The sequence below is a fragment of the Agrobacterium sp. 22-3639C2 genome (assembly GCF_053522105.1).
In genome coordinates this window covers 56790-113030 of the sequence record NZ_JBNWDB010000007.1, presented here as the reverse complement: position 1 = coordinate 113030, position 56241 = coordinate 56790, and the positions used below count along the sequence as shown (strand labels likewise).

56 protein-coding genes and 1 tRNA gene (2 of these 57 running past the window's edge) are annotated in these 56241 nt (G+C 59.5%); 37 read left to right on the top strand and 20 right to left on the bottom strand.

The features are described 5' to 3' along the window. Positions 1-1579: the 5' portion of a PAS domain-containing protein gene (locus ACQZ6D_RS25580; RefSeq protein WP_111802038.1), read on the bottom strand. The gene continues 1397 nt to the left of window position 1, outside the view; 1579 of the gene's 2976 nt are visible here — the first part of the coding sequence; its start codon is at positions 1577-1579; its stop codon lies off the left edge, out of view. A 317-nt stretch (positions 1580-1896) separates the two neighbouring features. Between ACQZ6D_RS25580 and ACQZ6D_RS25575 the strand changes: the two genes are divergently transcribed. The 3 genes from ACQZ6D_RS25575 (at position 1897) to ACQZ6D_RS25565 (ending at position 4953) form a co-directional block, all read left to right on the top strand. After that, entirely contained in the window at positions 1897-2895 is a 999-nt protein-coding gene (locus ACQZ6D_RS25575; RefSeq protein WP_004431723.1) for an ABC transporter substrate-binding protein, read from the top strand. Positions 2896-3017: 122 nt separating this feature from the next. Further along, a complete protein-coding gene (locus tag ACQZ6D_RS25570; protein ID WP_004431720.1) occupies positions 3018-3905 on the top strand; it encodes an ABC transporter permease in 888 nt (295 codons plus the stop codon). Then, positions 3898-4953, top strand: coding sequence for a quaternary amine ABC transporter ATP-binding protein (locus tag ACQZ6D_RS25565; protein WP_025595241.1), 1056 nt, complete (start codon positions 3898-3900; stop codon positions 4951-4953). The genes ACQZ6D_RS25570 and ACQZ6D_RS25565 overlap by 8 nt, the downstream gene beginning before the upstream one ends. On the opposite strand, the gene ACQZ6D_RS25560 is transcribed toward ACQZ6D_RS25565, so the two are convergent. Further along, positions 4950-6179, bottom strand: a complete 1230-nt coding sequence (locus tag ACQZ6D_RS25560) for a TIGR03862 family flavoprotein (RefSeq protein ID WP_111802039.1) — start codon at positions 6177-6179, stop codon at positions 4950-4952. The two genes, ACQZ6D_RS25565 and ACQZ6D_RS25560, sit on opposite strands and share 4 nt — an antisense overlap. A 66-nt stretch (positions 6180-6245) precedes the next feature. Between ACQZ6D_RS25560 and ACQZ6D_RS25555 the strand changes: the two genes are divergently transcribed. Genes ACQZ6D_RS25555 through ACQZ6D_RS25545 form a run of 3 tightly spaced genes read left to right on the top strand, consistent with a single transcriptional unit; the run spans position 6246 to position 8192 of the window. Further along, entirely contained in the window at positions 6246-6833 is a 588-nt protein-coding gene (locus ACQZ6D_RS25555) for an IMPACT family protein (RefSeq protein WP_019566553.1), read from the top strand. A 55-nt stretch (positions 6834-6888) separates the two neighbouring features. Then, positions 6889-7557, top strand: coding sequence for a pseudouridine synthase (locus tag ACQZ6D_RS25550; RefSeq protein ID WP_111802040.1), 669 nt, complete (start codon positions 6889-6891; stop codon positions 7555-7557). A gap of 8 nt (positions 7558-7565) precedes the next feature. Next, entirely contained in the window at positions 7566-8192 is a 627-nt protein-coding gene (locus tag ACQZ6D_RS25545) for a class I SAM-dependent methyltransferase (RefSeq protein WP_111802041.1), read from the top strand. Here ACQZ6D_RS25545 and ACQZ6D_RS25540 read toward each other — a convergent pair whose 3' ends face one another. Then, a complete protein-coding gene (locus tag ACQZ6D_RS25540; protein ID WP_004431706.1) occupies positions 8193-8378 on the bottom strand; it encodes a hypothetical protein in 186 nt (61 codons plus the stop codon). A gap of 188 nt (positions 8379-8566) precedes the next feature. On the opposite strand from ACQZ6D_RS25540, the gene ACQZ6D_RS25535 reads away from it, so the two are divergent. Together ACQZ6D_RS25535 and ACQZ6D_RS25530 are read left to right on the top strand one after the other, a co-directional pair. After that, positions 8567-9796, top strand: a complete 1230-nt coding sequence (locus ACQZ6D_RS25535; protein ID WP_111802042.1) for a PQQ-dependent sugar dehydrogenase — start codon at positions 8567-8569, stop codon at positions 9794-9796. A gap of 86 nt (positions 9797-9882) precedes the next feature. Beyond that, a complete protein-coding gene (locus ACQZ6D_RS25530) occupies positions 9883-10899 on the top strand; it encodes a DNA topoisomerase IB (protein ID WP_060641902.1) in 1017 nt (338 codons plus the stop codon). Between the two features lie 3 nt (positions 10900-10902). Here ACQZ6D_RS25530 and ACQZ6D_RS25525 read toward each other — a convergent pair whose 3' ends face one another. Then, positions 10903-11625 (bottom strand): response regulator transcription factor, encoded by a 723-nt coding sequence (locus ACQZ6D_RS25525; protein ID WP_004431697.1) that lies wholly within the window; start codon positions 11623-11625, stop codon positions 10903-10905. A 1-nt stretch (position 11626) separates the two neighbouring features. Next, entirely contained in the window at positions 11627-12862 is a 1236-nt protein-coding gene (locus ACQZ6D_RS25520) for a GAF domain-containing sensor histidine kinase (protein WP_080849858.1), read from the bottom strand. A gap of 295 nt (positions 12863-13157) precedes the next feature. Between ACQZ6D_RS25520 and ACQZ6D_RS25515 the strand changes: the two genes are divergently transcribed. From ACQZ6D_RS25515 to recX, 6 genes are all read left to right on the top strand, one after another. Beyond that, positions 13158-14174 carry an ABC transporter substrate-binding protein gene (locus tag ACQZ6D_RS25515; RefSeq protein ID WP_004431691.1) on the top strand — a complete coding sequence of 339 codons (1017 nt, stop codon included), beginning with the start codon at positions 13158-13160 and terminating at the stop codon, positions 14172-14174. A gap of 101 nt (positions 14175-14275) precedes the next feature. After that, positions 14276-15739, top strand: a complete 1464-nt coding sequence (locus ACQZ6D_RS25510) for an ATP-binding cassette domain-containing protein (protein WP_111802076.1) — start codon at positions 14276-14278, stop codon at positions 15737-15739. Further along, on the top strand, positions 15736-16677 hold the full coding sequence (locus ACQZ6D_RS25505; protein ID WP_004431684.1) for an ABC transporter permease: 942 nt from the start codon (positions 15736-15738) through the stop codon (positions 16675-16677). The genes ACQZ6D_RS25510 and ACQZ6D_RS25505 overlap by 4 nt, the downstream gene beginning before the upstream one ends. Beyond that, positions 16674-17621, top strand: coding sequence for an ABC transporter permease (locus ACQZ6D_RS25500; protein WP_004431681.1), 948 nt, complete (start codon positions 16674-16676; stop codon positions 17619-17621). Before ACQZ6D_RS25505 ends, ACQZ6D_RS25500 begins: the two co-directional genes overlap by 4 nt. A 35-nt stretch (positions 17622-17656) precedes the next feature. Beyond that, complete coding sequence (locus ACQZ6D_RS25495; protein ID WP_111802043.1) at positions 17657-18577, top strand: SMP-30/gluconolactonase/LRE family protein; 921 nt, start codon at positions 17657-17659, stop codon at positions 18575-18577. Between the two features lie 73 nt (positions 18578-18650). Continuing rightward, complete coding sequence (gene recX / locus ACQZ6D_RS25490; protein ID WP_013762039.1) at positions 18651-19241, top strand: recombination regulator RecX; 591 nt, start codon at positions 18651-18653, stop codon at positions 19239-19241. Positions 19242-19244: 3 nt separating this feature from the next. On the opposite strand, the gene ACQZ6D_RS25485 is transcribed toward recX, so the two are convergent. From ACQZ6D_RS25485 to ACQZ6D_RS25460, 6 genes are all read right to left on the bottom strand, one after another. Further along, positions 19245-19655, bottom strand: coding sequence for a c-type cytochrome (locus ACQZ6D_RS25485; RefSeq protein ID WP_004431671.1), 411 nt, complete (start codon positions 19653-19655; stop codon positions 19245-19247). A 93-nt stretch (positions 19656-19748) separates the two neighbouring features. Then, positions 19749-20276, bottom strand: coding sequence for a DUF992 domain-containing protein (locus ACQZ6D_RS25480; protein ID WP_004431668.1), 528 nt, complete (start codon positions 20274-20276; stop codon positions 19749-19751). A gap of 248 nt (positions 20277-20524) precedes the next feature. Further along, positions 20525-21334 carry an ATP-binding cassette domain-containing protein gene (locus ACQZ6D_RS25475; RefSeq protein WP_111802044.1) on the bottom strand — a complete coding sequence of 270 codons (810 nt, stop codon included), beginning with the start codon at positions 21332-21334 and terminating at the stop codon, positions 20525-20527. A gap of 30 nt (positions 21335-21364) precedes the next feature. After that, complete coding sequence (gene fhuB / locus ACQZ6D_RS25470) at positions 21365-23332, bottom strand: Fe(3+)-hydroxamate ABC transporter permease FhuB (protein ID WP_013762035.1); 1968 nt, start codon at positions 23330-23332, stop codon at positions 21365-21367. Further along, entirely contained in the window at positions 23329-24231 is a 903-nt protein-coding gene (locus ACQZ6D_RS25465; RefSeq protein WP_019566562.1) for an iron-siderophore ABC transporter substrate-binding protein, read from the bottom strand. Before ACQZ6D_RS25465 ends, fhuB begins: the two co-directional genes overlap by 4 nt. A gap of 28 nt (positions 24232-24259) precedes the next feature. Beyond that, positions 24260-26422 carry a TonB-dependent siderophore receptor gene (locus ACQZ6D_RS25460; protein WP_162633767.1) on the bottom strand — a complete coding sequence of 721 codons (2163 nt, stop codon included), beginning with the start codon at positions 26420-26422 and terminating at the stop codon, positions 24260-24262. Positions 26423-26578: 156 nt separating this feature from the next. Between ACQZ6D_RS25460 and ACQZ6D_RS25455 the strand changes: the two genes are divergently transcribed. From ACQZ6D_RS25455 to ACQZ6D_RS25435, 5 genes are all read left to right on the top strand, one after another. Further along, on the top strand, positions 26579-27493 hold the full coding sequence (locus ACQZ6D_RS25455; RefSeq protein WP_004431656.1) for a LysR family transcriptional regulator: 915 nt from the start codon (positions 26579-26581) through the stop codon (positions 27491-27493). Positions 27494-27757: 264 nt separating this feature from the next. Continuing rightward, positions 27758-28021 carry a spike base protein, RCAP_Rcc01079 family gene (locus ACQZ6D_RS25450; RefSeq protein ID WP_003508451.1) on the top strand — a complete coding sequence of 88 codons (264 nt, stop codon included), beginning with the start codon at positions 27758-27760 and terminating at the stop codon, positions 28019-28021. A 198-nt stretch (positions 28022-28219) separates the two neighbouring features. Further along, the gene (locus ACQZ6D_RS25445; RefSeq protein ID WP_111788772.1) at positions 28220-29887 is read left to right on the top strand and encodes a phosphoethanolamine transferase; all 1668 of its coding nucleotides are present in this window, start codon (positions 28220-28222) and stop codon (positions 29885-29887) included. Positions 29888-29952: 65 nt separating this feature from the next. Next, on the top strand, positions 29953-30606 hold the full coding sequence (locus tag ACQZ6D_RS25440) for a response regulator transcription factor (RefSeq protein WP_004431644.1): 654 nt from the start codon (positions 29953-29955) through the stop codon (positions 30604-30606). A gap of 6 nt (positions 30607-30612) precedes the next feature. Then, positions 30613-31959, top strand: a complete 1347-nt coding sequence (locus ACQZ6D_RS25435; protein WP_035199893.1) for a sensor histidine kinase — start codon at positions 30613-30615, stop codon at positions 31957-31959. Positions 31960-32012: 53 nt separating this feature from the next. Here the strand turns inward: ACQZ6D_RS25435 and ACQZ6D_RS25430 are convergent, their stop codons facing one another. Continuing rightward, complete coding sequence (locus ACQZ6D_RS25430) at positions 32013-33317, bottom strand: MFS transporter (protein ID WP_004431639.1); 1305 nt, start codon at positions 33315-33317, stop codon at positions 32013-32015. 222 nt (positions 33318-33539) lie between these two features. Here ACQZ6D_RS25430 and ACQZ6D_RS25425 point away from each other — a divergent pair, with 222 nt between their 5' ends. The 5 genes from ACQZ6D_RS25425 to ACQZ6D_RS25405 all read left to right on the top strand — a co-directional run bounded on the left by ACQZ6D_RS25425 (position 33540) and on the right by ACQZ6D_RS25405 (position 38992). Then, complete coding sequence (locus tag ACQZ6D_RS25425) at positions 33540-34655, top strand: RHE_PE00001 family protein (protein WP_035199890.1); 1116 nt, start codon at positions 33540-33542, stop codon at positions 34653-34655. Between the two features lie 257 nt (positions 34656-34912). Then, entirely contained in the window at positions 34913-35143 is a 231-nt protein-coding gene (locus ACQZ6D_RS25420; protein ID WP_004431634.1) for a helix-turn-helix domain-containing protein, read from the top strand. A gap of 224 nt (positions 35144-35367) precedes the next feature. After that, positions 35368-36618: an adenylate/guanylate cyclase domain-containing protein gene (locus ACQZ6D_RS25415; RefSeq protein ID WP_035199889.1), complete on the top strand. Its 1251-nt coding sequence runs from the start codon at positions 35368-35370 to the stop codon at positions 36616-36618. 232 nt (positions 36619-36850) lie between these two features. Next, positions 36851-37843: an inositol 2-dehydrogenase gene (iolG, locus tag ACQZ6D_RS25410; RefSeq protein ID WP_004431628.1), complete on the top strand. Its 993-nt coding sequence runs from the start codon at positions 36851-36853 to the stop codon at positions 37841-37843. A gap of 264 nt (positions 37844-38107) precedes the next feature. Then, the gene (locus ACQZ6D_RS25405) at positions 38108-38992 is read left to right on the top strand and encodes a DMT family transporter (RefSeq protein WP_035199888.1); all 885 of its coding nucleotides are present in this window, start codon (positions 38108-38110) and stop codon (positions 38990-38992) included. Between the two features lie 23 nt (positions 38993-39015). Here ACQZ6D_RS25405 and ACQZ6D_RS25400 read toward each other — a convergent pair whose 3' ends face one another. Both ACQZ6D_RS25400 and rocF read right to left on the bottom strand, forming a co-directional pair. Next, positions 39016-40071 (bottom strand): ornithine cyclodeaminase, encoded by a 1056-nt coding sequence (locus ACQZ6D_RS25400; protein WP_035199886.1) that lies wholly within the window; start codon positions 40069-40071, stop codon positions 39016-39018. Positions 40072-40084: 13 nt separating this feature from the next. After that, on the bottom strand, positions 40085-41005 hold the full coding sequence (gene rocF / locus ACQZ6D_RS25395) for an arginase (protein ID WP_448730421.1): 921 nt from the start codon (positions 41003-41005) through the stop codon (positions 40085-40087). A gap of 132 nt (positions 41006-41137) precedes the next feature. Between rocF and ACQZ6D_RS25390 the strand changes: the two genes are divergently transcribed. Further along, a complete protein-coding gene (locus tag ACQZ6D_RS25390) occupies positions 41138-41575 on the top strand; it encodes an Lrp/AsnC family transcriptional regulator (RefSeq protein WP_004431612.1) in 438 nt (145 codons plus the stop codon). Between the two features lie 123 nt (positions 41576-41698). Beyond that, positions 41699-41772, top strand: a tRNA-Gln gene (locus tag ACQZ6D_RS25385). A 122-nt stretch (positions 41773-41894) separates the two neighbouring features. On the opposite strand, the gene ACQZ6D_RS25380 is transcribed toward ACQZ6D_RS25385, so the two are convergent. Genes ACQZ6D_RS25380 through bioB form a run of 5 tightly spaced genes read right to left on the bottom strand, consistent with a single transcriptional unit; the run spans position 41895 to position 46987 of the window. Next, on the bottom strand, positions 41895-42881 hold the full coding sequence (locus ACQZ6D_RS25380; protein ID WP_026330989.1) for a beta-ketoacyl-ACP synthase III: 987 nt from the start codon (positions 42879-42881) through the stop codon (positions 41895-41897). 2 nt (positions 42882-42883) lie between these two features. Then, on the bottom strand, positions 42884-44197 hold the full coding sequence (locus tag ACQZ6D_RS25375; RefSeq protein ID WP_111802046.1) for an adenosylmethionine--8-amino-7-oxononanoate transaminase: 1314 nt from the start codon (positions 44195-44197) through the stop codon (positions 42884-42886). Next, positions 44194-44832: a dethiobiotin synthase gene (gene bioD / locus ACQZ6D_RS25370; RefSeq protein WP_111802047.1), complete on the bottom strand. Its 639-nt coding sequence runs from the start codon at positions 44830-44832 to the stop codon at positions 44194-44196. Before bioD ends, ACQZ6D_RS25375 begins: the two co-directional genes overlap by 4 nt. Further along, positions 44829-45971 carry an 8-amino-7-oxononanoate synthase gene (locus ACQZ6D_RS25365; RefSeq protein ID WP_035199877.1) on the bottom strand — a complete coding sequence of 381 codons (1143 nt, stop codon included), beginning with the start codon at positions 45969-45971 and terminating at the stop codon, positions 44829-44831. The genes bioD and ACQZ6D_RS25365 overlap by 4 nt, the downstream gene beginning before the upstream one ends. Continuing rightward, on the bottom strand, positions 45968-46987 hold the full coding sequence (gene bioB, locus ACQZ6D_RS25360) for a biotin synthase BioB (protein ID WP_111802048.1): 1020 nt from the start codon (positions 46985-46987) through the stop codon (positions 45968-45970). Before bioB ends, ACQZ6D_RS25365 begins: the two co-directional genes overlap by 4 nt. A gap of 222 nt (positions 46988-47209) precedes the next feature. On the opposite strand from bioB, the gene ACQZ6D_RS25355 reads away from it, so the two are divergent. The 9 genes from ACQZ6D_RS25355 to ACQZ6D_RS25315 all read left to right on the top strand — a co-directional run bounded on the left by ACQZ6D_RS25355 (position 47210) and on the right by ACQZ6D_RS25315 (position 54179). Then, on the top strand, positions 47210-47656 hold the full coding sequence (locus ACQZ6D_RS25355; RefSeq protein WP_025595248.1) for an acetyltransferase: 447 nt from the start codon (positions 47210-47212) through the stop codon (positions 47654-47656). A gap of 105 nt (positions 47657-47761) precedes the next feature. Next, the gene (locus ACQZ6D_RS25350) at positions 47762-48661 is read left to right on the top strand and encodes a helix-turn-helix transcriptional regulator (RefSeq protein WP_145166838.1); all 900 of its coding nucleotides are present in this window, start codon (positions 47762-47764) and stop codon (positions 48659-48661) included. 123 nt (positions 48662-48784) lie between these two features. Then, the gene (locus ACQZ6D_RS25345; RefSeq protein ID WP_448730422.1) at positions 48785-49708 is read left to right on the top strand and encodes a hypothetical protein; all 924 of its coding nucleotides are present in this window, start codon (positions 48785-48787) and stop codon (positions 49706-49708) included. 88 nt (positions 49709-49796) lie between these two features. After that, entirely contained in the window at positions 49797-50210 is a 414-nt protein-coding gene (locus ACQZ6D_RS25340; protein WP_111802051.1) for a hypothetical protein, read from the top strand. A gap of 87 nt (positions 50211-50297) precedes the next feature. After that, positions 50298-50528, top strand: a complete 231-nt coding sequence (locus ACQZ6D_RS25335; RefSeq protein ID WP_019566580.1) for a hypothetical protein — start codon at positions 50298-50300, stop codon at positions 50526-50528. Next, entirely contained in the window at positions 50525-51988 is a 1464-nt protein-coding gene (locus ACQZ6D_RS25330) for a TolC family protein (protein WP_112154374.1), read from the top strand. Before ACQZ6D_RS25335 ends, ACQZ6D_RS25330 begins: the two co-directional genes overlap by 4 nt. A gap of 14 nt (positions 51989-52002) precedes the next feature. Further along, positions 52003-53352 (top strand): multicopper oxidase family protein, encoded by a 1350-nt coding sequence (locus ACQZ6D_RS25325; RefSeq protein WP_004431584.1) that lies wholly within the window; start codon positions 52003-52005, stop codon positions 53350-53352. Positions 53353-53393: 41 nt separating this feature from the next. Beyond that, entirely contained in the window at positions 53394-53870 is a 477-nt protein-coding gene (locus ACQZ6D_RS25320; RefSeq protein WP_065658749.1) for a cupredoxin domain-containing protein, read from the top strand. A gap of 24 nt (positions 53871-53894) precedes the next feature. Beyond that, a complete protein-coding gene (locus tag ACQZ6D_RS25315) occupies positions 53895-54179 on the top strand; it encodes a copper-binding protein (protein ID WP_004431579.1) in 285 nt (94 codons plus the stop codon). Between the two features lie 141 nt (positions 54180-54320). On the opposite strand, the gene ACQZ6D_RS25310 is transcribed toward ACQZ6D_RS25315, so the two are convergent. Next, entirely contained in the window at positions 54321-55106 is a 786-nt protein-coding gene (locus tag ACQZ6D_RS25310; RefSeq protein WP_004431576.1) for a phosphatase PAP2 family protein, read from the bottom strand. A gap of 170 nt (positions 55107-55276) precedes the next feature. Here ACQZ6D_RS25310 and ACQZ6D_RS25305 point away from each other — a divergent pair, with 170 nt between their 5' ends. Then, the gene (locus ACQZ6D_RS25305) at positions 55277-55975 is read left to right on the top strand and encodes a response regulator (protein WP_004431575.1); all 699 of its coding nucleotides are present in this window, start codon (positions 55277-55279) and stop codon (positions 55973-55975) included. Beyond that, positions 55972-56241, top strand: partial view of an ATP-binding protein gene (locus ACQZ6D_RS25300; RefSeq protein WP_111804749.1) — the 5' portion only. It continues 888 nt past the right edge of the window; only the first 270 of its 1158 coding nucleotides appear in the window; its start codon is at positions 55972-55974; its stop codon lies beyond the right edge, outside the window. Before ACQZ6D_RS25305 ends, ACQZ6D_RS25300 begins: the two co-directional genes overlap by 4 nt.

The window sequence follows — 56241 nt, the reverse complement described above, 5'->3', positions numbered from 1 at the left end:
GCTGGCTTGCAAGCTTGGCACCGCGATGAACGCCGGCCAGCGCATTTTCCAGCCGCCGTTCGGCACGCTCGTTGCCAATCACGTCCTTTGACAGCAATTGCAGATTGCCCGCGATTACCTGAAGAAGATTGTTGAAATCATGCGCGACGCCACCGGTCAACTGGCCGATGGATTCCATTTTCTGCGCCTGCTGCAACGCTCTTTCGGTCTGGCGGCGCTCGGCGATTTCCGTCTCGACCCGCGCTTCCAGCCCTTCATTCAATTGGCGAAGCTGCTCTTCCGCTCTTATGCGGTGGCGAATCTCGCGTTCCAGATTGCTGGCATGTTCTTTAAGCGTGTTCTCGGCCAGCCGCTGTTCGGTGATATCCGTGTGGACACCCACCCATTCCGCAATATCACCGGAATTGTCGAAAATCGGAACGCCACGGATCGCAAATGTGCGGTAGACGCCGTCATGGCGGCGAACGCGATGCTCCCAAATATAGGTCGCCCGCGCGGAAACGGCTTTTGTCCAGCTTTCCAGCGAATGGTCCCTGTCTTCGGGATGAACCGCTTCGACCCAGCCGAACCCCTGATACTCGTCGAAGCTCTGCCCGGTAAGTGCACCCCACGCAGGCTGCTCACCCAGCATCATGCCGTCGGCGGTATTGGTCCAAAGCACGCCGTGGACCGCATCAACAGCGGCGCGGAAACGGTTATTGCTAAGCACGATTTCGTGCTCGGAACGTTTCCGGTCCTCGATATCGATGATCAGCACATAAATGCCGTCAACCGAGCCATCGGCGATATAGCGGGGAACATAACGGATTTCGGCGGCTCGCTTGCTGCCATCCGGTCTGCTGATCACCGTATCCGAAACGATCTTTTCGCCGCCGAGCGCACGATCGAGATAGGCCCTGCGCGAACTGAAGAACGCGTCTCCAACAATTTCCGGAACGCTGCGGCCGATCACCTCCTCGGCGCTGCGGCCGAACCACTCCAGATAACCGTCATTGGCGAATTTATAGACATAGTCGCGATCGACATATCCCACCAGGATCGGCAGGGCATTGGTAAGCCGGCTCAGCTCCTTGCGGCTCTGCTCCAGCGCCTCCACGGCCTTCACCTTTTCGGTGTTTTCAAGCACCGTGCACAGGACGCCGTCCACCGCGCCGCCATCATTGTAGATCGGCGTATAGAACAGATCGAAGATCACCTCTTCCGGCTGACCGTGCCGCATCAGCGTCATCGGCTGGTCGCGATAAGCCATGACCTCGCCACGAAAGCCAGCCTCCAGAATGCGGCTGTTCCAGTCCCAGATCTCGGGCCAGATACCTGGCACCGTTCCGCCCAGCGCCCGCGGGTGATAATTGCCGGCAATTTCCGCATAGCCGTCATTGTAGATCATCACATGATCCGCACCCCACATCAGCACCTGCGGAATGGGAGAGTTGACGACGGAATTGGCCTTCTGCCTCAAATTCTGCGGCCAGTCGCTAATCGGACCGAGCGATGTCTTCGACCAGTCGAAGCCACGCACAAGCTCACCCGTTTCACCGCCGCCGATCGGCCATACCGGGGCAGCACGAAGATTGGTCATTCAATATCACCACAAAAAAGAGACGAAATTTTCCGTAGTACAGAACGGAATAAATGTCCAAGAAAACAGAAACTTCTGCTTGTTGTTCACGGCTTTTCAGAAGCGCGACCGGCAAGACTGGGGAATTCGCACGCCGCAAATTTCGCAGAAGCACCCCACAAGCGTGATGATTGATTGACGATTGCCATCCTCAATACGCCAAAAACTGCCGCAAACGGAACGGCAACAAAGTAATTATTAACGCTCAATGCGGGTGCTGGCGGTCGCGGTGCCGTCAGCGCCCGGGTCTTCGCACACCGCGACCAGAGGGAACAAAAATGAAAATACTTTTGGGTGCCACAATTCTTTCCGCCGGCTTCGCCCTTACAGGCGGTGCAGCCTTTGCTGCGGACTGTGGAAACGTCACGATCGCCAGCATGAACTGGCAATCCGCTGAAGTCGCCGCCAATCTCGACAAGATCATTCTGGAAAAGGGTTACGGTTGCAGCGCTGAAATCGTCACAGGCGACACCGTACCGACATTGACCTCCATGGCCGAAAAGGGCCAGCCTGATATCGCGCCGGAGGCCTGGGTCAGCCTGCAGCCGGAAATCGTCAAACAGGGACTTGAGGGCGGCAAGGTCGTGGCGGCCGCCAAGATCCTGTCGGACGGCGCTGTGCAGGGATGGTGGATCCCGAAATATGTCGCCGATGCAAACCCCGATCTCAAGACCATTCCTGATCTCTTCAAGCATCCCGAGCTCTTCCCCTCGCCTGAAGACAAGGCAAAGGGCGCCGTCTTCAACGGCCCGCAGGGCTGGGGCGGCACCGTCGTCACCGCCCAGCTTTTCAAGGCTTTTGGTGGTGAAAAGGCCGGCTTCACCCTGGTGGACACCGGTTCCGCCGCAGGTCTCGACGGCTCGGTCGCCAAGGCTTACGAAGCGAAACAGCCGTGGGTAGGCTATTACTGGGCTCCGACCTCGCTGCTCGGCAAATATGAGATGGTGAAGCTCGGCTTCGGCACGGAATATGACTCTGCCGAATGGAAGCGCTGCACCTCGGTTGCCGATTGCGCGGACCCGAAGCCCAATGCATGGCAGGTTGACGACGTGCAGACGCTGGTCAGCAAGACCTTTGCCGACCGCGCCGGCCCGGCCATGGACTATCTGAACAAACGCGCCTGGACCAACGACACCGTCAACAAGCTGATCGCCTGGATGACCGACAATCAGGCAACCGGCGAAGATGGCGCGAAACACTTCCTGAAGGAAAACGAGGCTCTGTGGACGGGCTGGGTTTCCCCCGACGTCGCGCAAAAGGTCAAGGCTGCCCTCTAAAAGGGTGGCACGACATATGTGGTCGACAGCTTGGCCCGCCAATGGCGGCGCCCGGCCGTTTTTAAGTTCCGGAGCGCGGCGGATATTGCCCGCCGGCCCCGGTTCGTCGTGGAGAACAGGATATGGATTGGCTTTTCAAATTTCCGACCATGAATGACGATGCCCTGCGTGCGCTGAAGAAAGTGATCGACGAGGGGTTTCGGGGTTTCACCAGAGCCTATGGCGGCACGATAGAGGGGCTGTTCACACCGCTCCAAAGCTTCCTCATCTGGGCGGAAAGGCTTTTGATCGGCACCCCCTGGCCGGTCGTTATTCTTATTGTCGGCGTACTCGCCTGGTTTGCCAGCCGCAGCGCCACCATTGTTGGACTATGTTGCGGTATTCTCTTTGCCATCGGCTGGTTCGGCATGTGGGAAGACACGATGAAGACGATCTCGATGATCTTCGTCTGCGCCGTGCTCTCGATCGTGATCGGTTTGCCGATTGGCATCGCCATGGCGCGGTCCAACCGCCTGCAGAGTATCGTGAACCCCGTTCTCGACGTCATGCAGACGATGCCGAGTTTCGTCTATCTCATTCCCGTCGTCATGCTGCTCGGCATCGGCCGTGTCCCGGGCGTCATCGCCGTGGTGATCTACGCCATTCCGCCGATGATCCGGCTTACCAATCTCGGCATCCGCATGGTTGACCGGGACGTGCTGGAAGCGGCAGACGCTTACGGTTCCTCGAAGCGCCAGAAGCTTTTCAAGGTGCAGCTGCCGCTTGCACTCCCCACCATCATGGCGGGCATCAACCAGACAATCATGATGGCGCTCGCCATGGTCGTCATCGCCTCCATGATAGGTGTTCAGGGCCTTGGCCAGCCAGTTCTGAAGGCCATCGCCAACCAGTATTTCACGCTCGGTGTGTTCAACGGCCTGGCAATCGTCGGCATCGCCATCATCTTCGACCGCATCAGCCAGGCCTACGGCCTTCGCCTGCAAAAACACCGGGAAGTGGCGCATGGCTAGTCAATCGATCGAAATCCGCAGCCTTTACAAGATTTTCGGCTCCAAGGCGGAGAACTACATCGACGCCGTGAAGGGCGGCATGTCCAAGGCGGAACTGAACGCCAAGCACGGCCATGTGCTCGGCCTCAGCGACATCAACATCACCATGCCGGGCGGGCAGATCACCGTGATCATGGGCCTTTCCGGCTCGGGAAAATCGACGCTGATCCGCCACGTCAACCGCCTGATCGACCCCACAGCGGGAGAAATCCTTTATGGCGGAACGGATGTCTGTCGCCTCAACGAAGCGGAACTTCTGGAATTCCGCCGCCACAAGACGGCGATGGTATTCCAGAAATTCGGCCTGCTGCCGCACCGCAACGTGCTGCAAAACGTCGTCTATGGCCTTGAGGTGCAGGGCGTCGACAAGGGCGAGCGGGAAGAAAAAGCCGACGTCTGGATCAAGCGGGTGGGGCTGGAAGGCTTTTCGAGCCATTATCCGAACCAGCTTTCAGGCGGCATGCAGCAGCGCGTGGGTCTCGCCCGCGCGCTGACCAACAACGCCGAAATCCTGCTGATGGACGAGGCCTATTCGGCACTTGATCCACTCATCCGCGTCGACATGCAGACAGTGCTGCTGGAATTGCAGAAAGAGCTGAAGAAGACCGTCGTCTTCATCACCCACGATCTGGATGAGGCCCTTCGGCTGGGAGACAAGATCGCCATTCTGCGCGACGGCGAGATCATCCAGCAGGGTACGGCCGCCGAAATTGTCATGAGTCCGGCAGACAGCTATATCGAAGCCTTCGTGGAAGAGGTCAATCGTGGCCGGGTCATTCGTCTCGGCGCCATCGTCCAGCCGGAGTTTACCGGCCAGTCGCGTCTTCAGCTCGATGCGGACATGACCGTCGAGGAAGGCTTGCGCGCGCTCGTCAGGGAGGATGTCGGCAGTGCCGTCATCATCGGCGAAAACGGCAAGTCACTCGGCTCCGTCACCACGGATGCCATCATGCGCTGCCTCGTCAGGACCACGCCAAGCGCGGAAAAAAAACTGGCCGAGGCCGGTTAGGCCAAGCCGTCGAGCCATTTGGTCATGCCCTTGGCGGCGGCCTTGCCAGTGGCAAAACAGGCGGTCAGCAGATAACCGCCGGTCGGCGCCTCCCAGTCCAGCATTTCCCCGGCAGCAAAAATGCCGGGGAGTTTTTTCAGCATGTAGTTCTCATCGATACCTTGCCAGTCAACGCCCCCAGCCGATGAAATCGCCTCGGCAATCGGTCTCGTCCGTGCAAGCGGTATCTCCGCATGTTTGATTCTTGCGGCGACCAGATCATCCGGCATCGCCGAGATATCGTGAAAGATTTCCCGCAGAAGTCCGACCTTGACGGCGGAGAGGCCCACGGCCTTCCGCAACCGGTTTGCAAAACTCTCCTTGCGGCCAAGCTTTGCCAGATCCCGGCCAAGGCGCTCCACGGTACGTCCCGGCGCCAGATCGACAGCGAGTGTCGCCTTTCCCGTGTGTTCCAGCTGGTCGCGAAGTGCGGCGGAATGGGCATAGATGACGCTGCCCTCAATGCCGTGCTGCGTCACCACGAACTCGCCCTGAAACGCCCCGGCCGGGGAAATGGTGGTGACGGATTTCAACGCCTCACCGGCAAAACGCTGCCGGAAGACATCGCTCCAATCGACATCAAAGCCACAATTGGCGGGGCGGAAAGGATTAAGCTCCACGCCTTCAGCCGCGAGTGCAGGCACCCATGCCGCATCCGAACCCAGACGCGGCCAGCTTGCGCCGCCGAGCGCCAGAAGAACGGCGTCGGCCTTCATGAAGACATCGCCCTCCGGTGTCGCGAAAACCAGCCCGTCTGCGGAAAAACCCATCCAGCGATGCCGCGTCTTGATGATCACGCCGTGCGCCTCCAGCCGGGCAAGCCATGCCCGCAACAGCGGCGAGGCCTTCATGGCGGTCGGAAACACCCGGCCCGACGTGCCGACGAAGGTCTCCTGCCCCAGACCTTGCGCCCAGTGACGCAGCGCGCCGGGCGTGAAATCATCGAGGGCGGCGCGCAGCTTTTGCTCCGCGTCGCCAAAACGGTGGAGGAAAATGTCGTAGTCTTCGGCATGGGTGATGTTGAGACCGGATTTTCCGGCCATCAGCAATTTGCGCGCGACGGTCGGCATGGCCTCGAACACCGTTACGGCATGGCCAGCCGCAGACAGCACTTCGGCCGCCATCAGGCCCGCTGGCCCGCCGCCGACAATCGCGACCTGCCTTGCCTTCTTCAAAACCCGCTCCATCGCATCTTCGCCATTGTGGCCTTATACCGATTTCCGCGCGCGAATATATGCGATATTGAAACGCGCATGTTCACGCTCGACCGACCCGTCACCTTTTCGCAGGATATCAAGAAAAGCCGCTTCATTGCCTTTGCAGCACCTGTCACTGGCGAGGAGGATGCGAAAAGCTTCCTTGCGGCGCATTCTGACTTCGACGCAAACCACAATTGCTGGGCATGGCGAACCGGCCAGACCTATCGTTTCAGTGACGACGGCGAGCCCTCCGGCACGGCGGGAAAGCCAATCCTTCAGGCTATCGACGGTCAGGCGCTGGACAATGTCGCGGTCCTCGTCATCCGCTGGTTCGGCGGCATTCTGCTCGGCAGCGGCGGCCTCATGCGCGCCTATGGCGGCACGGCGGCGGCCTGCCTTCGGCTTGGCGAGACGTCACCGGTCATCGCCTATGTCAGCGCGACCTTGAGCTGCCCCTTCTCCGATCTGGCCCTGGTAAAATCGCGCCTCGCCGCCACGCAAAACCTGCGAGTGGAAAAGGAGGACTTCACCGGCACCGGCGCGGATATGCAGCTTTCGGTTCCCGTAGAGGAAGCCGAGCGTCTGACACGGCTCATCAGCGATCTGACCAGTGGTCGCGTCAATCTTCATATTCCGGACTAATCATATTGCGGGGCAGGCATCTGGCCCCATGCCCGATTTGTGCTAAGGAAGCGCAATGTCACTTGTGCTGTCCAACCCCGTCTATAATCCGCCGCTCGAACCGTGGCTCACCATCGTGCACCGGGATGACGATCTACTGGTGCTGGACAAGCCGAGCGGACTTCTTTCGGTGCCGGGACGCGATCCCGCGCTCTCCGACAGTCTTTTGACGCGCGTGCAGAAACAGTTTCCAAAAGCACTGATGATCAACCGGCTGGACAAGGATACATCAGGCATCGTGTTGATGTCCCTGAACCGCAAGGCGCACGCGGCCGTCGCCGCCCAGTTCGAGAACCGCCAGACCCGCAAATCCTATGTCGCCGTCGTCTGGGGTGAAGTCGAGGGTGAAGAGGGCAAGGTGGACCTGCCACTCGCGATCGACCCCGAAAACAAGCCCCGCCACCGGGTGGACCACGACCATGGCAAGCCGGCGCAAAGCCTTTGGCGCGTGCTGGAAAGATTGCCGCTTCCCGCTACGAGGCTCGCACTTGCCCCTCTCACCGGCCGCACCCATCAATTGCGGGTGCATATGAAGGCTCTCGGCCACCCTATCCTTGGCGATGAATTTTATGCAGAAGGTGAAGCGCTCGCCGCCGCGCCGCGTCTTATGCTGCATGCCGAGGCGGTGGGCTTTCGTCACCCGGATGGCCGCGACGTCACCTATACCGTGCCCTGCCCCTTCTGAGGCCTGCGATGAAAGAACAAGACGAAAGCTTCGTGGTGGATTTTGTTGGCGGTGCGGTCGGTCACCGTTTCCGCTCCGGCGAGGGGCGCGGACAGGCTCTGCCGAAGGCCGCGGGCTTCACCAAAGGCCGCACGCCAAAAATCGTCGATGCCACGGCAGGGCTCGGGCGCGACGCCTTTCTGTTGGCGTCACTCGGAGCCGAAGTTACGCTGATAGAGCGTTCACCCGGTATGCACGCCCACCTTGCTGACGGCATTCGCCGCGCATTGGAGGCGGGTGGAGCCTATGCCGAGGCTGCCTCCCGCATGACGCTGCTGCAGGGCGATTCCCGGCTTCTGCTGAAAGAACTTTCACCGGAGGTGGTGATCGTCGATCCCATGCATCCGCCGCGCCACAACTCGGCGCTGGTGAAAAAGGAAATGCGGGTGCTGCGGGAACTGGTGGGATCCGATCCCGATCAGGTAGAGCTGATGGAGGCTGCGCTTGAACATGCGACAAAGCGGGTGGTTCTAAAATGGCCTCTGCGCGCCGAACCTATGCCCGGCATTCGCAAGCCTTCGCACCAGATAGTGGGAAAGAACACCCGATATGATGTCTTCATGATTTTCGGAAAATCTCTAGATCCGGAGGAATGATCAGCGGAAGTTCGGCTTGCGCTGAGCGTTCATCAAAAGCTCGTGCCGGGATGCGAATTCTCCGAACAGCCTTCTCAACCGTGTCTCCTCGGCCTTGTCCAGCCGGTAACGGCGGCAAAACTCCGCAACATTGAGAATTGGCTTGGCTCTGTTCCCGTCTATGTTCTTATTGTCGATGATCTGCATGGCGGCGCCCTCCGTGTAACCAGGGTGAAAACGTAGGCGCGGGTTTGCGGTTCCCTGTAAGTTTACATGGATGAAAAAAGAGGATGCCGCCCGTACACGGCCTCATCAAGTTTTCTTGAAACTATCGCAAGAAACGAATTCCTCCCCAAATGGTTCTCTGCCTGATGCAGACAAAGGAAGGGAGACCCATGTTCCGCAACAACCGATTTCTGAGTTCGACGATGCTATTCGCGCTGCTGGCCGTACCACTTGCCAGCGCCGCCCACGCACAGACCGCCCCGGCAGTCGAGACGAAACGGCCCAATGCGCCGGATCAGAAACCGGCTTTCGAGGGTCAGACCCGTGCGCCGCAAGCCGCCACTCAGCCGGATGTCGAAAAAACCGTCATTGCCGAGGACCTACCGCATATCTGGTCGATGGAATTCCTGCCCGATGGCCGCATGATCGTGGCGGCCAAGGAAGGCGCAATGCACATCGTCGCAGACGGCAAAGCTGGCCCAGCGATCGAAGGCGTGCCGGAGGTGGCGTCCGACGGACAGGGCGGTCTGCTCGACATCGCGCTGGCTCCCGATTTCGAAACCTCCCGTAAAATCTTCTTCTCTTTTTCCGAGCCCCGGGATGGCGGCAACGGCACCTCCGTCGCATCGGCCAAGTTGACCGAAGAGGGTGGAGCAGCAAAACTGGAAGATGTCTCGGTGATCTTCCGCCAGATGCCGACCTATGATGGCGATAAGCATTTCGGCTCCCGCCTCGTCTTCGGCCAGAACAACGAGCTCTACGTCACCGTCGGTGAACGTTCAGACGCAACGCCGCGTGTGCAGGCGCAGGACCTGTCGAGCGGGCTTGGCAAGGTCTTCCGCATTGATGCCGAAGGCAAGGCCTTCGAGGGCAACCCCTTCGCCGGCCAGCAGAACGCCCTCCCCGAGATATGGAGCTATGGCCACCGTAACCTCCAGTCGGCAGCACTGGATGGACAGGGCAGGCTCTGGACAGTGGAACATGGCCCGAAAGGCGGCGATGAGATGAACCTGCCGAAGGCGGGCCTCAATTATGGCTGGCCGGTCATCACCTACGGTGTCGAATATAGCGGTCGGTCCGTTGGCGAAGGTGCCACCGCCAAGGAAGGCATGGAACAGCCGGTTTATTATTGGGACCCCGTCATCGGCCCGTCCGGCATGGCCTTTTACGACGCCGACCAGATTTCCGAGTGGAAGGGAGCCTTCATCGTAGGCGGTCTGGTGAGCCAGGGCCTCGTCATCCTGCACATTGACGGAGACAAGGTTGCGACGGAAAGCCGATTGCCGCTGGAAGCGCGCATTCGTGATGTGAAAGTGGGTCCGGATGGCGCCGTCTATGCCGTGACCGAAGAGCGCGGCGGCGGCAACTCGCAAATTTTGCGGATCGCCAAGGCCGGCTGAGAAAGTCATGACCGGAACAGCAGGCCGCCGGAACGAAGGCGGCCTGTTTCTCGTTTCCTGCAACCTTAAACCTGCCGGAAAAAACGATGCCACAACCGCCCACCCGCCTTCTTGCCAAAATCGGACTTGCCTATGTCAACGATCAGGAGCCGGGCATAGCCCGAGAAAGGCGCGGGCGCGGTTTTTGTTACCGGTTGCCGGGCGGCGAACTTCTGTCCGATAACGTGGAGTTGAAGCGCATCAAATCGCTCGGTGTCCCGCCTGCCTACAAAGATGTCTGGATATGCATCGACCCATCCGGGCATTTGCAGGCAACGGGCTTTGATGCGCGCGGGCGAAAGCAATATCGTTACCATCCCGACTGGCACGCATTGCGCGGTGAGACGAAGTTCTTTCAGCTGAAAAGCTTCGGCAAGGCGCTGCCTGCCATCCGGCGACGCGCCATGGCTGACATTGCAAAACAGGATCACGGTCAGGACATGACACTGGCGGCCCTGACGCTGCTTCTCGATGCCGCCTATCTACGCGTCGGCAACCGTTCTTATCTCGAAACCAACGGTACCTATGGCGCAACCACATTGCTCAAGCGCCACGTGTCCTTCGGCGAGACAATCGAACTGCGCTTTGCAGCCAAGGGCGGGCAGAAGGTGAAGCGGCAATTGCGCCACCCGCGCCTTCAAAAAATCCTCGAGGAAATCGCCGATCTGCCCGGCAAGGAGCTGTTTGTCTGGCAGGACAGTGAAAACCGGGTTCACTCCGTCGATTCAAGCGATCTCAACGCCTATCTTTCCCGCGTCGGCGGACAAGGCATTTCCGCCAAGACTTTCCGTACCTGGGGCGGAACGCTTGCGGCCTTCTGTCATGCGATGGAACATGTGGCTGCGGGTGAAAAACCCAGCATCAAGGGTATGTGTCAGGCAGCGGCGACGGAACTGTCCAACACACCCGCCATTTGCCGCAAGAGCTACGTACATCCCGCCGTTCTCGATATAGCAACGGAGGAGAAGGCGCAGAAGAAGCTTGGCCGTATTCTGAAGGTTGGCGCAAAGCCGGTCTCGGGCCTCAGGGCCGATGAAAGACGTCTGCTTGCCTTCCTGCCGTGATAATCAGCGGCCAGTCGCCCATTCGCCCAATTCCCGCTCGGCCCTTTCGAGCGCGCTGTAATTCAACAGCTTGCGCAGGAAAGCGACGGTGACGGCGCGGGTTCGAAGATTATAACGGCCTTCCGCCTCGTCATCACCGGCCGCCTGATGGACGTTCAGCTTTTCGTAGAGGCTTTGAAGCCGGTTCTGCACGCTGCGCAACGAAAGGTTACGGCGGCGAGCAATCGCCTTGTCCGTCAGGCCCAGCGCAACATCAACAAGGATTTCATATTCGGAATCGGTGAAGCCATGCGCCTTGCCAAGGCTTTTTTCCTGTAGGCCGCGCACTTCCCGATCGATCACGCATTGCGCCTCGATGAAGATGCTGCGCAACGCCAGCCTCAACCGGTCGTCAGATGCTGATTTCAGCACGTAGCCATAGGCAGCACCTTCGGGCACGATGCGGGAAACGCCGCGCACATAGGCCTCGTCGGAATAGTTGGACCAGAACAGGATGCGGGTGTCCGGCCGCTCCTTCCAGATGGTGCGCGCCGCCTCTATGCCGTTGCGCTCGTTCATCTGCAAATCCATGACGATATGGGCGGCGCGGTTTTCCCGCGCCAGCTTTTCGCCGGTTCTGCCGTTTGCCGCCTCCAGCACCTTGTCACATTCCGGCAGGGCGGCTCTCACCGCCTCGTTCAGATAGGCGCGGTGTAGCGCATCGTCCTCAACGATCAGCACATCCATGTCATATTTCCTCCCGCCGGTCGAAAGCGCCTTCCGGCAACGTCACGGTAATGCGGGTTCCAGCGTCTTTGCCATTGCCACCAATATCGAATCTGGCTGAAATCAGCCGTGCCCGCGTTTTCATGTTGCCGATGCCTAGTCCACCAGAGACAGCCCCCTCGCCACGGCCGCTACCGTCATCGCTCACGGTCACCCGCAACCCGCCATCCGTTAACGACAGTGTCACCGCAATCGTTTCCGGCTGCGCGTGACGGATGGCGTTGTTGACCGCCTCCTGCACGATGCGGAACAGCGAAATGGCAACGGTCTTATCGAGTGTCTCAACAAGCCCGTCCGTCTCGTCCGTAACCGACCAGTCGATAGAAGAGCCGCTGTCGCGCACGGAGCGATCCACATAGGTCTCGATGGCCTGCACGACGCCGAACAATTGCAGGATGGAGGGTTTCGCCTCCTCAATGATCTCGCGCAGATCCTGCATGCAGTGCTGCAGGCTGCGCACCACCGGTTCCAGCATCTCGCCCGACACGTCCGGTGCGTGGCTCATCCGCTCGATGCGCCGTGCAAGCCGCGTCAGGTCCGCCAGCGTCTGGTCGTGCAAATCCATGCCGATCCGCTGTCGCTCGGCCTCCAGCGCTTCGGTCAATTGCAGGGCACCCAGCCGCAACCCCTCCTCGCGGGCATTGGCGCGCGCCTCCTCGATCGCAGACCGTTTGGCCTGTTCGGCGGCGCGGATGGCGTAAAAATAGGGCGCCAGCAAATCCGCAACCGCGCGGGCATTGGCGACATCCTCCATCGTATAGGCATCCGACTGGTGCGAGGAGCAACTGAGCGCGCCGATAATGTCGCCATGCACCTTCATCGGCACGTGCAGGCGGCTATGCAGATCAAGCTCGATGATCGGGCTGGAAAATGCGCCTTCGAAATGGAAGCGCGGATCGACGCAGGCATCGCCGCTCAAAAGATATTCCACCTCGCCCGAGAGCACGGAACGGATGGGACTGCCGGACAGAAGGGCGGGCGGCTGGCGGCTCCAGGCGCTTGCCAGACCGCTTTCATAGGCGATGTGAAATTTGTCATCCAGCTGCTTGATGCAGACATCCATGTGGACGTGAGGAATGATATGGGTGATTTCGGTGGCGACCGCCTGAATGATGGCGTTGAATTCGAGCTGCCCGGCGAGCAGCCGCGAAATGCCCATGTAGTGATGGAAAAGAGCGCTTTTCGGCGTATCCAGCATGTGCGGACACCCTCCCAAGCGCCTGCCTTGTCAACTTGTGGCGGCGCGACCTGCCCCGTATCGGCTATTCTGCGCCCGGCGGTGGCGTTTCGTCCTGCGGGTTCCCGCATCGTTTCTGCGGAAACCCGCAGGAAGATTGCCGTTATCCGCCTGTACAAGCCAAACCTTCTTGGTCATTCTCGCTTTTACTGGGGAAAGGAGCTCCAGTGCAAAGGAATTCCGCCTGCCGCCTAGGAGATTTGCGGGAAAGCGGGTTCCGAGCTCAAAAAGGGCAAGCCACCAGGGAGGAAAATCAATGGCTTTCAGAAAGATGCTTCTGGCATCGGCCGCTGTCGCATGCGCAGCTTTGCCGATCACCGCTCACGCCGATACCTCGGCTAAAAAAATCGCGCTTTCGAACAATTACGCGGGCAATTCCTGGCGTCAGGCAATGCTGACGAGCTGGGACAAAATCACCAAGCAGGCAGTTGCAGACAAGCAGGTCGCTGCCGCTGACGCCTTCACGACAGCCGAAAATCAGGCGACCGAACAGGCGGCGCAGATCCAGAACCTCATTCTTCAGGGTTACGACGCCATCGTCATCAACGCCGCCTCGCCCACCGCTCTTAACGGTGCTGTCAAGGAAGCCTGTGACGCCGGCATTACCGTCGTCTCGTTCGATGGCATCGTCACCGAGCCTTGCGCCTGGCGTATCGCCGTGGATTTCAAGGCGATGGGCGCAAGCCAGATCGACTATCTCGCCAAGGCGATGCCGAAGGGTGGCAACCTGCTCGAAATCCGCGGCCTCGCGGGCGTTTCGGTGGACGATGAAATCCATGCCGGCATCGTCGACGCCGTCGCCAAGAACCCGCAGTTCAAGATTGTCGGTTCGGTCAATGGCGACTGGGCGCAGGACGTCGCACAGCGCGCTGTCGCCGGCATTCTGCCGAGCCTTCCCGAAGTTGCGGCAGTCGTGACGCAGGGCGGTGACGGTTACGGTGCAGCACAGGCTTTTGCCGCCGCCAAGCGCCCGACACCCACCATCGTCATGGGCAACCGCGAAGACGAGTTGCAATGGTGGAAGCAGCAGAAGGATGCCAGCGGCTACGAGACCATGTCGGTCTCCATCGCCCCCGGCGTTTCCACGCTCGCTTTCTGGGTGGCGCAGCAAATCCTCGACGGCAAGGATGTCAAAAAGGATTTGACCGTACCTTTCCTGCGCATCGATCAGGGCAATCTTGAGGAAAACCTCAAGAACACCCAGAAGGGCGGCGTCGCGAATGTGGAATATTCACAGGAAGACGCCCAGAAGGCCATCGCCTCCGCCAAATAGGCCGGATGATTTCCGGACACAAGCGATTGCGGCGCTCCCTGAACGGGCGCCGCAACTGCCACCTATATTATCCAAGTTTCAGATCACTGGCGTGAATGCTCATGAATGACATCATCGAGGCGGAAGAAGTCGTTGCCGCGCGCGGCGTGAAGGTCGTGTTCGGCGCGGTAAGGGCGCTTGATGGGGCCGATCTCGTCATCCGTTCGGGCGAATGCCTGGGGCTCGTCGGCCATAACGGTGCGGGAAAATCCACCATCGTCAACGTCATCAATGGCGGGCTGACGCCGCATGAGGGGTCCATTTCCTATCGCGGCGAACAAGGCCGTCAAGGCATCGCGGCAGCACGCGCCAGCGGCGTTCGCTGCGTGTTTCAGGAATTGTCGCTCTGCCCGAACCTGACGATCAGCGAAAACGTCCGCATCATGCATGCCGCGATGAACGGGCGGAACTGGCGCGGACGTGCCCTCACCATGATCCGGCATACGCTGGACGAGATTTTTCCCGGCCACGGTATCGATTGCGAGTTGACGATCGCGGAACTCTCCATCGCCGAGCGGCAGATGGTAGAAATCGCCATCAATTTCTGTCGAACCCCGGATGCGCCGAGACTGGTGATCCTCGATGAACCGACTTCCTCGCTCGATGCCGGTCTTGCGGAACAATTGATGGATTATGTTCGCAGTTTCGTGCGCACCGGCGGCTCCGTGCTGCTGATCTCGCATATTCTCGGCGAGATTCTGTCGACGGCAACCCGCATCGTGGTGATGAAGGACGGCCAAGTGGTCGCTGATCGGGCAGCGGGCGAGTTCACGACGCGCACGCTGGTGGAAGCCATGGGCAGCGTCGTCAAGGAACAGGACAGGCAAAAGGGCGAAAACCGCAAGGCGGGAGAGAAGGTGCTTTCGATGCCGGCGCGCCGGGGCGAAGGCCTCGCCTTCGAGGCTTTCCGCGGTGAAATCATCGGCCTTGCCGGTCTCGGCGGCCACGGCCAGACCGAAGCGCTACTCGATCTCTACCTTGCCCGCAACAGCAGCTGGCTGCCCGCGCGCAAGACCGACATCGCCTTCGTGGCGGGTGATCGCAGTCTGAACGGCACCTTCCCGCTGTGGAGCATCCTCAAAAACCTTTCCATCGCCTCGCTGCGGGATATTTCATCCGCCGGCATGGTGGACAGGGGCAAGGAAACCGAGCTTGGCGCGCAGTGGAAAAAGCGCATCGAAATCCGCACGCCCGACATGGGCAACAAAATCCTTTCGCTCTCCGGCGGCAACCAGCAGAAGGTGCTTTTCGCCCGCGCGCTCGCCACCACGGCCAGCACCGTGCTGATGGACGACCCGATGCGTGGCGTCGATATCGGCACCAAACAGGAGGTCTACGATATCTTGAGAACCGAAGCCTCCCACGGCCGCACCTTCATCTGGTACTCCACCGAGATGGATGAAATCCGCCTTTGCGACCGGGTCTATGTTTTCCGCGACGGCGCCATTCAGGCGGAACTGGTGGGAGAGGACATCACCGAACAGAATGTGCTGGCCGCTTCCTTTTCCGGAGAGGACCACGCATGAAACTCTCCGCCAGTGCCCTTCGTCTCATCATTCCCGCCGCCTCGCTCGCCTTCCTGCTCGCCGCCGTCTTTTACATGCAGCCGCGCGCCATGAGCTATAACGGACTCAACTTGCTGTTCAATCTGGCGGTGCCGATTGCACTTGCCACCATTGCGCAGATGCTGATCATGTCCGTCAACGATCTCGATCTGTCGATGGGTACCTTCGTCAGTTTCTGCGCCTGCGTCACCGCCACCTTCCTGCAAACGACGCCACTGCTCGGTATCGCGATCTTCGCCGGTGCGATTGCGGTTTATGCGATGCTGGGCGCCATCATCCACATCCGCGCCCTGCCCTCAATCGTCGTCACGCTTGGCATGAGCTTTGTCTGGGGCGGCCTTGCCGTCCTCATCCTCCCCTCACCCGGCGGCCAGGCGCCAGCCTTCATCCGGGCGCTGATGACGGCAAAACCGCCGCTCGTGCCAATTGCCATCGTTGCCAGCATCGTGATTGCGGTCGTTGCCCACTACATCGTCATGCGCTCCTCCTTCGGCGTGCTGATGCGCGGCGTCGGCGGTAACTTCCGCTCCGTCGAGCGCTCCGGCTGGTCGGTCATCGGCATACGTGCTGCCACCTTCGCGCTGGCCGGTTTCTTCGCGGTGTTGTCGGGCATAGCGCTCGTCGGGCTGACGACATCGGCAGATGCCAATATCGCGCTTCGCTACACGCTGTTGTCGATTGCCGGCGTTATTCTGGGCGGCGGCGAATTCGTCGGCGGTCGGGTCTCGCCCATCGGTGCTGTCATCGGCGCGCTGACGCTCACCCTCGCCGGCTCGTTCCTGTCCTTCATGCGCATTTCGCCGGACTGGCAGATCGGCGCGCAAGGGGCGATCCTCATCATCGTGCTGGCGCTCCGTATCCTGCTCAACCGTCTCGAAAAGCGGGAGAAAAACCAATGAACGGGCTTTCGTCTCTCTCGAAAAAACCATGGATATGGTCGTTCGCCGCAACGGCTGCGGTCTGGATCGTTACCGTCATGTTCACCGGCGGCGCCAGCTCCTTCGGCCTGTCGCACGCAGCGCTGACCTTCGCAGCCTTTTCCGTGATCGTCGGCATCGGCCAGATGTTCGTCATCACGCTCGGGCCTGGTAATATCGACCTCTGCGTTCCCGCCACGATGACGCTATCAGGCACACTGGCGCTCAAATTCATGGATGTGTCCGATGGTCTCATCCTGCCGGGATTGCTGATCGCCATCCTGATCGGCATCGCCATCGGCATCGGCAACTATACGTTGATCAAGCTTCTGCGCATCCCACCGATCATCGCGACGCTTTCGATGAGCTTCATCGTGCAGTCCATCGCCATCTGGTCCAACCGCGGCCTGCGGATCAAGCCGCCGGAAACACTGGCCACCTTTGCCACGTCGAGCTCTCTCGGCATTCCGAATGTTGCCCTCGTCGCCCTTGTCCTCTCGGTCATCGCCTGGCTGCTGCTCGACCGCACCTTTTACGGACGCTGGATTTCCGCCATCGGCCAGAGCACTTTCGCCGCCCGCATGACCGGCATTCCAGTGGATGGAGCACGCTTCGTCACCTATGTGCTCTGCGCGGTACTGGCGGCGATCGCGGGTTATCTGCTCGCCAGCTTCTCCGGCGGCGCAGCACTCAACATGGGATCGGAATATCTGCTGATGTCCATCGCGGTGGTGGTGATCGGCGGCACGGCGGTTGCGGGCGGCGATTCCAACGTACCCGGTATCTGGGGCGCTTCGCTGTTCATGTTCCTGGTGGTCTCGATGCTGAACACCTATGGTTTCGGCGCGGGCATCCGCCTCATCCTCACCGGCCTCATCATCATTTCCGTGATTCTTCTGGCAAGCGGCCCCAAGGCCACACGCTGAACCCCGAACGAAAAGCCCTCAAGCGGACCACGCTCATGACCACAGACAATGCCTCCCCTTACGAAATTCACGATGAACGCTTCCGCCTTCTGATTGTCGGCAATGCGGAACTGGAAGAGCTTTATTCCGGCTGCCGCTGGGCGGAAGGCCCGGTGTGGTTTTCCGATTTGAACTGCCTGCTGTTCAGCGACATTCCCAATGAGCGCATGCTGCGCTGGGTGCCGGATGGCGGGATTTCGGTATTCCGCCAACCCTCCAACTTCACCAATGGCAATACACGCGACCGGCAGGGACGGCTGGTTTCCTGCGAACATGGCGGCCGTCGCGTCACCCGCACCGAAGTCGACGGCTCGATCACCGTTCTTGCCGACAGCTACGGCGGCAAGCGGCTGAACTCACCTAATGACGTGGTGGTGAAATCCGATGGCAGCGTCTGGTTCACCGACCCCACTTACGGCATTCTTTCCGATTATGAGGGCTACAAGGCGGAACCCGAACAGAAGACGCGCAATGTTTACCGGCTCGATCCCGCAACCGGTGAAATCAAGATCGCCATCGATGACTTCGTGCAGCCAAACGGTCTGGCTTTCTCGCCTGATGAAACCAAGCTCTATGTCGCAGACAGTTCCTACAGCCATGATGTATCCCGCCCACGCCATATCCGCGTTTTCGATGTCGTGGACGGCGTGAAGCTCACAAACGGCCGGGAATTCTGCAATCTCGACAATGGCTTGCCTGATGGATTCCGTCTGGATACAGCGGGCAATCTCTGGACCAGTGCCGGCGATGGCGTGCACTGCTTTTCGCCTGACGGTACGCTGCTTGGCAAGATCAAGGTGCCGCAGACGGTCGCAAACCTCACCTTCGGCGGCCCGAAGAAAAACCGCCTGTTCATCACCGCAACGAAATCGCTCTATTCAGTCTACGTCGCCGCAACCGGCGCGCAGACGCCCTGATACGCTGGAAAAACCGGAGGGCATGTAGCAGACGGGAACTGGCAAGACGGCTTCGCTGCGCTATAAAAGCGGGATGAACGATGATTCCAGCCCCTTCCTGACCGACGACATGGCACTGGATGGCGAAACGCAGGCCATCGAACCCACCAGCCGCATGCTGTCATGGGCGCGCAATTCCGCTCTCTACCGGCTGGAACAGCGGATGATGACGGAAAAGCAGCTGCGCGATGCGATCACCCGCAAGGCGCGGGAAAAATTCGAGGATATCAGCCCCGCTCAGATAAAGGCGCTTGGCGAATTCGCCGTGACCTTCGCCTATGGCATCAAGGCGCTCGACGATACGGCTTATGCAGAAATTGCCGTGCGAAGTGGCCAGCGCAGCGGCAAGTCGAAGCGCGGGCTTGCGCAAAAACTTCAGATCAAGGGCATTGATCGGGAAACGGCCGCAGTCGCGCTGCAGGAAACCAACGATCTGGTGGCGGCCGTCATCTTTGCGCGCAAGCGCGCCTTCGGCCCCTTTCGCCGTGTCGAGCTTGATGAAAAACGCAAGTCGAAGGAATTTTCCGCATTCGCCCGCAACGGCTTCGGCTTCGAAATCGGCGCGAAGGTGATGGCGATGACGGTGGAAGAGGCAGAAGAGATCGTTTCGGAAGCACCGCTTTAAGGGTTATTGCGGCATCGGATGCGTTTTCAGATAGGCGATCAGATCGGCAATATCCGTTTCGCTCCACAGCCCGAAAAAGCGCATCGAGGTTCCAGGGATCGCCTTTTTTGGGCTCGAGATAAAACTTTGCAGCTCCTCCTCCGTCCACACCCGACCCGCGGCACCGGCATCCTTCAGCGCCTGCGAATAATGGCCGTAACCAGCTACGGAGGCTATCGGCCTGCCCACCACGCCCATCAGATGCGGTCCCATGCGGGTGCGCGGCGCATCGATGCTGTGGCAGGTGGAACAGCGGCTGAAAACTTTTTCCCCGTGCACCGCATCGCCTTCGGCCAATGCCGGCGCAGCAATACAGAGGAAAAAAGCCATTGAAGCCGGAAGCGTTCTGAATGCCGAGATCATCATGCCCCGCATAATACAACGCCCTCTCCGTCTGACAACGAAGAGGGCGTTTTTTTGACATGCGACAGAATGCCCGGCGTTATAAGCCGGGCAGTACGTCGATGATCAGTTCATCGCCGTGAGCGTCACAGACGTACCGGTTGCGGCGAGGTTGAGGCCGACCTGGCCCGTTACGCTGACCGTCTGAAGCTGGATGGAGCCCGAGGTGCCGCCGACGAGGATGTTGGTGCCAACGCCGAGACCAACGGTCACTTCAGCCGTGGCGCCCTGATAAAGGCCGCCGAGCGAACCACGGTGGTAACCCGCTGTCGGGGCGAAAACGGCCCAGACCAGACGGCCCTGCGTGGTGAAGCCAAGGTCAACGCCCATCTTGCGGATGGCGCCGGTGTAATGATCGGTGCGACGCGCGCCCATGGTGGACTGGAAGGTGCAATCCAGTTCCTTGGCCGAGCCGATTACGTAACCGACGCCACCGCCGATATCGCAGGTGAGGTAACCGATCTTGACGCCATTGCGTTCGTCCTGCTCCTGCGGAGCCGGCTCATATCTTGCAAGGTCGGCAGCGAGTGCGGACACGGTTCCACCGAGACCCATCGTCAATGCGGCAAAAGTTACGGCAACAGCCTTTTTCATCTGATTTTCTCCTGTTTTATTCCTACCCGCAGCAGCCCTTATTGCCCTCTCCGGATATTGAATTCCGCACTGTTAACGTTTGTTCCCCGAAATCGATCCAAAACAACTGAATTGGGTGCAAGGAAAGCAAAACGGTTAACAATGTCTACTGGCGGTAGGATGCCATTAAGACATTGTTAGGGCGGGAAACGCCTGTCGAATTCCTGTTAAACGCGAGTACTTCAGGGCGTTGTTTTGCTGCAACGATGTCAAAGCGGCAGAGCGACGGGAAAGCCGGTGGCGGCATGGGTCATGACATCCATGCGAACGCCATAGATGCGCTGCAACGTCTCCGGCGTCATGATCTCCTGCGGCGTTCCCCGTGCGATAAGCTGGCCGGAATGAAGCGCAACGATCTCATCGCAGAAGCGTGCTGCCATGTTGACGTCATGCAGCACCACGATGACGCCAAGACCCTTTTCGCGCGACAGTCTCTGAACCAGCGAAAGCACTTCGATCTGGTGCGCCATGTCGAGTGCGGAGATAGGCTCGTCTAGAAGCAGGCTTTCGGCGTTCTGGGCCACCAGCATGGCAAGCCACACGCGCTGGCGCTCGCCGCCGGAAAGCGTATCCACCAGCCGGTCGCGGAAAGCGACGGTATCGGTAAGCTCGATCGCCTCTTCCACCTTCTCCTGATCCGCCTTGCTAAATTGCCCGAGCGCCCCGTGCCAGGGATAACGGCCGAGCGCCACCAGCTCCTTGGCCAGCATGCCGGAAGCAGCCGGCGTATATTGCGGCAGATAGGCGAGCTTTCGCGCAAATTCGCGATTGCCCCAGGCGCCGAGTGATTTTCCCTCGAACGAGACCTTGCCCGCCGTCGGTTCCTGAATACGTGCGAGAATCTTGAGCAGCGTCGATTTTCCCGAACCGTTATGACCGATCAGACCGATGGTCTTGCCAGTCGCAAAACTTGCCGTCAGCGGGTGCAGCAATGTCCTGCCCGGCACTTCCATCATGACGCCATCAAGAGAAAAAAGCGGGATATCGTCGTAATCGACGGCAAGTGCTGCCTCACCCATGGTTCTCATCTCCGTAAATGTTCAAATAAATCATTGGCGCCTGCCTGAAAGCCAGATCAGATAGGGCGCGCCGGCCAGAGCCGCAAAAAGCCCGAGCGGCAGTTCATAGGGAAAGGTCACCGTTCGCGCCCCGAGATCGGAAAGCGCCATCAGCACCGCGCCGAACAGGAAAGAAGCTAACAGATGATCGCGCGGCGTGGTGAAGCCGGCGCGAAGCGCAATATGCGGCGCCATCAGCCCGACGAAGCTCAAGGGACCGACGAGCAGCGAGGCGGCCCCCGTGGCGATGCCGGCCACCGCGATGACGGCGATACGCGCCAGGCCGAGCGGCAGCCCGAGCGAGAGCGGCACATCCCGGCCAAGCGGCAGGATCGTCAACCAGCGCGTCACCGACAGGGCAGCCGCCAGAAGCACGATGGAAAGAATGGCGAGAAAGATTGCCGAAGCCGGTGTCGCGGTCGAACCAGAGCCGCTGAGCCAGGCGAGAATCTGCCATGCCCGCTGGTCACCAATCGCAAGCAGCGCCGAAAGCACCGCCGAGCAGAGCGAACTAATAGCAATGCCGGCGAGCAGGATTTTTTCTGGCGCCAGATGCCGGCGCACGGAAAAGAACAGGACGAGGATCATGACGCCCGCCGAGCCGATGCCGGCGCCGCAAAACAGCTCGAACAGACCGGCCGCCGGAAAAATCGTGATGGCGGCGGCAAAACCGAGGCCTGCGCCGCCGCTGACGCCGATGACCTCCGGGCTTGCCATCGGATTGCCGGTGAGCCGCTGCAAAAGAGCACCCGCCATGGCGAGAAGACCGCCAGCGGCGATGGCCGCCATCAGCCGGGGCCAGCGGAAGGGCAGAAGGCTTTGCAGGTCACCCGCCCCCAGCATCGTCCAGCCCTGAGGCCCCCTGCCGATGGCGAGTGCTGCAAAGATCAGCGCGGCCATGACGATGAGCATCGGCAGCAGGGCCGTAAACCCGCGTCTTGTCGCGAGATCGACGCCTTCGCCGCGATGCACGTCGGTCGGCCGGATTTTCGGCAGCAGCCAGAGAAGCAGCGGGCCGCCGATCAGGGCCGTCACCGCGCCGGTCGGGAAAACTTCCGCCGTCTTGTTTGCCAGAAGTTGCACGATACCGTCGCAGAACCAGAGCAGCAGGCCGCCCAGAAGCGGGGAAACGAAGAGCACCGAAGAGGAGCGCCGCACGCCAAGCGCCCGGGTGAGCGCAGGGGCGGCAAGGCCGATGAAGCTGACGAGGCCAACCGCCGAAGCGACGAAGGCGGCCAGCATGACGGCGACGGCGGCGACGGCGAGCCTGATCGAAAACAGCGATACGCCGAGCGATCGCGCGCCGGAATCACCGAGACCGAGAACCGTCAGCGGCCTAACCAGCAGGCCCGTCAGGACAAGCCCCACGAGAAGCTGAAAGGTGAGAGACAGGGCGTTCGACCAATCCTGCTGGCTGAGCGAGCCGCCATTCCAGACCACGAGCGACATCAGATATTCGCCCTGCGCGAGCGTCAGCGCCGCGGAAACGGATGCGGCGGTGATGCCGACCAGGAGCCCTGCCACCACCATGGTTACCGGTTCGAAGGAGCGTCGCCAGCCAAGCAGGAAGACAATACCGGCGGCAGCGGCAGCGCCGGCAAGCGCCACCAGTGCGCGGTTGCCATCCAGCACCGAGGGAAAGAACAGCGTGGCGATGACGATGGCCAGTTGCGCGCCAGCCGAGATGCCGAGCGTCGAGGGATCAGCGATCGGGTTGCGCAGCAATTGCTGAAAAAGCGCGCCCGAGAGACCCAGCATCGCGCCCGCCAGAATGGCGACCGCCACACGCGGCATCAGGCTGAAAGCGAGGATGACCTGATCCATCGACATAGCGGCGGCATCAAAAGGCAGGCCGGGCCACGCACCGAAAGGCAGCCGCAGCAACCCGGCATGCAGGGAAAGACCGCAGGCCAGAATGAACAAAAGCCCGAAGAAAAGCGGGAGAGGCCGCGCCGTCACAAGGCTTCTCCCCGTGCCAAGAGCGCTTCGGTCAGAAGCCTCGCGAAACGCATGCCGGCGGTGATGCCGCCATAGGGGCCGACATTGGCAAGCGTCACCACCCGATTTTCCCGAACGGCAGGCAGCGCGCGCCAGATGGCGCTGTTGCGCAGAGTTTCCCGCGCCTCCACCGGAATATCGGAGACGATGACGATGCGCGCATCGGATGAGGCGGCGAGGTTTTCAAGCGGCACCGGGGCCGCGAAGGTGAATTGCGACCGATCCACCCAGGCATTGGTCAGCCCCAGACGGCCAAGAACATCCCCGAACATGCTATCCGCACCAAAGGCACGAAAATGCCGGGCGTCGCCTATGTTGATGACATAGGTCGGCCGTGCGGAAAACCCGGCAAGACGGGCCCGCATGGCGTGCAGTGCCGCTTCCGTTTCACCCAGAACCTTGCGCGCCTCTTCGGCCCGCCCGAGCTTTTCACCAAGCGCGGTGACCGCCGCCAGCGCCTTTTCGAAAGGCGGCTCACCCTTCACGTAAAAGGGCAGTGAAAAGACGGGGGCGATCGCTTCCAGCCTGCCGGTATAACGTGTGTAGAAAGGCGAAATCAGAATGAGCTCCGACCGGGTGAGCTGCAGAAGCTCGAAATTCGGAGCGCCGCGCAGGCCGAGATCGGCGACGGTTTCAGGGATATCAGGCTCGACCGCGCCGGACCGGAACTGGATGAGTTCGGTCGCCGCCACCGGCATGACGCCGAGCGCCACAGATGTTTCCAGCATGGCCCAGTCGATGGCGGCGATGCGCGGCGTCACTGCTGCCCGCGCCTTGCCCGCAAGAGCCGAGGCGGCGAGCAGGCTTAAAAATTCCCGCCGCCCCCAGAGGGGGGAAATCCATCGATCCTTACGCGTCATGCCCCTGCTGCTTCACTTTAATATGGCGTTACCAACGGTAGGTCAGCTTGCCCATAACGGTTCTGCCGTCACCGTAATAGCATCCGAAAGTGGAGCAACTAGAAATATATTCTTTATCAGTCAAGTTTTGCACCAGAAGCGAGGCGCGGTAGCCGTTCTTCTCGTAATGCACGCCGAGATCGAGCAGGGCGAGGCCCTTCATTTCGAAGGCATTGGCCGCATCGCCATAACGTTTTCCGACATAACGGACACCGCCGCCGATGCCGAAACCTTCAAGCGCCGTATCTTCCGGGAAGGTGTAGTCGAGCCAGAGGCTGGCGGCGTGCCGGGGCGTACTATCCAGCTCCTTGCCGTTGTTCACACGGCCGGAGACCTCGCTGTCCATGTAGGTATAGGCCGCCCGCAGGTCGAGCCCGTCTGCAAGGCTTGCGACGCCTTCCAGTTCGAGGCCTCTCACCTGCGCCTCGTCCATCTGCTGCGTCACCCCGCCCACCGTCGTCGTGACGTTCTTCTGTTTCAGATCGTAGATCGCCGCGGAAAAGAAACCGTCAAAGCCCTCGGGCTGATATTTGATGCCCGCTTCCCATTGTTCGCCCGTGGTCGGTTTCGGCGCATCACCGACAGCCGGCTGCGGCACGGGCTCGAAGGAGGTCGCGTAGCTGACATACGGCGCGATGCCGCCATCGAAGAGATAGCTGACCCCGACACGGCCCGTCAGCTTATGGTCGTCCTTGTCGAGAGTGCGGTAGGTCGTTCCGTTGAACGTCGTGCCGCCGGTGCTTGCCCAATCCTGCCGCAGACCGGCGGTGACCCGCCAGTTCTCAAAGGCCATCTCGTCCTGCGCATAAAGACCGATCTGGGAAATATCCGTCTTCACATCGGCATAAAGCGTGCGCGAGGTGAGACTAATTGGCCCGCCATAAACAGGATTGACGGGATTGAGCGGCGTTGCGGCCCAGAATTCGGTTTTGACGTTATTGTCGAAATAGCGGTAATCCAGCCCGACAAGCAGGGTGTGGTCGACTGGTCCCGTGGAGAACTCCGCCTGCAGGCTGTTGTCGATGTTGAAGGTGTTCAGCAATTCATCCTGGAACGTCGCATTGCGGCGGATGAGATTGCCGATCATGCCGCCGCTGGTCGAAGACATGCCGAGCGCGCGGTAGGACCAGTCGAAATTGGAATAACGCGCATTCTGCCGGAAGGTGAAGGTCTCGTCGAAACGGTGCTCGAACTCATAGCCGATATTAGTGAACTTGCGGCTTGAGGTATCGAAAGAGGGATCGCCGACATAAAAGCTGCGGTCCAGCATATTGCCTGGTCTCAGATAGGTCAGCGCCGGCGGCAGGCCAGACGGCGAACTCGGATTGTCGTGCTGATAGGAGGCGAGAACCGTCAGTTTCGTATCCTCGTCGGGCTGCCATGTCAGCGCCGGGGCGATGAAATAACGATCGTTCTGCAGATTGTCCGTCTGAAGATGGGCGTTGCGGGCAAGGCCGGTCAGGCGATAGGCAAAACTGTCGCTATCCGCGACCGGCCCACCAATATCGAACATCGATTGGTAATAATCGAAGCTGCCGATCTGCGCTCCGACTTCGCCGAAACGCTCGAAAGTCGGCCGCTTGCTGATGAGATTGATGAGGCCACCGGGATTACCCTGACCGTAAAGCACCGAGGCCGGCCCGCGAATGACTTCCACCCGCTCCAGACCGTAGACCTCATAAGACGGCGCACCGGCCGTGCGCATCAGCCGCAGACTGTTGAGGAACTGCAGCTGGTTACCCTGAAAGCCGCGAATGCGCGGCGCATCGAAACGTGGATCCGCCCCAAACGGCTGCGCGACGACGCCAGGCACATAATTCAGCACCTCGCTGAGATTACGGACATTCTGCGCATCCATTTGATCCCTGGTGATGACGGAAACCGATTGCGGCGTCTCGATCAGGGATCGCCCCGTCTTGGTGGCGCTGGCGCTGGTTTTTGCCACATAGCCCTTCACCGGCGCCTTGGAGTCCTGATTTTTCGCGCCGTCCACGGTGATGGTCTGCAGCACCGTCGTTCCGGCTTCCTGCGCAAGGGCAACGCCGGAGGTGACGAACGCCACATAGGCGATGGCAGCGCAACCGCCCGCCAGAATGGAAATGTGTTTAGATTTTCCCTGCACGCCAAGACCCTTCATCAACCGCGCCGCCATGAGACGGTTATTTTTCTGGAGAATTTAAGTCATCTTATTACGCAAGGAGCGGATTGTGATCCAATAAGTGAAACTGGATTTTTTCAGAACTACTGATTATGAAAATTCTTACGGATAATAGCTTGGAATTATTCAAATCCGTCAGGAAAGGCAGTGATGATGGGCAGGAAACCGGCAAACCGGGCGGACGCGTTCGAGCTGCGGCACCTGCGCTATTTCACCACGCTGGTGGATGAGCGCAATTTCGAGCGCGCCGCCGCCCGCCTCGGCATTGCCCAGCCGGGTTTGAGCCAGCAGATCATGGCGCTCGAGCAGATCGTCGGCATGCCGTTGCTTGACCGGACACGGCGATCGGTGAAGCTCACCACGCCTGGCCAGCTTCTTTATGAGGATGCCCGCAAAATTCTCGCCAATGCCGAGGCGACACTTGCGGCGCTTAAACGCGTCGATCGCGGCGAGACGGGCCGCATCTCCATCGGTTATGTCGCTTCGGCCGCCTATTCCGGCCTGATGATCCAGTCCATCGCCAGTTTCCGCGCCTCTCATCCCGATGTGGAACTGCAACTGATCGAGATGGAGATGCGGCTGCAACTCGCCAAGATCGCCGACGGAAATCTGGATTTTGCCTTCATCCGCCCGCCTGCGCCCGTTCCGGAAGGTGTCACAACCCATGTGGTTCTGCGCGAACCGCTGGTGGCCGCACTTCCTGAAAACCATCCCCTGGCCTTTGCGCTGCAGGTCGACCTCAAGAACCTTGCCGACGAGACCTTCATCACACCGCGGCAGCCGCCGGATGTCGGCTTTCATTACAATACGATAGAAGCCTGCAACGAGGCCGGGTTCCAGCCAACGATAAGCCCGGAAGGCCGGGATTACACCACCATTACCAGCATGGTGGCGATCGGCCTCGGTGTGGCGCTGGTGCCGCGCTCGCTCGATTGTCTGCGGTTGCCCGGCGTGCGCTACGTGCCGCTTGCAGCAAGCGCCACGACTTCCGACCTCGCCATCGCCCACCGGAAAACGGAAGCCTCTCCCGCCGTCAGGGCCTTCATTCTCCATACCCGCAATTGACGCGACCGCACCCGCCCATGCGCTGAATATCCACGACCCGGCTGCCGATCCCGTGGACGAAAAACCCGTCATCGTCCGTTTCCGCGGCATCGGTGGCAACAGGCCAAGCGACGCAACCACATGAGATTACGGAAAGAATGGCGCTCTTTTCGGCAAACCGGAAGCAAGGCCTAAATCCCGTCCGGATATTTTCTGTTCCCGCTTTTCCCCGCAGCCGCGGCGCACCGTATAATCGCGGCAGATTTCGATTTACGGGAGACAGCAATGGCTGAGACTTACGAACACCACGCCGCAGGCCTCGAATCCCCGGCATCCCATGCTTTCGAGGTTGTTCCTGATGATACGAACCCGCTTCCTTCCCCCACGCGCGCCATCTATGTGGGCAATGGTGGTCATCTCTGCCTGACCCTGCTTTCCGGCGCGACGGTGACCTTCCAGAACCTGCCCGCAGGCAGCCTGCTGCCGGTCAGGGCCACCCGCATATTTGCAACCCGCACCACCGCCACAGGCATTCTGGGGCTCAATTGAGCGCTCCATCGCCGGCTGATCTCCTCGATCTGAAACGCAGCCCTCGCCAGAAGCCCACCAAGGAGTGTGACACTTTCATGACAAGCTTTCAGGTTGATGTCAGCAAAATGAAGCATCCGCCATTGATCGGCCCATGCGGCAGCTTGGACAGCGGCGTTCCCGCCCCTTTTTCGTTGCCGCCGGCCTATCGGAAATCTGGTGGATCTGGCAGTGGCTCTTTTTACCGCGAAAGCGACGGGAACAATAACGTATCGTCCGGAGATCGGCAGCGTGCCGCTCAGCCTGCTGACGGCGGCCTATCTGCTGTTTTTCACGAACCGGACATTCTGGTCGAAGGTTCACACCTATCTTTCCGCCTATCCGGTTGCCATCGTCGCGCTTTATGTCGCCATAGCGGCGCTTTTCGGTGCGCTCATCACCATTTTTTCCGCCAAATATCTCATCAAGCCGTTTCTTATCTTGCTGATATTCGCGGCCGCGGCGGCTTCATGGTTCATGGACCGCTACGGCATCATCATCGACAGCGACATGATCCGCAACGCCGTGGAGACCACGCGCGCGGAAGCGGGCAATCTGATGACACCTGGCCTTTTCTGGCATCTGACGATCTATGGGTTGGTGCCGTCGCTCGTCATCGCCGCCGTCCGGGTTCGGCATCGGCCGATCATCGACAAGTTGCTGTGGAACACCGTCAGCATCCTGATCTGCCTCACCGTTGCCGGCATCATCAGCTTTGCGAATTCCAAAACATTCACCACCGCCGTGCGCCAGCACAAGGATATCGTCAAAAGCGTCAATCCCTTGTCGCCGATCATATCCACCATTCACTATCTGACGCAGGCGGAAAAGGAAGCTGACATACAGGTGAGCCCGATCGGCAAGGATGCGAAAATCCTGCCGGCGCTGGGTGGCATCCACAAGCCACGCATCACCGTCATCGTGGCTGGTGAGACCGCGCGCGCTGCGAACTTTTCCCTGAACGGCTATGGGCGCGACACCAACCCGGAACTGGCAAAGCGCGACGTGATCTATTTCCCTAATACAACCAGCTGCGGCACTGCGACGGCGATTTCCATTCCCTGCATGTTCTCGAAATTCCCGCGTTCTGAGTATAGCCACAACAAGGCGCTCGCCAACGAGAACGTCATGGATGTTCTTGTCCATGCCGGTGTCGGTGCAACCTGGCTGGACAACAACACCGGCAGCAAGAACGTGGCCGACCGCATTCCCTTTTTCGACCTGCCTTCCACCAACGACACCCGCTTCTGCACTGGCGGAGAATGCCGCGACGATATCTTCTTCGACAAGCTCGACGCATGGCTCGATAACGTCAAGAAGGACAGTGTCATCGTGTTGCACCAGATGGGCAGCCATGGGCCGACCTACTATCTGCGTTACACAGACGAATTCCGGAAGTTCACCCCGGACTGTCGAACCGCTGAGCTTGGCAATTGCACGGACGCGCAAATCGTGAATTCCTATGACAACACGCTTCTCTACACCGATCATTTCCTGTCGACCGTGATCGACAAGCTGAAGGCACGCTCCAACACGCTGGCGACGGGGATGATCTACGCCTCGGACCATGGTGAATCGCTTGGCGAAAACGGCGTCTATCTGCACGGCGCACCCTATCTGCTGGCACCCGACCAGCAGACCCATGTGCCGTTTCTCGTCTGGTTCGATGATGATTTCGCCAAATCAATGGGGCTGGATCGCGCATGCCTTGCAAAAGGCGCAGCAAAGGGCGGGCGCTCGCACGACAATTATTTCCACAGTATCCTTGGAATGATGAACGTCTCCACCTCCGTCTACGATTCCGCGCAGGACGTGTTCGGCGGCTGCACCCAGCGCCAGAATAGCTGAACATACAGTGCTTGACGCTTATCCCGTGAAAGCGATACGCAAGACGACGCGATAAAGGAGCTGTCTTGCGGGTTCTGCTTGTTGAAGACGATCATGTGCTGGGAGAGGCGCTGCGAGACCATGTCGCCGCGGCAGGCCACGCCGTCGACTGGTTTAAGTTGCTCGACGACGCCACGGCGGCGACGCTGACCATGGCCTACGGGCTCATCCTGCTCGACATGCGGCTGCCGGATGGCGATGGCATCACCCTTTTGCAATCACTGCGCAACCGCGATGACTCGACGCCGGTGATCATTCTGACGGCGCACGACCAGGTGTCCGACCGGATTGCCGGACTGAATGCCGGTGCGGACGACTATCTGGTCAAGCCCTTCGATCTCAACGAGCTTTCGGCACGCATGCTGGCGGTCTCGCGGCGTTACGAGGGGCGCTCCGCCCCCGTCATTCGCCTGCCCGGCATCGAAATCAACCAGGTGGCGCGCAATATCGTCGTTGACGGAACAGCGCAAACGCTCAGCGCCAGAGAATGGGCCGTGCTGGAAAAGCTGGTCGAGCATCCCGGTGCGGTCGTCTCTAAATCTCAACTGCACGACACGCTCTATGAATTCGGCGCGGAAATAGAAAGCAATACGGTCGAGGTTTATATCAGCCGGCTGCGCAAGAAGATCGGCCATGACCGCGTCGAGACCGTGCGCGGCGTCGGCTACACCATCAGGTAGACAGAAATGGCCAGACCAACCAGCATGACCCGCAAGCTCGTCACGGCGCTGACGAGCGTTGTCGCCATATCCTGGTTTATCGCCTGCGGGTTAGGCGTCATGGTGATGCAGGACGAGTTCGCTGAAATTTTCGACGCTGGCGTTGAGGAAACAGCCGAAAGACTGCTGCCACTGCTGGTGGACGATCTCAGGGAAAACAACACGGGCCCCGCCTCGCAAAAACTCAACCAGTCTGCACATGCGGCGGAATATCTGACCTATCAGGTTCGCGACCGGGAAGGACAGGTCGTCCTTCATTCACATGACAGTTCGACCGAACCTTTCGAGGTCTCTCTCGACCCCGGTTTTTCTGAAACGGCGACCCAGCGCATCTACACGGTGGCGACACCGGACGGGAATTACTTCCTTCAGGTCGCAGATGCCTTCGCCAACCGGCGTGAGGCAATCGAGGAAGCCGGCACTGCAATTTTGCTGCCCGTTCTCATTCTTATCCCCGCCAGCATCTTTGCCGTTATCTTCGTGGTGCGCAAAACCCTGCAACCGATACAGACCTTGCGCGACGAGATCGGGAAAAAAGACGGCGGCAATCTCGCGCCACTGGAAACCCTGCCGTTTCCGGCTGAACTTCACCCGATTGCCCGCTCGGTTAATCTGCTGCTGAGGCGGCTGCGATCGACAATCGAAGCGGAAAGGGAGTTCACCGCCAACAGCGCCCATGAATTGCGCACGCCGATTGCCGGCGCGCTGGCGCAGGCGCAGCGGCTGCACGCCGATATTCCGCCTGAACTTGCACCGCGCGTGGAAAATATCGAGAAAGCCCTGATGCATCTCGGCCATCTCGCCGAAAAACTGCTGCAGATGTCGCGCGCGGAAGCAAGGATCGGGGTAACAGACACGGCGACCGACCTCATCCCCATTCTCGAGCTCATCATCGACGATATGAGCAGAACGGCGATCGGCACGTCCCGCATCCGCTTCACGAATCGCTGCGAAGGCGGCCTGAACTGCAAGCTGGGCACGGATGCCTTCGGCATCATCATCCGCAACCTACTCGAAAACGCCCTGATCCACAGTCCGGCGGAAAGCCCGGTGCACATACTGGCCGAAGAGGACGGTACGATCCTTATCGTCAATTCCGGCGCGGCGATCGACAAGGCGCTTCTTCCCAAACTGACGACGCGCTTTGTCCGAGGCCCGTCCAAGGCTGATGGCACCGGGCTTGGCCTCGCTATCGTCAGAAGCCTGATGGAACAGATTGGCGGCGAACTCGTGCTATCCTCCCCCGCACCCGGCAGACAGGACGGTTTTGAGGCCCGCATCGTGCTTCCGGTCGAAGACGCCGGAATGCGCTGAAAACAAAAAGCCCCGCCAGGGGGCGGGGCTTTCGCTGGTATTATTGTGGCCGCTCAATCCTCGTGAATATGGCTATGGTCGCGCGTATCGCGCATCTTCACATAAACCACCAGCGACAGCGCAATCATGATCGTAACGTACCAGAAGAACCAGTTTTCGTGGCCGATCTGCTTGAACTTCAAGGCTACGAATTCTGCCGTTCCACCGAAAATCGTGTTCGCCAGCGCGTAGGGCAGAGCCACACCAAGCGCCCGGATGTGGGCGGGGAACATTTCCGCCTTCACCACCGCATTGATGGAAGTGTAGCCGGTGACGATCAACAGGCCGACCAGAACGAGAGCGAAAGCCATGATCGGGTCGGTTGTCGTCGCCAGCGTCGTGAAGATGAGATAGGTGAACAGCGTTCCAAGAATGCCGAAGCCGACCATCAGCGGCTTGCGACCCACCTTGTCCGACAGCGCACCGGCAATCGGCTGGCACAGCATGAAGACAAAGAGGGCTGCCGTGGTGATTTCGGTCGCGCTTTCCTTGCTGAAGCCGGAGGTATTGACGAGGAATTTCTGCAGATAGGTCGTGTAGGCGTAAAAGGCGAGCGTGCCGCCTGATGTCAGCGCCATGACCATCATCGCTTCCCGCGGATAATGCTTGAACAGCGCCCATCCGCTCGATTTCGGCTTGTCCGCGTTGCCCGCCTTGGCATTTTCAAAGGACTGCGTCTCGGCAAGGCCGCGACGGATGTAAAACACCGCAATTGCAAGAACGCCACCGATGAAGAAGGGAATGCGCCAGCCCCAGGCGCCGAGCTGCTCGGGTGTCAGAACCCGCTGCAGAACCAGCAACACCGCCAGCGCCAGAAGCTGGCCGGAAATCAGCGTCACGTACTGGAAACTGGAGAAAAAGCCGCGACGGTTCTTGCCGGCCATTTCGCTGAGATAGGTCGCGCTGGCGCCATATTCACCGCCGACGCTGATGCCCTGCAGCAGGCGGGCAAACACCAGAATGGCAGGCGCTGCAATGCCGATCGTCTCGTGGCCGGGTGTAATTGCGATCAACAGCGAGCCGAGGCACATCAAGGTAACGGACAAGGTCAGGCCGGCCTTGCGGCCCTTGCGGTCGGCATAGGTTCCCATGAACCACGCACCGATGGGCCGCATCAGAAATCCGACGGCAAAAACGGCGGCCGCGCTCAGCAATTCGGCGGTCTGGTTTCCGGAAGGGAAAAACACCGGCGCGAAATAAAGGGTGAAGGCCGAATAAACGTACCAGTCGTACCATTCGACGAGGTTGCCCGCCGATCCGCCGATAATGGATTTCAAACGGGTTTTCTGATCCGGTGCCGTAGCGGGACCATTTGCCATAATATTCACGGTAAACTCCAATTCATCTCGCCTGGAGGTGGAAGGGCGAACGGAAGGTGTGATAATTTGTCGCTCTCGGAGGGGGTATATACCCGCCATATTGCAATGCGCAAGTTTACGCCGCATCGCAGCATGGCAATGGCAGCGTCTACTCGCCATCTTCCGCGCCGGACCATTCTAATACGCCTTGTCACCCGGCCGTGCTCAAACTAAAAAATATCAATGATTTACGATACATCGGACATCCATATCGAAAAGCTTCTCATCCCCGCCGCGCGCGCGGGTGAAGCGCTGGCACGACTGGATGAGAGGATAAGCCGGTCGCCGATGAAACACGGCTTCATCGAAAGGCAGGACTTTACCGACGCGATTTCCTCCATGTGGGTTGATGGCGAACTTGTCCATATGGAAGATCTGGTCCTGCATGACGCCCATATGGATGTGCGGGCGCCAACCCATGAAATGACGGCGGCGCACCGGATCGTCCGCTCAAGGCGGCTGATTTTTTCAAACGCGCCAGGCTGGGCCTTCACTGCACCAGGCCTTTCCCGTCTGCGCGGAAGAATGGGAATTGCCGCCGACGCGACGGCATTTGCCCCGGAAACGGTGGATCATTCCGGCAACGAAGAGGCTGATGCAGAAGGCGAGACACCGCTGGACGGGGCCTTTTCCGAGCTGGACGCACTTCTGGCGCGAAGCGCCGCGACTTTGGACGCGATCACCGCCGGCACCACCCTTGCGCCGGTGACACATCGGGAAGAGGCCCATCCGATGATCAACGATCCCGACTGGGACGAGGAGGAAAGGCTGAAGGAATGGCGGCAGGTCCTTGGCCAGACGGAGGAGTTGCCCCCGATCCTGCGCACCGCAATCCTGCTGGATGCCTGGAATATGATCGAGGTTCTGCAACGCAGCCCCTGGCTCGGCAGGCTCATGGCCGCCGCTTTTCTGCGCGACGGGGCTGTCTCTCCCGACCACCTGCCGGCGCTCAGCGCTGGTCTTCGTGCCGTCCCGCGCGAGCGCCGGCACGCCAGAAACCAGACGCAACGCCTAGTCGCCCTTCTCGACAGCTTTTACGAGGCGGCGCTGGCCAGCATGAAGGAACATGACAGGCTGACCCACGCCAGAGAACGCATGATGCGCAAGCTGGCCGGCCGACGCTCGTCTTCGCGTCTTCCAGAGCTGGTGGAGCTTGTCGTCTCCCGGCCGGTGGTTTCGGCGGCCATGATCGTCAGGGAACTCGGCACCACGCCGCAGGGCGCGATAGGGCTCGCCAATCAACTGGAGTTGAGGGAGGTTACGGGCCGCGGCCGCTTCCGTGCCTGGGGCATGCTGTAGCACAAGCCGCTAGTCTTCATCCGCCTAAACCCCGGAAAAATAGTATTTTTCTCAACCCCTTGTTCCTGCGATGAATCCCGCAGGAATCCTGCGATCACGAATCTTAACAAAATTTAACTATTGCGTAGGTGGATGAAGCGGCTATGTTCTCGCTGCGTTGCAACACGATTTTTCTCCGGTAACGCGGTCGCATTCGGCTCCGGCAACCTTTCTTTGCCATCCGCATTAAAGTGTCCACCATGAGGGAGATGCAAAAAATGACAATTTCAGTCTCACAACTCGATTCCGATCAGGAAACAGATGCTCCTTTCGCCCGAAAAGTCCTGATGGCGCGCAATCTCGCCGGATATACGGTCGATCAGCTTGCCATCACCTGCGGCCTGACAGCCAATGAAATCCGCGCCTTGGAAGACGGCTCAGACAGCGATCCTCTGCGCATCAGGCGCGTTGCCGCCGCCCTGCATATTCCAGTCGAAACCGTTATCTGATCGTTCACAACGATCCGAACCAAATCTCAGCGCCGCCGGGGACGATGTTCACGCAACATCCGGGCGGCGCGCGTAGCGGTTTGAACGCTACAAGTCTCTCCGGAACATTTTCCGCTCCGCTCTCTTAACATTTCCGTTATCCGGCACCACATGATGTCCGCACGGGACATGTTCGCCATGTGGCCCGCCTGCGCGAGAGCACCAATAATTTCCGGAATCCTGCCATGACACTCAGCCTTAACACCGAAGAACGGGTTTCTTCAGCATTGGATGAATTGTGGCCAACGGAGAAAACGGAAATTCTCGACTGGCTCGTCACCGGCACAAAGGACGAGCGCTTTATCGATGAGATATTCTTCGAGCTGTGTAGCAGGTTGCGCGAAAGTGGAATTTCCATAGCGCGGGGCGCACTTGCCTTCCGCATTCGTCACCCGCAATGGCTTGGCGCGCGCATCCTGTGGAAGGCCGGCATATCGTCGGCCGAGATCACCACCTATGGCTATGGGGCGGAGAGCTCGCCCGAATATCTGAACAGCCCCATCAACGACATCCATCAGGGCGCAACCGAAATCCGCCACCGGCTGACCGGCGACGAAATCGAGCCATCCGCTTATCCGATCTATGAGGAATTGCGCGCCGACGGGCTGACGGATTATTTCGCCTGGCCGATCGAACATACGTTCGGCAAGCGCCATGTCGCCACTTTTTCCAGCGATCGGCCCGGTGGCTTTTTGGAAGCGGAAGTCCTTGCGTTGAAAAACCTGCTACCGGCGCTCGCACTGGTCAGCGAAATTCGCCTGAAAAACCGCATGACGCGCACCCTGCTGGAGACCTATGTCGGGCCGCATGCGGGCGAAAAAATCCTCAATGGCGCAACGACGCGCGGCAGCGGCATAACGGTCGGCGCGGCGATCCTGATCTGCGACCTGCGCAACTTCACCCATATTTCCGACCTCTGGCCGCGCGATGATGTGATCGAATTGCTGAACGGTTATTTCGACGCGATGTGCGATCCGATCGAGGAATTCGGTGGTGAAATCCTGAAATTCATGGGCGATGGGCTGCTGGCGATTTTCCCGCTCAGCGATCCACAGGCTTGTGAAAACCTGCTGAAAGCCATTGCCAGCGCACAGAAAAGTCTCGTTGCCCTCAACGACATCAATTGCCAGAAAGGCCATGACCCTCTGGGTTACGGCATCGGCGTCCATGTTGGCGATGTCATGTATGGCAATATCGGCTCGAAAACCCGCCTCGATTTTACCGTCATCGGTCCGGCCGTGAACATCGCATCACGGCTTGAAACCCTGACCAAGGAAACCGGCCGCAACGTCCTGTTTTCCGAAGAATTTGTCCGTATGGCCGGACACGAGGACAAGCTGGACAATCTCGGCCCATGGCTTCTGCGCGGCCTTGAAACCCCGGTCGAGGTTTATGCGCTTCCCCAACAGGAGGTCCTCGCACCCTCTGTCGACTGACTGCCGGTCAGGACTTTATTCCCGTTTCAACGCTTTCTCAACGCAGCGCTCACCCGTGCTGCGCAACCTCCCGAAGAGATGATTTCCGCTGCCCTGCCCGTCGTCAAAACGCTTGACACGCCTCCGATGTCGATCTAGCAAAATAGAACATATATTCCATATCGAAACATTGTTTGCGTTCATATTCTGTCTTTCCGGGAGTGGAAGACGGGTGTGAGGAACCGGAGGAAAGATGGTTACGAAATTGGCACTGCTCGGCGCTGGACGGATCGGCAAGGTCCACGCCAAGGCGATCACCACCGACAGCCGTGCGAAGCTGGTGGCCGTTGTGGACGCCGTTGCCGGTGCTGCGGAAGCAATCGCCCGCGAAGCGCAGTGCAAGGTCAGCACAATCGACGAGGTTCTGGCTGACAAGACGATCGACGCCGTCATCATCTGCACGCCGACCAACACCCATGCCGATCTGATTGAGCGTTTCGCCCGTGCCGGCAAGGCCATCTTCTGCGAAAAACCCGTCGATCTGGATGTGGCCCGTGCGGAAGCCTGCGCCAAGGTGGTTGAGGAAACCGGTGCAAAGGTGATGCTCGGTTTCAACCGGCGTTTCGATCCGCATTTTCAGGCCGTGCACAAGGCAATCGAGGATGGCCGCATCGGCAAGGTCGAAATGGTGACCATCACCAGCCGCGATCCCGGCCCGCCGCCAGCCGAATACATCAAGGTTTCCGGCGGCATTTTCCGTGACATGACTATTCATGATTTCGACATGGCGCGGTTCCTGCTCGGCGAGGAAGTGGAAAGCGTATTCGCCACCGGTTCCGTTCTCGTCAATCCGGAGATCGGTGCACTCGGCGATTTCGATAGCGCCAGCATCATTCTGACGACGAAAAGCGGCAGGCAAGCCAGCATTTCGAATTCGCGACGCGCGACCTATGGGTATGACCAGCGTATCGAAGTGCATGGTTCGCTCGGTTCGGCTGCGGCCGAGAACCAGCGGCCGGTCTCCATCGAGATCGCCAATGCTGAGGGCTACACCCGCCCGCCGCTGCATGATTTCTTCATGACGCGTTATACGGCGGCCTACGCGGCGGAAATTACCGCTTTCATCGATTGCATCGAAAACAATGTAGCTCCGTCACCCTCCATCAAGGATGGGCTGATCGCATTGAAACTGGCCGACGCTGCGCTGAAATCCGTCACCTCGAAGGCGGCCGTGACGATCGGCTGATCGACGCGGAAATCACTCCGTAACCGACATCCTGTCCGCGGTGCGTTAACGCATGGCGGACAGGAAAACAGCTATTCGCAAAGCTTTCGCCAGCATCGGCGCCACCCGTGAACTTGACCGGGCAGAGGCAGTCTTCGGACTTGCATGGCAGCTATTCGGAAAATAAGGTTGTCTGACAAGATACGGCCAGACCATATGGCTGCTATTCACCTTATTCACGCCGAATCCTCTTTTTGCCGGCAACAGCCGGACAGTGGTTTATTTATGCCATCACCCAAGACCGGTTATCTTTATGCGCTCATAGCATTCACGATCTTTGCAGCGCAGGATGGCATATCCAAACATCTTGGCAGTTCTTATCCGCCCGTCTTCGTCGCCATGCTTCGATACTGGGCCTTCGCCGTCTTCGTTTTGTTGATGGCTGCAAGGTCCTCTGGCGGCATTCGGGGCGCTGTCATGGCAAACCGTCCGTGGCTGCAGATCAGCCGCGGCGTCCTTCTTGCCGTGCAGATTGTTTTTTCCATTTTCTCCTTCGCCGTTGTCGGGCTGGCGCACAGCCACTCCATCCTCGCTTCGGCGCCGCTGATCGTCGCCGCACTGTCCGTGCCGTTGCTTGGCGAACATGTGGGCTGGCGGCGCTGGTGCGCCATTTTTGTCGGCTTCGTCGGCGTTCTCGTCATTCTGAAACCTGATGGCGAAGGGTTCGACAACCGCCTGCTGATCACTTTCATCGCCGCCTTCATGCTTGCGCTCTACAGCGTCCTGACCCGCCTTGGCAGCAAGAGCGATTCAGCGATGACGAGCTTCTTTTATACCGGCGTGGCCGGTGCGGCAGCACTGACGCTGGTGGGTCCGTTTTATTGGGTTAGCCTTGCACCCCAGGATTGGGGCTGGATGCTGGCGCTGTGCATTACCGGCATGAGCGGCCATTATTGCCTGATCAAGGCATTCGAGCTGGCGGATGCGGCCTCGGTGCAGCCGTTTTCCTATTACCAGCTCGTGCTCGTCTCCATCATCGGCGTCACCATCTATGGCGAGGTCGTGACATCCAACATGGTTCTGGGTGCTGCAATCGTGATCGCCGCCGGTCTCTTCACCATCTGGCGGGAACATGCCGTTGCCCGCAGGGAACGCAGGCGGGCTGGCTGACGTCATTCCGGTTGAACGTCCTCTCAGGCGAGAGCCGCCTCGCAGCGCAACAGCATTCCAAACAGGTCGCGCGGCTCATCCGGATCGGCCAGCAGATCCAGCTCCGTGTAAAGCCCGGTGGCGGCCAGTTTCGAGCGCACATAACGCAGCGCCGAAAAATCCTCGGTCGCGAAACCGACGCTGTCGAACAGCGTGATCTGCCTGTCGTTTACCCGCCCGTGCTTTTCACCCGATATGACCTGCCATAGTTCTGTGACAGGGTAGTCCGCTGGCAATTGCTGGATTTCACCTTCGATGCGCGTCTGCGGTGGGTATTCGACAAAAATGTCCGACCGCAGCAGAATGTCCCGGTGCAGTTCCGTCTTGCCGGGACAATCGCCGCCGACGGCATTGATGTGAATGCCGGGGCCAACCATGTTGTCGGTCAGGATTGTCGCATATTGCTTGTCAGCCGTGACGGTGGTGATGATATCTGCACCTTCCACTGCGCCCTGCGCACTATCGCAAATTTCGATGGTAAAGCCCTGCCCGACAAGATTGCGGGCGCATTTTTCGCTGGCGGTCCGGTCGATATCGAAAAGCCGCACCGTGTCGATGCCAAGAATAGCCTTGAAGGCCCGCGCCTGGAACTCGCTCTGCGCGCCATTACCGATGATGGCCATCGAGCGGGCATTTTTGCGGGCTAGGTGTTTTGCAGCGACAGCCGAAGTAGCAGCGGTGCGCAGCGCCGTCAGAATGGTCATTTCGGTCAGGAGCAGTGGATAGCCGTTGCCGACATCGGAAAGCACCCCAAAAGCAGTCACCGTCTGGCGGCCCTCCTTCATGTTTTTCGGATGGCCGTTCACATATTTGAAGCCATACAGCGTTCCATCACTGGTTGGCATCAGCTCGATGACGCCCTCTTGGGAATGCGATGCGATGCGCGGCGTCTTGTCGAAACTTTCCCAGCGGCGGAAATCCTCTTCCACGACGTCGGCAAGTTCGCGCAGAAACGTATCGATCCCCACGCGCAGCACGAGTTTCATCATATGATCGACGCTGACGAAAGGTACGATATTAAGGTTCGGTATAATCGTCATTGCATCATCCCCCTTAGCCGGCCCGCGTCGGGCGGTCCATAACCCGCTTGCCCATCAGGCTGGCAGCCAGGTCGACCATCAGCGTCGCCGTCCTGCCGCGCTCATCGAGAAACGGGTTAAGCTCCACGAGATCGAGACTGCACACAAGCCCGCTATCATGCAGCATCTCCATCACCAGATGCGCCTCACGGAACGTCGCCCCACCCGGAACCGTGGTGCCGACCGCAGGCGCGATCGACGGTTCGAGGAAATCGACATCGAGACTGACATGCAACAGGCCGTTTGCCGCCTGCACCCGCGCAAGGAACGCGCGCAGCAGAACCGCGACACCATGCTCGTCTATCGAGCGCATGTCGTGAACGGTGATGCCGCTGTCTTCCAGTGCGGCTCTCTCGGCTGGATCGACGCTGCGGATGCCGATCATGCCGATATTTTCCTCAGGAACTGCATGGGAGAGCGTCGGAAAGTAACCCGAAAATCCGTCGCGACCACTGAAATAGGCGACCGGCGTGCCATGCAGGTTACCGCTGCGCGTCGTTTCAAGCGTGTGGTAATCAGTATGGGCATCGAGCCAGAGCACGAAAAACGGCCGGCCACTCTCCGCCACCCGCCGCGCCATGCCGGCGACGGTTCCCGCGGAAATTGCGTGGTCGCCGCCAAGAAAGATCGGCACGGCGGCAGCACTTTCTCGATAGGCGGCCTCCGTCAGCGCCTCGGTCCAGGCCACCGTCTCAGCGAGATGATGCACCGCCGGATTGGGGTGGCTAAACTCCCTCAGCGGCGCCGGCGTCACATTGCCGGTATCCACCACCCGATGGCCCAGATCTTCGAGCGCCCGCGTGAGACCGGCGATGCGATACGCACTCGGCCCCATCTCACACCCCAATTGCCCGGCTCCGATTTGCAACGGCGCACCGATCAGCCTGATATCCATTTGAGCCCTCGCTTTCATCAACCGATAACCTCACTAAACCACACAGACATGGCGGAATGAACATCAAATATTGGCAATATTATCGAAATAGGCTATCGATTTGGTCAAATCTATTTATCAGAATGGCTGCCAATGGATGATCTCGACGAACGGCTCGTGACCCTTTTGAGGCATAACGGCAGACGCAGCATTTCCGATCTGGCGATCGAGACGGAAACCTCGCGCGCAACGGTACGCTCACGCATCGAAAAAATGGAAAATGACGGCACTATCATCGGTTACACCGTCATCCTGCGTGCCGATGCGGTGGAGGCGGCGATCCGCGGCATCATGATGATCGAGATTGAAGGCCATGTGACGGACCGCGTCATCCGCACGCTCGGCGGTTTCCCGGAAATATCCGAAATTCACAGCACGAACGGTCGCTGGGACCTGATCGTAGAACTTAACGCCGCCACTCTCAGCGATTTCGACGCGGTGCTCCGCCGTATCCGCCTTGTCCCTGGCATTACCGGCAGCGAGACCAGCCTTCTGCTCTCCACCCCACGCTCCACCCGTGCGCGGCTCTGACGCAGGAGACAGACGCAAAAGAGCGACGAAAACGCATTTTTCGATTTTTTCGACTTGCGCCTCGCAAGAAATCATCTATATGACGACCCACCAAAGCGAACGCGGTAACCCGCTTCGGGCTTTTGGGGAATAGTTCAATGGTAGAACGACGGACTCTGACTCCGTTAATCTTGGTTCGAGTCCAGGTTCCCCAGCCAAATTTCTCCAAACAAAATCAAACTGTTTCGAGCACTTGAGCTGCATCACCGCGCTCTGCCTATATCTGCCAACGTTGTACGCGCGGCTCGATCCGAATCAGACATTTCCGTATCCAGCTGGCCTAGCCTCGATACACCACCGCCCCCCCAGTCATCCCCGCCCCTGCCGCCGTCAATAACAGCGTTTCACCCTCCGTGATGGGCCGCTCAGCATTGGAAACGGAAAGCGAAAGCGGAATAGTGGCGGCAGAAGAGTTGCCGAAGGTTTCGACTGTACGTACCGTCTTTTGCCGGTCGATGCCGATATTGCCGCAGACGGCATCGAACATGCGGGCATTGGCCTGATGCGGCACGAACCGCTGGATATCGGTGGCCGTCATTTCTGCGCGTTGCAGAGCGCGCTGTGAGGTCTGCGTCATTGTTGCGACGGCACGGGAAAAGACTTCGCGGCCGTCCCGCATCGTCATCAGGGTATCTTCAGCCTCTGTATCATTGGAAAAAGGCTGGCTGCTGCCGCCCGCCGCGATCTGGATCAGGTCGTAACCGCTCCCATCCGAAACGAGATCGGCAGACAAAAGGCCGCGCTGCGCATCCCGGCAGGGGACAAGCACGACGGCGCCGGCAGCATCGGCGAACAGAACTGCAGTTGCCCTTTCCGCCGGATTGATACGACGGCTCAAGATATTGGCGGCAACAACCAGCACCGCGCGGCCGTGGGTGCGGACAAAACCATCCGCAAGAGTGAGCGCATAAAGAAAACCGGAACAGGCCCCGGCAAGATCGATCGCCCCGGATTGTGTGAGGCCCAACCGGTGCGCAAGCAGCGGGGCCGAAGGCGGCAAAAGATGGTCTGGCGTGGACGTCGCAAGCAATGTCAGTGCGATATCCTCGGCGCCAATTCTCGCGTTTTCCAGTGCCATGCGGCCGGCTTTTTCGGCAAGGCCGCTCAGCGTCTCGCCCTCTTGCGCCCAATAACGTGTGCGGATCCCCGTCCGACGCTCTATCCAGCCAGCCTCCAGCCCAAGACGCGTCTCAATCTCGGCGTTGCGGACACATCGCGCTGGCACGGCATGCCCGAAGCCAGCCATGCGGGAAGAACGGGTCTGCATTGTCAGGCCTTTCGGAGACGGTTTTTGATCGCGGCCGCGCCGGGTTCTCCCGGAGCGGCTTCAGTCACGATCGAGGCCACTTCGTCCATGGCGTCAAAGGCGCGGGTGAGGTCTTGCGCCGTCGAACAATAGGGCGGCATCAGATAGAGCACATTGCCGAGCGGGCGGATGATGAGCCCGCGCTCGCGGAACAATTGCCGCATGCGTGGCCCCGCCTCCGCGAGATAACCGCCAGAGGGCACGACGAGATCAAGCGCTGCGATGGTTCCAATCTGGCGCATGTTCGTGAAGCGCCTGTCATCCGCAAATCGCCCGAGATTGTCGCGCAGCACTTCTTGCAGTTGACCGATGCGCTGTACCACTGGCTCATCGCGCCAAACCTGCAGATTGGCGACAGCGGCAGCGCAGGCAATCGGATTGGCGGTGTAGGAACTCGAATGGAAAAAGGTCTTGCGGCGATCGGTCGAGAAGTGCGCGTCGAAGATTTCGCCACTGCACAAGGTCGCTGCCAACGGCAGGGAGCCACCGGTCAGCCCCTTGGAGGTGCACAGAATATCCGGTGAAACTCCCGCCTGCTCGCAGGCGAACATGGTTCCTGTCCGGCCCCAGCCCGTCATCACCTCGTCGGCGATGACAAGGCAACCGTAGCGTTCGGCAATTTGTTTCAGTCCGGCGAGAACTTCCGCGCGGTAAATCTTCATGCCACCGGCACCGAGAATAAGCGGCTCGATCAGCAAGGCGGCGACTCGGCCCGAACGACAAAAGCTTTCGAACATGTCGAGCGTCTCCTGCTCACAATCCGCTTCCGGAAAAGCAAGCCGGTCGACGCCGAATAGCAGGGGTTCATACGCAGCATTGAACACGCCGCGTTCGCCCGTCGACATGGCGCCGATCGTATCACCGTGGTAGCCGTGCTCCATGACCACGATGCGATCTCGCTTTTCACCGCAATTGTGAAAATAACCGAGCGCCATTTTCAGCGCCACTTCCACCGAGGTCGAACCGCTATCGGAATAAAACACATGTTCCAAGCCGGCAGGCGCGAGTTCGATCAGCCCTTTGGCCAGCGTTTCGGCCGGCTCGTGCGAAAACTCGGCGAAAATGATCTGGTCGAAGGTCTCGGTCGCTGCGCGGATGGCGGACATGATTGCCGGGTGCCGGTGGCCGTGAGTGATGACCCACCAGGATGAAATTGCATCGAACAACCGCTGGCCATCTTCATCTACCAAATAGGCGCCCTCCGCCGAGACGATGCGTTTCATCGGCGGTTCCAGCCCGTGCTGGGTAAAAGGATGCCAGACGCGGGAACGACTCATGCCGGCACCTCCAGGAAATCAGCGAGATCGAATTGTTGAGCGAATACATGGTGCAGCGTCTCGGCAGTCATCTCCGGTATGCGAGGCAAGCGGCCAAGCGAGCGAACTCGGCCGATATCGGCGATAATGCGCTGATTTTCCCGGTTCTCATCACCGATGAAGACCACGCCGTGCACCGGAATGGCTCTCAGCCGCAGCGCCTCGAGCGACAGCAGCGTGTGGTTGATGGTGCCGAGTGAGGTTCTGGCGCACAGGATCAGCGGAATTCGCCAGCGGGCGAAAATATCGACAAACAGCAATGTGTCGGTCAGCGGCACCAGCAGACCGCCCGCCCCTTCGATCACCAGCGGCCCATCCGTTTCCGGCGGCAGCAAAAGCTCGGGCTCGATCGTGACATTGTCGAAGCGGGCCGAAAGATGCGGTGAGGCCGGCATTTTCAGGCGATAGGCCTCCGGCAGGATGCGCGCGCGCGGCACGCCACCCATCCGCTCCACCACCTCGCTGTCGGTCTCTTCCTCGAGCCCGGATTGCACCGGCTTCCAGTAATGGGCTTGCAATGCGTGAGTAAGCGCCGCAGAAAAAACCGTCTTACCGATACCCGTATCGGTGCCCGAGACGATGAAACGGAGGCTCATCGTTCCTCCTCCATGGCGAAGGCGAGCAGCCCGACCATATCGGCGATCTGGCTTTCCTCGACATTGAGCGTAATGGATATGCGCAGGCGTGCCGTGCCTTCCGGCACCGTTGGCGGGCGGATAGCGCGCACGTCGAAGCCGCCGTCTCGCATACGCGTGGCGATCTTCAGTGCACGCGCATTGTCACCAATCATCACCGGCAATATCTGCGAGCCGCCGGGCGTCACGCCCAGCCCGGATCGTAATTGTTCGCTGGCCAAATTTATCAGTTCTTCCAGACGGATGCGCCGCCAGGGCTCGTCGGCGACGATCCGCAAGGCCTCCCGCACAGCCGCCGCCATCAGCGGTGACGGCGCGGTCGAATAGATGAAACCGCGGGCGCGGTTGGTGAGGTAATCGGCAAGAACCGCAGGCAGACTGATAAGCGCGCCGGAAAGACCAAGCGCCTTGCCGCAGGTGTGCAGCGCCACGACATTACCGCGACCTTCCAGTTCAGCGGCCAGGCCGCGCCCGCCCGGCCCGAACACGCCGGTGGCATGCGCCTCATCGACGACGAGAAAGCCGCCATGTCGCCCGGCGAGGTCGGCAAGGGCCGCAACCGGCGCCCGGTCACCATCCATGGAATAGAGGCTCTCCACCGCGATCCACGGGCGACCTTTGCCGCCCGCCTGCCGCCATCGGTTTATTTCCCGTTCGAATGCCTCAACCTGATTATGCGGCACAGCGACCGCCTTCGCCTTGCCGGCGGCAATGCCGTCATGCACGCTGGCATGGATCAGCGCATCGTAGAGAACGAGGTCGTCCCGCAGCGGCAGTGCGGAAAAAAGTGCGACATTGGCGGCAAATCCGCTACCGAAATAGATCGCCCTCTCAGCGCCGAAAAATACCGCCGCCTCCGTTTCAAGCGCCTCATGTTCGGGATGGTTGCCGCGAAGCAGCCGCGAACCACCGGCACCCACAGGCACGCCGCTCTCGATTGCGTCAGTGATCGCCGCCTTCAGCCGGGGTGCATCGGCAAGCCCGAGATAGTCGTTGGAGGTGAAGTCGATACCCTGCCGGGGCGCTAGCGCCCGCAGGCGCGACTTGCGGTGCAGACCGGCAAGCTTCAGCTCATAGGCGGAGAGCGCCGACGAATTCACCGGGTCTCTCCCGCTTCCGCCGTTTGCAACGCCATCGGCTTCAGGCCCAGCCGCCGGAACAGCGCCGTATCGTGATCTTCCCCCGGATTATCCGCCGTCAGCAGCGTCTCGCCGACGAAGATGGAATTCGCCCCGGCCAGAAAACAGAGCGCCTGCGTCTCATCACTCATTTCGGTACGTCCGGCGGAAAGCCTCACATGCGAACGGGGCATGAGGATGCGCGCAAGCGCAATGGTGCGTACGAAGTCGATCGGATCAACCGGAGCGGCCTTGGCAAGCTTCGAGCCGGGGATCGGGATCAGCATGTTGATCGGCACGCTTTCCGGCGGAACCGGCAGATTAGCAAGGGTTACCAGCATGGAAATACGGTCCTCGACCGTTTCTCCCATGCCGAGAATGCCGCCGGCGCAGACCTTCATGCCGGCATCACGAACATTGGCGAGCGTTTCCAGCCGATCCTCGAAGGTGCGGGTTGTGATGATCTCCGAATAGAACCGCTCCGACGTATCGACATTGTGATTGTAGTAATCTAGCCCGGCGTGAGCGAGACGTTCGGATTGTTCCGGCGTCAGCATGCCGAGCGTCATGCAGGTTTCCATGCCGAGCGCCTTGACGCCTTCGACCATGGCCACCACCGCCTCCATGTCGCGCTCCTTAGGGTTGCGCCACGCCGCCCCCATGCAATAGCGCGTCGCCCCGCCCTCTTTCGCCTTGCGCGCCTCTGCCAGTACTCGCTCCACCTCCATGAGTTTGGAAGCCTTCAGACCTGTTGGATTGCGGGCGGACTGGCTGCAATAACCACAATCCTCCGGGCAGCCGCCGGTCTTGATCGATAAAAGCCGGCTCATCTGGATGGCGTTGGCATCGAAATGGCGACGATGCACCTGCTGTGCCCGGAACAGGAGGTCATTAAATGGTAAATTATAGATAATTTTTGCTTCTTCGAGTGAAGGATCCGCTTTGATTGAGGGAATCCGCGCCTGATTTTGTTCAATTTCCGTGATAATCTGATTCATCCGGCGATCTTCCCTTCAAATAAATAGATAGAACTTATTTTTATCTATTTTTTTATCGGGCCCTTTTGCAAGGACTTTTTTCGAGAAAACGTCAGGCACCGGAGATCGAAGAAATATGCGGGGTAAGACTGCGGCGTTTGGCTGCGGGGATTTAGCGAATGGGAAAACGCCTTGAGGAAAAGACCCATGGCGCAAAAACCCCGCAATTGCTAAGAGTGAGGCATGATCACACTTCGTCCCGCCAACGCTCGCGACACGGCCCGCATCCTTGAAATATGGCGTAAGGCCGTAGACGCTACCCATGATTTTCTTCACAGAGCGGATCGCGCCGCAATCGAGGAAGAAGTGACGGCTTTTCTTCCCGAGGCCGCTTTGACGCTCGCCGTCGATGCGTCGGATAAGCCTCTCGGGTTCATGTTTCTGCATGAAGGGCACATGGAAGCGCTTTTCATCGATCCGGATTATCACGGCAGAGGCATCGGCAAGGCGCTCGTGCAGGCAGCACTTGCCACACACCCCGCGCTGACCACCGATGTCAACGAACAGAATACGCAGGCCATGGGCTTTTATCGCCGGCTCGGTTTCAAGCCGACGGGACGCTCCGACCTCGACGGGCAGGGACGTCCCTATCCGCTCGTCCATCTTGGGTTTGGCGCAACCGAACAATAAGCCGGGGGGACATGGCTCATCTGGGGGGAGCAAGCCACGAACACCATCATCCGTTTCGCAACCGAGGATTTTCAGCCCGAGCACCGCTTCGACCAATGGCGCGAAGTGCGCGGCAAAAGCCTGTTTGGCGTAACCATCGAGCTTGCGCCGGATCGCCGCCAGGCCTTCAGCGGGTCGTTTCAGGCGCGCTCTGTTGCAGGCGCCGTCGTAAGCGAAATGCGCGCTTCCTCTTACCGGGTCAACCGCACGGAAGCCGATATTGCCCGCATTGCCGGCGACAGCCTCTGCATTGGCTTGCAGGTGAAGGGTTCGGGGTTGCTGCATGCCGGCCGAGACAGGATCCATGCCGTCAGCGGTGGTGATTTCACCATCAACTATTCGGACTTGCCCTATGACGCGATACCGGGCGGTGAGGCGGATTTTCACTACAAGATGCTCAAGATCCCTGTCGACGACGAAGTCATGCTTGGCCGACCGGCCGATGACCTGTTCGCCACGCGTTACGCCGACAAGACCGCCTTCTCCCGGCCGTTCCGGGCGCTCTTCAACGCGCTGAACGCCGAACGCGGCAGGCTCATCGATCCCGTGCGCGATGTGACGCATATCGCTCGATTAGCCATGACGGCGCGTGGACGGCTTTCGCCTGCAATGCCGGAAGTGCGCGCCGCACTCCGCACCGGGCTTTGTTATGCGGCCCAGGACATCATGATGCGCAAAAAGTCCTGGCAGAACCTCACGCCTGCCGCAGTGGCAAAGGAACTGGGCATTTCACTTCGGCAACTGCACGTCGTTTTCGAAGGCGCGGAGCTGTCTTTTTCCCGCACGCTCGCCTCCATGCGGATCGAGGAAGCGCGACGCCTGCTGCTGGAATCTCCCGCCTTGCCAATCACGCAGGTCGCGTATGGCAGCGGCTTCGACAGTCTTCCAACCTTTTACCGGGTGTTCAGCAGCACCTATGGCATGACGCCCGGCGAAGCCCGCGCCACGGGCATGCCGACGGCCTAAAAGTGTCACCTCTGCGCGCAATGAGAAGACGCCTCATCCCGACCCCTGTAAGGCCGATGGATCATCCAATCCTCATTACACTCCGCAAGGAGGGTGGTGCCGGCAATTCGAGGAGCGCTGCCCATGACCAATTTTTTCGATTTCGCGATCTCCGGGTTGCCGGACGCCTCCGCCGTTGGCCGCAGGCTACCACCCAGCGAAATCGACCGGTTGCTTCAAACGGGTGCTTTCGCGGCAGCACTACGGCTGCTGGCGGGAAGTTTCATCACCCTCTACGAAGGTTCGCCCGACATGAACACGCTTTTCGCCACGCGCCAGAGCCGGCTTCTTTGCCACGCGCTGTTGGCGCTCTATTTTCAAAAGCGCAAGACCGGAACGGACGAACCCGCCCTGACGCGGGAAGATTTCGGCCAACTCGCGCTCCAACACGGCCTTGCCAGCCATGATGTCGCCTATGCCTTCTTCAAAGAGGCGCTGAAACGCGGCCTGACAAGACCGGCGCACCAAGCCGGCGAAAAGCCGGCCGATGGCGTGGTGCCTTCACCGTCCACGCTGGCGATGCTTGCCCAATGGTACGACGTGCATTTTCAGGCGCTGGACCTCATCGATGAGGGGTTCAGAGCCTCTCGGTTCATCGAGCGGTCCGAAACCATGCTCGCACACATCCATCCGCGCGTGGCGCAGGCGCTGCTGTCCAATCCGGAAGTGCGCTGCCCGGGCCCGCTTTCCATCATCTTCAACTGGTTCGACGCGGGCGGGCTGCTGATGGACCGCCTGATCGCCGGGATCGACTGGGAAAAGCCGACAGAACAGGGCAGACACCTGACTGATGTGAAAACAGCATCGGAACTGGCGGCATCGCTCTCCCTTTCCCGAATCCATGTCAGGCGCAAGCTTGGCGCGGCCGAACTGATCGGCGGCATCGGCTGGAGCGGACTGAAGGGGCGTTCCGCTCTCTGGATCTCCCAGGGCTTTTACGAGGAATATGCCCGCATGCAGGCACGTAAACTCCTCATTCTCGACGATGCTTTTATGGAGACACTGTAAGGTTTAAGAACCGGCAGACGTGCTATTTATTGATGGTTATGAGCGATATCCATTGACAAACTTCAGGACTGCGGCTCTTCTACAGAGCATGCGTGGGATGTTGCGAACATCGAAATTGACGGCACTGCTGTTTCGACTGGTGATGATATTGTCACTGGCGGGATACAGCGTTTCCACCGTCAATGCCGCAATGCATGGTCCCGATACCGCGGAAATGCAGACCACCCAATCCGCCATGATGATGGATCACGGCGCGATGATGGACCATGGCGGTTCGGCCATGATGTCCAGCGACCACCATAATATGGATACGGCAGACCACGACAGCGGCGTCAAAAAGCCCGTGAAGCAGGAATGCTGCAACGATTTCTGTCTCGGCATGGCGGTACTGATTGCGCATGACGCCCTTGGCGGACCAGTCGTCAATTCCATCCGTTACTTTCTTGACGACAGCAAGACCGTGGGCCAGATCCCGCTGCTTCACCGTCCACCGAATATCTGAACAGGCAAAGCCCGCCTCTCGGGCAATGATCGTGCGTGAACGGCTTTAGCGCCGTCGCGCCGTTGCATCTCCTGTTCGGAAATTACCATGAACCCTATCTACATCGTGGTTGCAGCGCCCCTTTTGCTGGGCGGCTGCACAGCCACATCCTCGATGAACGAGGCCGCCTCGTATGAAGACGCGACAAACCCGTCGCTCGGCGTCACCCCTCTGCGTTATAAGACACCGGTCACAGGTTACTCGCACCGTGCTCCGGTGGACCCGAAGCCCTGGCGAAACCAGAACGATGCGCAGGCTCCGAAAGGAGACGCATCATGACGCTACGCGTGATCAAACTCACGGCCGTCCTTTCCGTCCCGCTCGTTCTTGGCGGCTGCGTCACGGCCACCGACTACACCTCGAAGAACGCAGGCTTCACCACCGTTTCGGCCAGGGCGACCGAGGCGACAGGAAAGCAGACTGTCTGGATACAGAACCGGGCCGAGGCGCAGGCAACCGCAACCCGCGTCAAATCGCTGATGTCAGCGAAAACAATCGATGTCGAGACGGCGGTTCAGGTCGCGCTCCTCAACAACAAGGGCCTTCAGGCGGCCTATGCCGATCTGGGTGAATCGGCAGCAACCGCCTGGCAATCGACCATGCTGGTCAATCCGAGGGTCGGCATCGGACTGACGGGGATCGGCACTCCGGGGCTCCGGGCCTACAAGGCGATAGAGGGTGTGATCGTCACCAATATTCTGGCACTGGCCACGCTCAAACAGAATGTCGAGATTGCCGATACCGGCTTCCGCAAGGCGCAGCTCACAGCCGCGCTGAAGACGTTGCAATTGGCGGCAGATACCCGCCGCGCCTGGATCACGGCGGTTGCTGCCTGGGAAAATGTCGGCCAGCTGGCGCAGGCCCAGACAGCCGCGGATGCCGCCTCGGAACTTGCGAGGAAGCTTGGCGAAGCAGGCTCGCTGAACAAGGAAGGCCAGGCTCGCGAGCAGGTCTTCTATGCCGAACTGACCGGCCAGATCGCCAAGGCGCGGCTTGAAGCCCGGCTTGCGAAGGAGGAACTGACAAGGCTGATGGGCCTGTGGGGCGCGGACATAGACTACTCCATCCCCAACCGCCTGCCCCAGCTTCCAAAGGATCTGGCCAAACGTGAGATGATCGAGGCCGAGGCGCTGCAACGCCGGGTGGATTTGCAGATGGCGAAGCTCGATCTGGAATCGACCGCCCGGTCGTTCAAACTCACAGAAGCTACCCGATACGTTACCGATCTAGAACTTCGTTCCGGCTTCGAGACCGAACGCGAACTTGAAGACGGCGAAAAACACAAACAGACGACCGGCAATGCCGAGCTGGAATTCGTCATTCCGATCTTCGATTCCGGTCGGGCAAGAATGCGGGAATCCGAACTCGCCTATATGCGCGCAGCAAACCTGCTGGCCGAAAAAGCGGTCAATATCCGCTCCGAAGCCCGCTCCGCCTATCAGGCCTATCGCTCGAACTACGACATCGCCCGGCACTATCGCAACAGCGTGGTGCCGCTGCGGACCAAGATCGAGGAGGAGTCGCTGCTGACCTATAACGGCATGCTCACCAACACCTTCGAACTGCTCGCCGACAGCCGCGAAAAGGTCAATTCGAACCTGCTCGCCATCAATGCCAAACGTGACTTCTGGCTCGCGGAAGCCGGCCTAGCGCCCGCCATCTACGGCGGTGGTGCGGGTACGGCAGGCGCGGAGACCGAAGTTGCCGCCACTGGTGGCGGCAGCGGTGGCGGACACTGAGAAAGGAAACGACGATGTTCAATAGAAGAAACTTTCTGGGCGTCGGCGCCGCTATGGTCTCCACCGCGGCCTGGGCAAAGACATCGAATAGCAGCCTGCCGGAAGCGGCCGTGATGGAAACGGCAGCAACGCAAGCCCCCGTCAAGCCCACTACCGGTCCCGATTACAATCCGGTCGTTACCCTCAACGGCTGGACCCTGCCCTTCCGGATGAACAATGGCGTCAAGGAATTCCACCTTGTCGCCGAGCCAGTGGAACGCGAGATGGCGGAGGGCATGACCGCCCGCCTCTGGGGCTATAACGGCCAATCACCCGGCCCGACCATCGAGGCCGTAGAAGGCGACCGGGTGCGGATTTTCGTGACCAACAAGCTGCCGGAACATACAACGGTCCACTGGCACGGCATGATCCTGCCATCAGGCATGGACGGTGTCGGCGGCCTGTCGCAACCGCATATCCCCGTTGGCAAGACCTTCGTCTACGAGTTCGATCTCGTGAAGTCCGGCACCTTCATGTACCACCCGCATTCAGACGAGATGGTGCAGATGGCGATGGGCATGATGGGCTTTTTCGTGGTCCATCCAAAGGACCCGACCTTCATGCCTGTTGATCGCGACTTCGTGTTCCTGATCAACGCCTTCGACATCAATCCCGGCTCCTACGTTCCGAAAATCATGACCATGACGGACTTCAATCTGTGGTCATGGAACAGCCGGGTATTTCCGGGCATCGATCCGCTGGTGGTCTCCAAGGACGACCGGGTGCGTGTCAGGGTCGGCAACCTGACCATGACCAACCACCCGATCCACATGCACGGTTATGATTTCGAGGTGACGTGCACGGATGGCGGCTGGGTGCGGCCCGAGGCCCGGTGGCCGGAGGTCAGCATCGACATCCCCGTCGGCGCCATGCGGGCCTATGAATTCGACGCCAAATATGTCGGCGACTGGGCGATCCATTGCCACAAGTCGCACCACACGATGAATGCGATGGGACACGATGTCCCGACCTTCATCGGCGTCGACAAGAAGACCGTCACCGAAAAGATCCGAAAGGTGCGGCCGGAATACATGCCGATGGGTACAGCCGGCATGGCCGATATGGGCGCGATGGAGATGGAAATCCCTGAGAACACCGTTCCCATGATGACCGGCTGGGGTCCGCACGGCCCCATCGAAATGGGCGGCATGTTCTCCGTGGTGAAGGTCCGCGAAGGCATCTCCGCGGGCGATTACTCAGATCCCGGCTGGTACCAAAACCCGCCCGGTACCCAGGCCTGGGAATGGACCGGCGACGTGCCGGATACCGAAAAGACCAATGATCCGAAAACACAGATCACGCCGAAACCGATGAAACACGGCTGATCGTGCAGACCATATCCCCACCAGAACCAAGGAAAAATTCGATGATCAGACTGAAACTTGCACTGCTTCTCACCGCTCTTGCCACACCCGCCTTCGCATCGGGCACCCACGGCGGCGGCCATGAAGCGATGGCGATCGGCGAACCCGGCGACAAATCCAAGGTAACCCAGACCATACAGGTCACCATGAAGGAAACGCCTGATGGCAAGATGCTGTTCACGCCCGCCAAGTTCGAATTCAAGAAGGGCAAGACCGTTCGCTTTGCCGTGAAGAATGTCGGCGAGCTGGACCATGAATTCATTCTCGACGAACAGAGCGCAAATCTGAAGCACAAGGCCGCCATGGCAAAGGCCCCGGAGATGGAACACGACAATCCGAACGCAATCAGCCTTGCGCCGGGCGAAAGCGGCGAAATCATCTGGAAATTCACCAATGACGGCATGTTCGAATTCGCCTGCCTGAAGCCCGGACATTACGAGGCCGGCATGCGCGGCGATCTCAAAGTTTCGGCCAAGTAACCAATCGAAAAAAGGAATCTGACCATGAAGACGATCGTTAAAATTACCCTTGCAGCCGCTTTGTTGCTTACAGCCCCCTTTGGCGCATTCGCACAGGAATTCACCAAGGGTACGGTGAAGAAGGTCGACGCTACCGCCAAGAAAGTCACTATCATTCATGAGGAACTGAAGAACCTCGACATGCCCGCCATGACGATGGTGTTCCGCGTCAAGGACGATGCCCTGCTCGCCAAGCTCAAGGAAGGCGCGAACATCGAGTTCATCGCCGAACGTGCGGATGGCAAGCTGGTCGTCGCCCAGGTGAAATAAGGCAGTCACCGTCTGCACATGCCCGTACTAAGACCACAGGCACGGGCATGTGCGATTTGAGCAGGCGGCGGACGAACCCCGAACACAAATTTATTGCTCGGGGCATGACCTTTGTTCGGCGCTATGCCGTATTCCCACGAATTAGCGCAGAAACGCAGTGTCGATTGTGTCCGCATGCTTCGTGAACAGCCGATGCAGTGAGAGGAACACGGCGAGCATCAGTGGCCATGCAATCAGGACATCGGAGAGAAAATGTGCGCCCATAGCTGCCCTGTTTAGGGAGCAAAGCACGATGAACGGCATCAAGATCGCAGTGGCGCTCAGGCGGAATTTTTCCGGCAGGAAGATGATGAACGCCAGCAGGGCGATTGCGGACGCGCTTTCGCCGGATGGAAAGGAGCAGTTGCGCGAACAGCTGCCATCGAGGGAAAGAACGGGCGTAAAAAACAAATCCGCCCCGAATTCACTGATATGCCGCGGTCTGGCACGTCCGAACAGGTTTTTCAGCACATGCACGGTCGCGCCCGGCCCAAGCGCATAAAAGGTGAGAACAAGTAGCAGTTTGTGAGGGCGGATGGCACGCCGCACGCCGGAGACAAATGGCGTGGCAAGGAGCAGGCAGACAAGCGTGGACAATAAAATGGCGGGAAGTGCGCGGTTCAGATCGCGGACGGAAATCAGGAATTGATCCTCGCCAAGACGAAAACCATCTGTCCAGAACCAGCGACTGGCGTCAAGATCGATATCCGGCCTGACAGTGAAGAAGACCATCATTGCAAGCGTGGTCGAAAGCGCGAGCAGAGATGGGCTGCCGGAAACCCATGCGAAAGTCTGGCGCGCCGTGGGGATGACGGCAAAGCGGAACTTCGGTTTTTCGGGCCGGCCTGGCCATTTCTGTTCGGTCTTATGGGAGAGATACTGGTGCATGGCCAGCTTTCTTCCGTAGAAATGTCAAGGTTCTGCGGAGGAAGTCCCAAGACTGAGAGGAAAAGCGTGCCTGCCGCATCTATCTCGTGAGACGGCTCTTGCCCGGCGCTTTGCGTCGGCTTAGCGTCCCGGCAATAAAGCGGTAATATCAGTAAGTTCGTAAGGTCAGCATGGACAAAGGGCTCATTCTCATCGTCGAAGACGACCCCGACATCATGCAGATTCTGGACGCCTATCTCATTCGTGACGGATATAGAACCGTTAGAGCCGGGGATGGCGAGACGGCCATGACGCATTTCTCCATGCTGCGGCCGGATCTCATTCTTCTCGACATCGGGCTACCGAAGCTCGATGGCATCGATGTGCTGACACGCATCCGGCGGGAGCGTGATACGCCGATCATCATGGTCACCGCCCTTGCCGAAGATATGGACAAGCTGACCGGTCTGCGCCTGGGTGCCGACGACTACATCGTCAAACCTTTCAACCCGCAGGAAATGGTCGCCCGGGTAAATGCCGTTCTAAAACGCTCGCGTCAGCCAACTGGCGGAGGGATCCTGCGTTTCGGCGCCATCGAAATAGATACCGAAGCTTACATCGCGGCTGTTTGCAGCGATGCGGGACGAACCGTTCTGCCGTTGACGCTCAGCGAATTCAGAATTCTTGCCCATATGACGCGTCGCCCCACCTATGCCTTTCAGCGGGCCGATCTTCTGGATGCCTGCCTGCCGGAAAGCGATGCGCTGGCACGCACGGTCGATACGCACATCGCCAATCTGCGTAAAAAACTGACGGATCACGGTGCTGGCGGTTATCTGGTGTCGGTGCGCAGCATCGGCTACCGACTTGCCAGGGAGCAGACATCATGAGGTTCCGGCGGCTCCGCCTGCGCACGATGACGGCGATCACAATCACCACAATGCTCATCTTTGCGGTTGCGTTGGTCTATTTCGGCGTTTCCTGGTATTCGGACACCATTGAGGAGCGCATCCTTGCCCAACTATCGCCTGATGCCGCCAAGGCTTTCTCGGATATTGACCGGGGCGTGATGCCGGATCAGAGCCAGCTTCAGGCCCTTATCGAGGTTTTACCGGGCCTGGAGGACCAGGCAGATAGCGAACTTCTCAAATCGGTG

Excerpts from the sequence above, each read along its gene's own strand:
- ACQZ6D_RS25575 (WP_004431723.1), top strand. The coding sequence starts at position 1,897 with ATGAAAATACTTTTGGGTGCCACAATTCTTTCCGCCGGCTTCGCCCTT.
- ACQZ6D_RS25570 (WP_004431720.1), top strand. The coding sequence starts at position 3,018 with ATGGATTGGCTTTTCAAATTTCCGACCATGAATGACGATGCCCTGCGT.
- ACQZ6D_RS25565 (WP_025595241.1), top strand. The coding sequence starts at position 3,898 with ATGGCTAGTCAATCGATCGAAATCCGCAGCCTTTACAAGATTTTCGGC.
- ACQZ6D_RS25560 (WP_111802039.1), bottom strand. The coding sequence starts at position 6,179 with ATGGAGCGGGTTTTGAAGAAGGCAAGGCAGGTCGCGATTGTCGGCGGC.
- ACQZ6D_RS25555 (WP_019566553.1), top strand. The coding sequence starts at position 6,246 with ATGTTCACGCTCGACCGACCCGTCACCTTTTCGCAGGATATCAAGAAA.
- ACQZ6D_RS25550 (WP_111802040.1), top strand. The coding sequence starts at position 6,889 with ATGTCACTTGTGCTGTCCAACCCCGTCTATAATCCGCCGCTCGAACCG.
- ACQZ6D_RS25545 (WP_111802041.1), top strand. The coding sequence starts at position 7,566 with ATGAAAGAACAAGACGAAAGCTTCGTGGTGGATTTTGTTGGCGGTGCG.
- ACQZ6D_RS25540 (WP_004431706.1), bottom strand. The coding sequence starts at position 8,378 with ATGCAGATCATCGACAATAAGAACATAGACGGGAACAGAGCCAAGCCA.
- ACQZ6D_RS25535 (WP_111802042.1), top strand. The coding sequence starts at position 8,567 with ATGTTCCGCAACAACCGATTTCTGAGTTCGACGATGCTATTCGCGCTG.
- ACQZ6D_RS25530 (WP_060641902.1), top strand. The coding sequence starts at position 9,883 with ATGCCACAACCGCCCACCCGCCTTCTTGCCAAAATCGGACTTGCCTAT.
- ACQZ6D_RS25525 (WP_004431697.1), bottom strand. The coding sequence starts at position 11,625 with ATGGATGTGCTGATCGTTGAGGACGATGCGCTACACCGCGCCTATCTG.
- ACQZ6D_RS25520 (WP_080849858.1), bottom strand. The coding sequence starts at position 12,862 with ATGCTGGATACGCCGAAAAGCGCTCTTTTCCATCACTACATGGGCATT.
- ACQZ6D_RS25515 (WP_004431691.1), top strand. The coding sequence starts at position 13,158 with ATGGCTTTCAGAAAGATGCTTCTGGCATCGGCCGCTGTCGCATGCGCA.
- ACQZ6D_RS25510 (WP_111802076.1), top strand. The coding sequence starts at position 14,276 with ATGAATGACATCATCGAGGCGGAAGAAGTCGTTGCCGCGCGCGGCGTG.
- ACQZ6D_RS25505 (WP_004431684.1), top strand. The coding sequence starts at position 15,736 with ATGAAACTCTCCGCCAGTGCCCTTCGTCTCATCATTCCCGCCGCCTCG.
- ACQZ6D_RS25500 (WP_004431681.1), top strand. The coding sequence starts at position 16,674 with ATGAACGGGCTTTCGTCTCTCTCGAAAAAACCATGGATATGGTCGTTC.
- ACQZ6D_RS25495 (WP_111802043.1), top strand. The coding sequence starts at position 17,657 with ATGACCACAGACAATGCCTCCCCTTACGAAATTCACGATGAACGCTTC.
- recX (WP_013762039.1), top strand. The coding sequence starts at position 18,651 with ATGAACGATGATTCCAGCCCCTTCCTGACCGACGACATGGCACTGGAT.
- ACQZ6D_RS25485 (WP_004431671.1), bottom strand. The coding sequence starts at position 19,655 with ATGCGGGGCATGATGATCTCGGCATTCAGAACGCTTCCGGCTTCAATG.
- ACQZ6D_RS25480 (WP_004431668.1), bottom strand. The coding sequence starts at position 20,276 with ATGAAAAAGGCTGTTGCCGTAACTTTTGCCGCATTGACGATGGGTCTC.
- ACQZ6D_RS25475 (WP_111802044.1), bottom strand. The coding sequence starts at position 21,334 with ATGGGTGAGGCAGCACTTGCCGTCGATTACGACGATATCCCGCTTTTT.
- ACQZ6D_RS25465 (WP_019566562.1), bottom strand. The coding sequence starts at position 24,231 with ATGACGCGTAAGGATCGATGGATTTCCCCCCTCTGGGGGCGGCGGGAA.
- ACQZ6D_RS25460 (WP_162633767.1), bottom strand. The coding sequence starts at position 26,422 with ATGGCGGCGCGGTTGATGAAGGGTCTTGGCGTGCAGGGAAAATCTAAA.
- ACQZ6D_RS25455 (WP_004431656.1), top strand. The coding sequence starts at position 26,579 with ATGATGGGCAGGAAACCGGCAAACCGGGCGGACGCGTTCGAGCTGCGG.
- ACQZ6D_RS25450 (WP_003508451.1), top strand. The coding sequence starts at position 27,758 with ATGGCTGAGACTTACGAACACCACGCCGCAGGCCTCGAATCCCCGGCA.
- ACQZ6D_RS25435 (WP_035199893.1), top strand. The coding sequence starts at position 30,613 with ATGGCCAGACCAACCAGCATGACCCGCAAGCTCGTCACGGCGCTGACG.
- ACQZ6D_RS25430 (WP_004431639.1), bottom strand. The coding sequence starts at position 33,317 with ATGGCAAATGGTCCCGCTACGGCACCGGATCAGAAAACCCGTTTGAAA.
- ACQZ6D_RS25425 (WP_035199890.1), top strand. The coding sequence starts at position 33,540 with ATGATTTACGATACATCGGACATCCATATCGAAAAGCTTCTCATCCCC.
- ACQZ6D_RS25420 (WP_004431634.1), top strand. The coding sequence starts at position 34,913 with ATGACAATTTCAGTCTCACAACTCGATTCCGATCAGGAAACAGATGCT.
- ACQZ6D_RS25415 (WP_035199889.1), top strand. The coding sequence starts at position 35,368 with ATGACACTCAGCCTTAACACCGAAGAACGGGTTTCTTCAGCATTGGAT.
- iolG (WP_004431628.1), top strand. The coding sequence starts at position 36,851 with ATGGTTACGAAATTGGCACTGCTCGGCGCTGGACGGATCGGCAAGGTC.
- ACQZ6D_RS25405 (WP_035199888.1), top strand. The coding sequence starts at position 38,108 with ATGCCATCACCCAAGACCGGTTATCTTTATGCGCTCATAGCATTCACG.
- ACQZ6D_RS25400 (WP_035199886.1), bottom strand. The coding sequence starts at position 40,071 with ATGACGATTATACCGAACCTTAATATCGTACCTTTCGTCAGCGTCGAT.
- rocF (WP_448730421.1), bottom strand. The coding sequence starts at position 41,005 with ATGGATATCAGGCTGATCGGTGCGCCGTTGCAAATCGGAGCCGGGCAA.
- ACQZ6D_RS25390 (WP_004431612.1), top strand. The coding sequence starts at position 41,138 with ATGGATGATCTCGACGAACGGCTCGTGACCCTTTTGAGGCATAACGGC.
- ACQZ6D_RS25380 (WP_026330989.1), bottom strand. The coding sequence starts at position 42,881 with ATGCAGACCCGTTCTTCCCGCATGGCTGGCTTCGGGCATGCCGTGCCA.
- ACQZ6D_RS25375 (WP_111802046.1), bottom strand. The coding sequence starts at position 44,197 with ATGAGTCGTTCCCGCGTCTGGCATCCTTTTACCCAGCACGGGCTGGAA.
- bioD (WP_111802047.1), bottom strand. The coding sequence starts at position 44,832 with ATGAGCCTCCGTTTCATCGTCTCGGGCACCGATACGGGTATCGGTAAG.
- bioB (WP_111802048.1), bottom strand. The coding sequence starts at position 46,987 with ATGAATCAGATTATCACGGAAATTGAACAAAATCAGGCGCGGATTCCC.
- ACQZ6D_RS25355 (WP_025595248.1), top strand. The coding sequence starts at position 47,210 with ATGATCACACTTCGTCCCGCCAACGCTCGCGACACGGCCCGCATCCTT.
- ACQZ6D_RS25345 (WP_448730422.1), top strand. The coding sequence starts at position 48,785 with ATGACCAATTTTTTCGATTTCGCGATCTCCGGGTTGCCGGACGCCTCC.
- ACQZ6D_RS25340 (WP_111802051.1), top strand. The coding sequence starts at position 49,797 with ATGCGTGGGATGTTGCGAACATCGAAATTGACGGCACTGCTGTTTCGA.
- ACQZ6D_RS25335 (WP_019566580.1), top strand. The coding sequence starts at position 50,298 with ATGAACCCTATCTACATCGTGGTTGCAGCGCCCCTTTTGCTGGGCGGC.
- ACQZ6D_RS25330 (WP_112154374.1), top strand. The coding sequence starts at position 50,525 with ATGACGCTACGCGTGATCAAACTCACGGCCGTCCTTTCCGTCCCGCTC.
- ACQZ6D_RS25325 (WP_004431584.1), top strand. The coding sequence starts at position 52,003 with ATGTTCAATAGAAGAAACTTTCTGGGCGTCGGCGCCGCTATGGTCTCC.
- ACQZ6D_RS25320 (WP_065658749.1), top strand. The coding sequence starts at position 53,394 with ATGATCAGACTGAAACTTGCACTGCTTCTCACCGCTCTTGCCACACCC.
- ACQZ6D_RS25315 (WP_004431579.1), top strand. The coding sequence starts at position 53,895 with ATGAAGACGATCGTTAAAATTACCCTTGCAGCCGCTTTGTTGCTTACA.
- ACQZ6D_RS25310 (WP_004431576.1), bottom strand. The coding sequence starts at position 55,106 with ATGCACCAGTATCTCTCCCATAAGACCGAACAGAAATGGCCAGGCCGG.
- ACQZ6D_RS25305 (WP_004431575.1), top strand. The coding sequence starts at position 55,277 with ATGGACAAAGGGCTCATTCTCATCGTCGAAGACGACCCCGACATCATG.